Source organism: Shewanella sp. MMG014 (assembly GCF_018100775.1).
Classification (GTDB): Bacteria; Pseudomonadota; Gammaproteobacteria; order Enterobacterales; family Shewanellaceae; genus Shewanella; species Shewanella japonica.
In genome coordinates this window covers 115,344-173,014 of the sequence record NZ_JAGJDZ010000009.1, presented here as the reverse complement: position 1 = coordinate 173,014, position 57,671 = coordinate 115,344, and the positions used below count along the sequence as shown (strand labels likewise).

Annotated in this window: 50 protein-coding genes (2 of these 50 cut by a window edge); 25 read left to right on the top strand and 25 right to left on the bottom strand. The window is 39.7% G+C overall.

Annotation, left to right across the window (positions count from 1 at the left end):
• A protein-coding gene (locus tag J8L86_RS15350) for an FAD-binding protein (RefSeq protein ID WP_065108496.1) crosses the window boundary here: on the bottom strand, positions 1–445 show its beginning. 479 nt of this gene lie to the left of the window's left edge; the window shows 445 of its 924 coding nt (coding positions 1–445); its start codon is at positions 443–445; the stop codon falls past the left edge of the window.
• A 2-nt stretch (positions 446–447) separates the two neighbouring features.
• The gene (locus tag J8L86_RS15345; RefSeq protein WP_055026053.1) at positions 448–1,197 is read right to left on the bottom strand and encodes an electron transfer flavoprotein subunit beta/FixA family protein; all 750 of its coding nucleotides are present in this window, start codon (positions 1,195–1,197) and stop codon (positions 448–450) included.
• 449 nt (positions 1,198–1,646) lie between these two features.
• Here J8L86_RS15345 and J8L86_RS15340 point away from each other — a divergent pair, with 449 nt between their 5' ends.
• The 8 genes from J8L86_RS15340 (at position 1,647) to J8L86_RS15305 (ending at position 8,219) form a co-directional block, all read left to right on the top strand.
• Positions 1,647–2,051 (top strand): H-NS family nucleoid-associated regulatory protein, encoded by a 405-nt coding sequence (locus tag J8L86_RS15340; RefSeq protein WP_055026052.1) that lies wholly within the window; start codon positions 1,647–1,649, stop codon positions 2,049–2,051.
• Positions 2,052–2,189: 138 nt separating this feature from the next.
• The gene (gene rcsF, locus J8L86_RS15335; RefSeq protein ID WP_055026051.1) at positions 2,190–2,585 is read left to right on the top strand and encodes an Rcs stress response system protein RcsF; all 396 of its coding nucleotides are present in this window, start codon (positions 2,190–2,192) and stop codon (positions 2,583–2,585) included.
• Between the two features lie 22 nt (positions 2,586–2,607).
• The gene (gene tsaA / locus J8L86_RS15330; RefSeq protein WP_055026050.1) at positions 2,608–3,345 is read left to right on the top strand and encodes a tRNA (N6-threonylcarbamoyladenosine(37)-N6)-methyltransferase TrmO; all 738 of its coding nucleotides are present in this window, start codon (positions 2,608–2,610) and stop codon (positions 3,343–3,345) included.
• A 126-nt stretch (positions 3,346–3,471) separates the two neighbouring features.
• On the top strand, positions 3,472–4,086 hold the full coding sequence (locus J8L86_RS15325) for an acyltransferase (RefSeq protein ID WP_065108498.1): 615 nt from the start codon (positions 3,472–3,474) through the stop codon (positions 4,084–4,086).
• A 201-nt stretch (positions 4,087–4,287) separates the two neighbouring features.
• On the top strand, positions 4,288–6,003 hold the full coding sequence (locus J8L86_RS15320; protein WP_211030948.1) for a proline--tRNA ligase: 1,716 nt from the start codon (positions 4,288–4,290) through the stop codon (positions 6,001–6,003).
• A 176-nt stretch (positions 6,004–6,179) separates the two neighbouring features.
• Entirely contained in the window at positions 6,180–7,310 is a 1,131-nt protein-coding gene (locus J8L86_RS15315) for a patatin-like phospholipase family protein (protein WP_055026047.1), read from the top strand.
• 18 nt (positions 7,311–7,328) lie between these two features.
• Positions 7,329–7,739 (top strand): copper resistance protein NlpE, encoded by a 411-nt coding sequence (locus J8L86_RS15310; protein WP_055026046.1) that lies wholly within the window; start codon positions 7,329–7,331, stop codon positions 7,737–7,739.
• 318 nt (positions 7,740–8,057) lie between these two features.
• Positions 8,058–8,219, top strand: coding sequence for a small highly charged protein (locus J8L86_RS15305; protein WP_119968964.1), 162 nt, complete (start codon positions 8,058–8,060; stop codon positions 8,217–8,219).
• Positions 8,220–8,292: 73 nt separating this feature from the next.
• On the opposite strand, the gene J8L86_RS15300 is transcribed toward J8L86_RS15305, so the two are convergent.
• Entirely contained in the window at positions 8,293–8,835 is a 543-nt protein-coding gene (locus tag J8L86_RS15300; protein WP_065108500.1) for a YfaZ family outer membrane protein, read from the bottom strand.
• Between the two features lie 309 nt (positions 8,836–9,144).
• On the opposite strand from J8L86_RS15300, the gene J8L86_RS15295 reads away from it, so the two are divergent.
• Entirely contained in the window at positions 9,145–9,630 is a 486-nt protein-coding gene (locus tag J8L86_RS15295) for a glutathione peroxidase (RefSeq protein ID WP_055026044.1), read from the top strand.
• A gap of 2,315 nt (positions 9,631–11,945) precedes the next feature.
• Here J8L86_RS15295 and J8L86_RS15290 read toward each other — a convergent pair.
• The 6 genes from J8L86_RS15290 to J8L86_RS15265 all read right to left on the bottom strand — a co-directional run bounded on the left by J8L86_RS15290 (position 11,946) and on the right by J8L86_RS15265 (position 19,709).
• The gene (locus J8L86_RS15290; RefSeq protein WP_211030947.1) at positions 11,946–13,727 is read right to left on the bottom strand and encodes a M1 family metallopeptidase; all 1,782 of its coding nucleotides are present in this window, start codon (positions 13,725–13,727) and stop codon (positions 11,946–11,948) included.
• Positions 13,728–13,851: 124 nt separating this feature from the next.
• Positions 13,852–14,823 carry a phosphate ABC transporter substrate-binding protein PstS family protein gene (locus J8L86_RS15285; protein ID WP_211030946.1) on the bottom strand — a complete coding sequence of 324 codons (972 nt, stop codon included), beginning with the start codon at positions 14,821–14,823 and terminating at the stop codon, positions 13,852–13,854.
• 257 nt (positions 14,824–15,080) lie between these two features.
• Entirely contained in the window at positions 15,081–16,037 is a 957-nt protein-coding gene (locus J8L86_RS15280; RefSeq protein WP_211030945.1) for a hypothetical protein, read from the bottom strand.
• A gap of 252 nt (positions 16,038–16,289) precedes the next feature.
• Positions 16,290–17,597, bottom strand: coding sequence for a phosphate regulon sensor histidine kinase PhoR (gene phoR, locus J8L86_RS15275; protein ID WP_065108503.1), 1,308 nt, complete (start codon positions 17,595–17,597; stop codon positions 16,290–16,292).
• A gap of 215 nt (positions 17,598–17,812) precedes the next feature.
• On the bottom strand, positions 17,813–18,502 hold the full coding sequence (phoB, locus tag J8L86_RS15270) for a phosphate regulon transcriptional regulator PhoB (protein WP_055026434.1): 690 nt from the start codon (positions 18,500–18,502) through the stop codon (positions 17,813–17,815).
• Between the two features lie 247 nt (positions 18,503–18,749).
• Positions 18,750–19,709: a porin gene (locus tag J8L86_RS15265; protein WP_211030944.1), complete on the bottom strand. Its 960-nt coding sequence runs from the start codon at positions 19,707–19,709 to the stop codon at positions 18,750–18,752.
• A 345-nt stretch (positions 19,710–20,054) separates the two neighbouring features.
• On the opposite strand from J8L86_RS15265, the gene rdgC reads away from it, so the two are divergent.
• Positions 20,055–20,966, top strand: coding sequence for a recombination-associated protein RdgC (gene rdgC / locus J8L86_RS15260; protein ID WP_055026432.1), 912 nt, complete (start codon positions 20,055–20,057; stop codon positions 20,964–20,966).
• Between the two features lie 99 nt (positions 20,967–21,065).
• On the opposite strand, the gene J8L86_RS15255 is transcribed toward rdgC, so the two are convergent.
• Positions 21,066–22,868, bottom strand: a complete 1,803-nt coding sequence (locus tag J8L86_RS15255; protein ID WP_211030943.1) for a PDZ domain-containing protein — start codon at positions 22,866–22,868, stop codon at positions 21,066–21,068.
• A 183-nt stretch (positions 22,869–23,051) separates the two neighbouring features.
• Here J8L86_RS15255 and J8L86_RS15250 point away from each other — a divergent pair, with 183 nt between their 5' ends.
• The 5 genes from J8L86_RS15250 to J8L86_RS15230 all read left to right on the top strand — a co-directional run bounded on the left by J8L86_RS15250 (position 23,052) and on the right by J8L86_RS15230 (position 29,777).
• The gene (locus tag J8L86_RS15250; RefSeq protein WP_065108505.1) at positions 23,052–25,211 is read left to right on the top strand and encodes a tetratricopeptide repeat protein; all 2,160 of its coding nucleotides are present in this window, start codon (positions 23,052–23,054) and stop codon (positions 25,209–25,211) included.
• Between the two features lie 170 nt (positions 25,212–25,381).
• The gene (locus tag J8L86_RS15245; protein WP_055026429.1) at positions 25,382–26,938 is read left to right on the top strand and encodes a GGDEF domain-containing protein; all 1,557 of its coding nucleotides are present in this window, start codon (positions 25,382–25,384) and stop codon (positions 26,936–26,938) included.
• A 34-nt stretch (positions 26,939–26,972) separates the two neighbouring features.
• Positions 26,973–28,355 carry a nucleotide 5'-monophosphate nucleosidase PpnN gene (gene ppnN, locus J8L86_RS15240; protein ID WP_211030942.1) on the top strand — a complete coding sequence of 461 codons (1,383 nt, stop codon included), beginning with the start codon at positions 26,973–26,975 and terminating at the stop codon, positions 28,353–28,355.
• A gap of 173 nt (positions 28,356–28,528) precedes the next feature.
• Positions 28,529–29,305, top strand: a complete 777-nt coding sequence (gene xni, locus J8L86_RS15235; RefSeq protein WP_065108507.1) for a flap endonuclease Xni — start codon at positions 28,529–28,531, stop codon at positions 29,303–29,305.
• Between the two features lie 4 nt (positions 29,306–29,309).
• A complete protein-coding gene (locus J8L86_RS15230; protein ID WP_211030941.1) occupies positions 29,310–29,777 on the top strand; it encodes a DUF3192 domain-containing protein in 468 nt (155 codons plus the stop codon).
• 148 nt (positions 29,778–29,925) lie between these two features.
• On the opposite strand, the gene J8L86_RS15225 is transcribed toward J8L86_RS15230, so the two are convergent.
• Positions 29,926–32,664, bottom strand: a complete 2,739-nt coding sequence (locus tag J8L86_RS15225; RefSeq protein ID WP_247663449.1) for a prolyl oligopeptidase family serine peptidase — start codon at positions 32,662–32,664, stop codon at positions 29,926–29,928.
• A gap of 510 nt (positions 32,665–33,174) precedes the next feature.
• On the opposite strand from J8L86_RS15225, the gene J8L86_RS15220 reads away from it, so the two are divergent.
• Complete coding sequence (locus tag J8L86_RS15220; RefSeq protein WP_055024975.1) at positions 33,175–34,185, top strand: isocitrate dehydrogenase; 1,011 nt, start codon at positions 33,175–33,177, stop codon at positions 34,183–34,185.
• Between the two features lie 110 nt (positions 34,186–34,295).
• Here J8L86_RS15220 and rlmM read toward each other — a convergent pair whose 3' ends face one another.
• The 4 genes from rlmM to J8L86_RS15200 form a co-directional block, all read right to left on the bottom strand.
• On the bottom strand, positions 34,296–35,387 hold the full coding sequence (rlmM, locus tag J8L86_RS15215) for a 23S rRNA (cytidine(2498)-2'-O)-methyltransferase RlmM (RefSeq protein WP_055024976.1): 1,092 nt from the start codon (positions 35,385–35,387) through the stop codon (positions 34,296–34,298).
• Positions 35,388–35,599: 212 nt separating this feature from the next.
• The gene (locus J8L86_RS15210) at positions 35,600–35,977 is read right to left on the bottom strand and encodes a DUF423 domain-containing protein (protein ID WP_055024977.1); all 378 of its coding nucleotides are present in this window, start codon (positions 35,975–35,977) and stop codon (positions 35,600–35,602) included.
• 19 nt (positions 35,978–35,996) lie between these two features.
• Entirely contained in the window at positions 35,997–36,731 is a 735-nt protein-coding gene (locus J8L86_RS15205; RefSeq protein ID WP_211030939.1) for an alpha/beta fold hydrolase, read from the bottom strand.
• A 145-nt stretch (positions 36,732–36,876) separates the two neighbouring features.
• Complete coding sequence (locus tag J8L86_RS15200; RefSeq protein WP_055024979.1) at positions 36,877–37,788, bottom strand: transcriptional regulator GcvA; 912 nt, start codon at positions 37,786–37,788, stop codon at positions 36,877–36,879.
• Positions 37,789–37,969: 181 nt separating this feature from the next.
• Between J8L86_RS15200 and J8L86_RS15195 the strand changes: the two genes are divergently transcribed.
• Positions 37,970–38,206 carry a hypothetical protein gene (locus J8L86_RS15195; RefSeq protein ID WP_065108511.1) on the top strand — a complete coding sequence of 79 codons (237 nt, stop codon included), beginning with the start codon at positions 37,970–37,972 and terminating at the stop codon, positions 38,204–38,206.
• Positions 38,207–38,378: 172 nt separating this feature from the next.
• Here the strand turns inward: J8L86_RS15195 and thiI are convergent, their stop codons facing one another.
• The 3 genes from thiI to pomA all read right to left on the bottom strand — a co-directional run bounded on the left by thiI (position 38,379) and on the right by pomA (position 41,947).
• A complete protein-coding gene (thiI, locus tag J8L86_RS15190; RefSeq protein WP_065108512.1) occupies positions 38,379–39,833 on the bottom strand; it encodes a tRNA uracil 4-sulfurtransferase ThiI in 1,455 nt (484 codons plus the stop codon).
• A gap of 410 nt (positions 39,834–40,243) precedes the next feature.
• The gene (locus J8L86_RS15185; RefSeq protein WP_065108513.1) at positions 40,244–41,176 is read right to left on the bottom strand and encodes a flagellar motor protein MotB; all 933 of its coding nucleotides are present in this window, start codon (positions 41,174–41,176) and stop codon (positions 40,244–40,246) included.
• 3 nt (positions 41,177–41,179) lie between these two features.
• Positions 41,180–41,947: a flagellar motor protein PomA gene (gene pomA, locus J8L86_RS15180; protein ID WP_055024983.1), complete on the bottom strand. Its 768-nt coding sequence runs from the start codon at positions 41,945–41,947 to the stop codon at positions 41,180–41,182.
• A 414-nt stretch (positions 41,948–42,361) separates the two neighbouring features.
• Here pomA and xseB point away from each other — a divergent pair, with 414 nt between their 5' ends.
• The 3 genes from xseB to dxs are packed head-to-tail and all read left to right on the top strand — an operon-like array spanning position 42,362 to position 45,368.
• Complete coding sequence (gene xseB / locus J8L86_RS15175; protein WP_055024984.1) at positions 42,362–42,598, top strand: exodeoxyribonuclease VII small subunit; 237 nt, start codon at positions 42,362–42,364, stop codon at positions 42,596–42,598.
• 2 nt (positions 42,599–42,600) lie between these two features.
• Positions 42,601–43,482 carry a (2E,6E)-farnesyl diphosphate synthase gene (ispA, locus tag J8L86_RS15170; RefSeq protein WP_065108514.1) on the top strand — a complete coding sequence of 294 codons (882 nt, stop codon included), beginning with the start codon at positions 42,601–42,603 and terminating at the stop codon, positions 43,480–43,482.
• Between the two features lie 20 nt (positions 43,483–43,502).
• On the top strand, positions 43,503–45,368 hold the full coding sequence (dxs, locus tag J8L86_RS15165; RefSeq protein ID WP_065108515.1) for a 1-deoxy-D-xylulose-5-phosphate synthase: 1,866 nt from the start codon (positions 43,503–43,505) through the stop codon (positions 45,366–45,368).
• Between the two features lie 172 nt (positions 45,369–45,540).
• Here the strand turns inward: dxs and grpE are convergent, their stop codons facing one another.
• The gene (grpE, locus tag J8L86_RS15160; protein ID WP_065108516.1) at positions 45,541–46,158 is read right to left on the bottom strand and encodes a nucleotide exchange factor GrpE; all 618 of its coding nucleotides are present in this window, start codon (positions 46,156–46,158) and stop codon (positions 45,541–45,543) included.
• Positions 46,159–46,256: 98 nt separating this feature from the next.
• Between grpE and nadK the strand changes: the two genes are divergently transcribed.
• The gene (gene nadK / locus J8L86_RS15155) at positions 46,257–47,135 is read left to right on the top strand and encodes an NAD(+) kinase (protein ID WP_055024988.1); all 879 of its coding nucleotides are present in this window, start codon (positions 46,257–46,259) and stop codon (positions 47,133–47,135) included.
• 91 nt (positions 47,136–47,226) lie between these two features.
• On the opposite strand, the gene J8L86_RS15150 is transcribed toward nadK, so the two are convergent.
• Complete coding sequence (locus J8L86_RS15150) at positions 47,227–48,297, bottom strand: GTP-binding protein (protein ID WP_065108517.1); 1,071 nt, start codon at positions 48,295–48,297, stop codon at positions 47,227–47,229.
• Between the two features lie 44 nt (positions 48,298–48,341).
• Positions 48,342–49,625, bottom strand: a complete 1,284-nt coding sequence (locus J8L86_RS15145) for a DEAD/DEAH box helicase (RefSeq protein ID WP_065108518.1) — start codon at positions 49,623–49,625, stop codon at positions 48,342–48,344.
• A gap of 232 nt (positions 49,626–49,857) precedes the next feature.
• Between J8L86_RS15145 and J8L86_RS15140 the strand changes: the two genes are divergently transcribed.
• The 4 genes from J8L86_RS15140 (at position 49,858) to J8L86_RS15125 (ending at position 54,510) form a co-directional block, all read left to right on the top strand.
• On the top strand, positions 49,858–50,484 hold the full coding sequence (locus J8L86_RS15140) for a peptidylprolyl isomerase (protein ID WP_065108519.1): 627 nt from the start codon (positions 49,858–49,860) through the stop codon (positions 50,482–50,484).
• Positions 50,485–50,773: 289 nt separating this feature from the next.
• Positions 50,774–51,922, top strand: coding sequence for an L-threonine dehydrogenase (gene yiaY / locus J8L86_RS15135; RefSeq protein WP_211030938.1), 1,149 nt, complete (start codon positions 50,774–50,776; stop codon positions 51,920–51,922).
• A gap of 379 nt (positions 51,923–52,301) precedes the next feature.
• The gene (locus tag J8L86_RS15130) at positions 52,302–52,667 is read left to right on the top strand and encodes a hypothetical protein (protein ID WP_055024993.1); all 366 of its coding nucleotides are present in this window, start codon (positions 52,302–52,304) and stop codon (positions 52,665–52,667) included.
• A 541-nt stretch (positions 52,668–53,208) separates the two neighbouring features.
• Positions 53,209–54,510 (top strand): NAD(P)/FAD-dependent oxidoreductase, encoded by a 1,302-nt coding sequence (locus J8L86_RS15125; protein ID WP_211030937.1) that lies wholly within the window; start codon positions 53,209–53,211, stop codon positions 54,508–54,510.
• 83 nt (positions 54,511–54,593) lie between these two features.
• On the opposite strand, the gene J8L86_RS15120 is transcribed toward J8L86_RS15125, so the two are convergent.
• The 4 genes from J8L86_RS15120 to J8L86_RS15105 form a co-directional block, all read right to left on the bottom strand.
• Positions 54,594–54,962: a hotdog domain-containing protein gene (locus tag J8L86_RS15120; protein ID WP_055024995.1), complete on the bottom strand. Its 369-nt coding sequence runs from the start codon at positions 54,960–54,962 to the stop codon at positions 54,594–54,596.
• Between the two features lie 217 nt (positions 54,963–55,179).
• Positions 55,180–56,217 (bottom strand): low-specificity L-threonine aldolase, encoded by a 1,038-nt coding sequence (gene ltaE / locus J8L86_RS15115; RefSeq protein ID WP_348772659.1) that lies wholly within the window; start codon positions 56,215–56,217, stop codon positions 55,180–55,182.
• Between the two features lie 171 nt (positions 56,218–56,388).
• A complete protein-coding gene (locus tag J8L86_RS15110) occupies positions 56,389–57,213 on the bottom strand; it encodes a mechanosensitive ion channel domain-containing protein (RefSeq protein WP_055024997.1) in 825 nt (274 codons plus the stop codon).
• 22 nt (positions 57,214–57,235) lie between these two features.
• Positions 57,236–57,671, bottom strand: the 3' portion of a protein-coding gene (locus J8L86_RS15105) for an OmpA family protein (protein WP_211030935.1). It continues 149 nt past the right edge of the window; the window shows 436 of its 585 coding nt (coding positions 150–585); its start codon lies beyond the right edge, outside the window; its stop codon occupies positions 57,236–57,238.

The following is a 57,671-nucleotide window of genomic DNA, read 5'->3' as shown; positions in this document are numbered from 1 at the left end:
TACGAACCGTCATCACTTTTTTGTCATCTAAGCTTTGTACTGTCGCCAATGCAGAACCTGCATAAATAGGACGTACAAATGTGTCAGCACTCACCACATCTACGACTTCAGAAATTTGCGCAACATCTAATAATGCTGCCACACAAGGAAGTGTATCTTTACCTACACTGCTTGCTGCTGCTAGCACGTAATCGTAATCACTGGCGACATTAACAATTAACTTAGAAAGGTTTTCAGCCATTTGCGCTTCATAAGCAGCATTGTCAGCGACAAGGACTTTACTCACACCCGATAGTGCTTGTGCAGAAGCAACCACAGCACCAACATGACTACCAGCAACAAGCACATGGACATCGCCGCCAATTGCAGTTGCTGCACTAACGACTTTGGCCGTGTCTAATTTTAAACTTGCGTTATCGTGTTCTGCTAATACTAAAATAGCCATAATTAGATCACCTTCGCTTCATTTTTTAACTTTTCAACAAGTTCAGCCACCGAACTCACCATGACACCTGCTTGACGTTCTGCAGGTGGCGTCACTTTAATCACATTTTGATGTGCTTTAAGGCTTACACCCAAGTCATCAATAGATAAGGTTTCAAGTGGTTTACGCTTTGCTTTCATAATATTAGGTAATGAAGCATAACGAGGCTCATTTAAGCGTAAGTCCGCAGTCACCACCGCTGGTAACGGCATTTTTAATGTTTGTAACCCACCATCAACTTCACGAGTCACTTCAGCACTGTCAGCAGTTAATGTTAATTCAGAAGCAAATGTTGCTTGTGGCATATCAGTTAAAGCAGCAAGCATTTGGCCTGTCTGGTTATTGTCGCCATCAATTGATTGCTTACCAAAAATAATCACATCAGCTTGTTCTTTTTCTTGAACCGCTTTTAAAATTTTAGCAATTGATAACGGCACTAAATCTTCATCAGTCGTCACATGAATGGCACGGTCAGCACCCAAAGCCATTGAAGTACGTAACTGCTCTTGTACTGATTTGGCACCAATACTCACCACTACAACTTCTGTGACACTTCCCGCTTCTTTTAGTCTAACGGCTTCTTCTACCGCGATTTCACAAAATGGGTTCAAGGCCATTTTCAAATTAGCAGTATCAACATCTGTGTTATCAGCTTTTACTCTGACTTTCACATTGGCATCGACTACGCGCTTTACAGGCACCAATACTTTCATGGGATTTCCTTCTACACCTTCAATGTATGTGGATGGCACATTGGCTTCAGCCAATGCAATATGGCATAACTTTACGTCCTGTTAACGTTAACGTCAACCAAAGTCAAACACTTGTTTATATAATTTTTAGTTAAGAGACTGCTGATAAATAACTTATATATGCAAATAAAATATTACTTTTAGACTTAATTAACGCTTTTTAATTAAAATTTGCCTATTTAAAGGTTTTTTATTTGATCCAATCAAATTTACTTTCTATTATTAAGAGCAATTCAAGTAACCGTGCTTTTTTTACTATCTTTTTTTGTTTTAACAATTTAAATAGTCGCATCAATTTACACTCTAGTTTGATAACAATTAACCAATTTAGAGTATTGATAGGTATTATTTAATCATCACAGAATTACTTGAGATACTTATTAATTAAAATCATTAGGATGCACATTGATATGAGTGACTTTTTAGAAATTTTGACACATGGTCGTCGTTTTAAAGCTGCAGTAAAAGAGTTATCACTAGATGAATTACGTGAACTTTCTACTAAGCTTGAAAAAATCATTACAGAAAGAGAAGAAGACGAAAAAGCTGAATTAGAAGCCAATGCTGAGCGTAATGCACGCATTGCTGAAATATTAGCTCAAATTGAAAATAGCGGTTTATCAATTGAAGATTTAGGTGAAGTAACAGCAAAGCCTGCGCCTAAAAAGCGTGCCCCACGCCCTGCTAAATATCAAATTGAAGTAGATGGCGAATTAATTCAATGGACTGGTCAAGGCCGCATGCCAACTGTATTTAAAAACCAAGTAGATAATGGTAAAACAATGGAAGACTTCTTAATTCCTGGTATGGAATAAGTCTTAATCTACGATATGATAAAAAGCTTACTTCGGTAAGCTTTTTTGTTATCTAGGATGAGTAAACAGTATTTCCTCGACGCCATAAGCCATGTAAACTAACCCCTTCGCAGCACACCACTCAATTAGGCCTGTATTATGAATGTTTCTCGTCCAATGATGTCTTTCGCACTAGTATCAAGCTTTTTATTATCAGGCTGCGCAAGTGATTATACTTTTAATAGTAATTTAGACAGTAAAGCCATAGATGAGTATTTCAAGCCAACAAGCGTTGAACTATTTAAAGACGGTGAACGTCCAACTGGCGCATTTGATATTGTTGCCCTAGTTGAAGGCGAGTCTTGTCAAGAAACGGAAACTGGCGTACCCGCTAATGTCGCTGATGCCCGCACACAAGCCCGTAAGAAGGCCAATGAACTGGGTGCTAATGGACTTATCGTTAAGAAGTGCCTATTAACAGAACAACCAACAGAAACTTGCTTTACCCAAGCATTCTGCGTCGGCCAAGCAATTAAAATGCACAATGTGCAATAACCTTTTTACTATTATTTAATTCATGACTACTCATTCTGACCAGCCGTTTCAATCTGATATTGAAGCGGTTGCAATTTGTCGCACGCCATATAAACAAAAGTTTGGTATTCCTAGGCAACCTGGCCTAGTTAATGTCAAAGGCTGGGTTGAGTTAACCCCCAAATTTAACCAACTCGATGCCGTCAGGGGTATTGAACAATATTCACACCTTTGGCTACTTTTTTGTTTTCATGAAAACTTAGCACAAGGCTGGAAAAACACCGTTAGACCTCCTCGACTAGGCGGAAATGAAAAGCTAGGCGTATTTGCTACCCGCTCTACTTTTAGACCAAATGGCATTGGCCAATCTGTAGTTAAATTACATTCAGTTGTTAGACGCAACGGTAAAGTTTGCCTAGAAATATCTGGAATGGATTTATTAGATGGCACACCAATCATTGACATAAAACCCTATATTCCATTTTCTGACGCCATTGATAATGCAACTGGGGGCATTGCTCAATCAGCACCAGAATTAATAGAGGTTCAATATTCATCATTAGCTGAAACACAAGTTTTGGCTCACTCTAAAGCGCTTGATATATCGCATTTACAACAAGTAATTACGGATGTTTTAGCGCAAGACCCAAGGCCTGCATATAAAAAAGCCAAAGTAGATCTTAAAATTTATCAAGTGGCTTTATTTGATATAGATGTATTTTGGCGAGTTAATGATAAAACGATTGAGGTGATTGAAATTAAACCGACTAGCGTATGTTAAAATAAACTTCGCTTTTCGATTAACTATGTCATTTTCACCCATTTTTAGGCGAATTGATTTATCTAACAATGTTTTAAATCTAACGGTCATAATAATAATTTCGTTAACTTAATCTTAGGCTTAATAATGAATAATAAACCTGATTATCAAACTCAGCATAAAAAACGCCTATCTTGGATGCCTTGGCTTTATTTTTCGTTAAAAGAAAAACACTTAGTCTGGGCAAAGCCTTGGCAAGACGAGATCCAACAACATTTAACCCAAGTTGAAACTATTCATATTGGTGAGCACAGTTTTATCGCTCCTGAAGCCAACCTTTTTGCAGAACGTGGACGTGACATTCATATAGGTAACCAATGTATGATTGCAGCTGATGTGTTCCTCCACGGCCCTATTACACTGGGTAATGAGGTCGCGATTAACCACGGCTGTTCATTTGATGGCGGAAAAGTAGGGATCACGATCGGCAATAAGACCCGCATAGCAAATAACGTGACTATATACGCATTTAATCACGGGATGTCCGTCGATAGCCCTATTTACCAACAAGCTGTTACAGCCAAAGGGATCACAATTGGTGATGATGTTTGGATTGGAGCACAAGCTGGTATTGTTGATGGTGTCACTATTGGTAATCAAGCCATTGTCGGTATGGGCAGCATTGTCACCAAAGATGTCCCGGAGTTCGCTATTGTTGCAGGAAACCCTGCTAAAATAATCGGCGATAGGCGCGATAAGTAGTTAAAAAGTGCTGCACAATAACGCCTTGTCGTTCAATTTTCCTTGCTAACATGGCGATGTTAAACCAGCGTCTTATTGGTTTAATTATTTCAATGCCCTTGTTCCATATATTAAAGCCAAGATGTTGTTAATTATCTGGTGACAACATCGTTGCAAGTGCTAAAATGTCGCCCATTAATAGCTACTAAGTGGACATTGGGAATGCGAGTTAGCAATTACCTGCTTTCAACACAAAAAGAAACTCCTGCAAATGCAGAAGTGATCAGTCATCAATTAATGTTACGTGCAGGTTTTATCCGCCGTAATGCATCAGGCCTTTATTCATGGCTGCCCAGCGGATTACGCGTATTGCGTAAAGTTGAGGCGATTGTTCGTGAAGAAATGAATAATGCTGGTGCTGTTGAAATCTTAATGCCCCTAGTTCAGCCAGCCGATTTATGGGCTGAAACTGGTCGCTGGGAAAAATTCGGTCCAGAATTGCTCCGCTTTCAAGATCGCCACAATCGCGACTTCGTATTAGGTCCAACGCATGAAGAAGTCATTACCGACCTTGTACGTAAAGAAGTTAGCTCTTATAAGCAATTACCATTGAACTTATATCAAGTTCAAACAAAATTCCGTGATGAGGTTCGTCCTCGTTTTGGTGTGATGCGTGCTCGTGAGTTCTTGATGAAAGATGCTTACACATTCCATTTAAGCCAAGAGTGTTTAGATAACACCTACGCACAAATGCATAATGCATACAGTAAAATTTTTGAGCGTATGGGGTTAGCTTTCCGTCCTGTTATCGCAGATACAGGCTCAATTGGCGGCAGTGCTTCACATGAATTCCATGTACTTGCAAATAGCGGCGAAGATTTAATTGCTTACTCAAACGGCAGTGATTACGCAGCCAATATCGAGAAAGCAGAAACAGCTGAGCCTACAACAAAGTTAGCTGCACCAACTCAAGAAATGACTTTAGTTGATACGCCAAATGCTAAAACGATTGCCGAGTTAGTTGAACAATTTGACGTTGAAATCACTAAAACAGTGAAAACATTGATTGTTAAAGGTGCGACTGAAGAAGCGCCGCTTGTAGCGCTAATCGTACGTGGCGATCATGAGCTAAATGAATTAAAAGCCGATAAGCACGAACTTGTTGCAGCACCACTTGAGTTTGCAACTGACGCAGAAATCAAAGATGCCATTGGTGCAAGCACTGGCTCTTTAGGCCCTGTTGGCTTAACAATACCGACCATCATTGACAAAGATGTTGCTGTGATGAGCGATTTCGCAGCGGGTGCCAACCAAGATGGCAAACATCATTTTGGCATTAACTGGGAACGTGACTTACCAATGGCGCAAGCGATGGATATTCGTAACGTTGTTGAAGGTGAGCCAACGCCTGACGGTAAAGGCACTTACGAGTTTGCACGTGGTATCGAAGTGGGTCACATCTTCCAACTTGGAACCAATTACTCAGAAGCCATGGGTGCAACCGTACTTGATGAAAACGGTAAAGCAAAAGAAATGCTGATGGGGTGTTATGGTATCGGTGTCAGTCGTATTGTTGCTGCAGCAATTGAGCAAAACCACGACGACCGAGGCATGATGTTGCCAGCGACCCTTGCCCCATTCACTGTGGGTATTTTACCGATGAACATGCACAAATCGCATCGTGTAAAAGAAATGGCAGAGCAGTTATACAAAGATTTGAGTGCTGAAGGTATTGAAATCTTACTGGACGATCGTAAAGAGCGCCCAGGTGTCATGTTCAATGACATGGAGCTAATTGGTCTACCTCACGTTGTCGTAATTGGTGACCGTAATATCGACGCGGGTGTATTTGAATATAAAAATCGCCGCACTGGTGAAAAGCAAGAAATTCCTTTTGACCAAATCGTTGACTTCATTAAGTCATCTATTAAAGGTTAAACCTTCATTAGGCTAGCTAAAATCTGCCTCAGTGAAAGACATTAAACGCACCTTAGGGTGCGTTTTTTTTACTAAAAATTTATACGATGGTGTAAAAAAACCTTCATTAACTCGTCTAACCAGATAATATTAACCATACTGATATCATGATGTTAAACACAATAAGGAGATAAACGTTGTCAGAGACTATTGCACTGGTATTAGGTGGCGGTGGCGCTAGGGCTGCATACCAAATTGGTGTGTTAAAAGCCTTAGTACAACTGTACCCTCGCAATCACCACATTCCATTTGCAATCCTCAGTGGTTCTTCAGCTGGTGCAATTAATGCCACTTCGTTAGCAACCCATGCATCGTGTTTTCATTTAGGTGTTAAAAAGCTCGATTGGGTATGGCGTCATTTTGAAACTAAAAAAGTATATCGCTCTTCTTTTTGGGATGTATTCAAACACCTTTGCAAGATGGCATTAAAAGGCCTACAGACTGATAAAATGAACACTGATGCCGGTAGTTTGCTCGATAACTCTCCGTTACGTCAGTTACTTAACCAGCTAATAGACTTCCAACGCATTGAGCGAAACATTGGCAGTGGCGCGCTAAAAGCGATTAGTATTGATGCTTCTAGTTATAACGACTCACATTCATACAGTTTCTACCAAGCCCATAATAGTGTCGATGATTGGCAAAGAGCCAGACGGCAAGGAAACCGCTGCACACTGACGACCAACCATTTGATGGCAACATCAGCTATTCCTTTGGTTTTTCCGTCAATTAAGCTCAATCAAGCTTACTTTGGCGATGGCTCAGTGCATCAATTATCCCCGCTATCAAGTTCAATTCATTTGGGGGCTGATAAAATCATGGTTATTAACCTCGATAGCCCACATAAAAAACCACAACACGAAATTGATGCTCACCCAAAAGCTGCCACCATCGCGGGTCACTTACTCGATACCATTTTTTCTGACACCTTAAACAGTGATCTTGAGCGGCTTGAAAGAATTAATACCACCTTAGATTTAATTCCTGGCGCAGATGTGGAAATGATAAACCTAAGGAAGATTAATACGTTAGTTATAAAGCCTAGTGAGGACCTAAGCGAAATTGCAGCAAGATATTATAAAGATCTTCCCCTCGCGATAAGGATACTCCTCAAATTCATTGGTATAGATAGTCAGTCAGACTCAAGTGTGGTTTCTTACCTATTATTTGAAAAAGCCTACACAAGTGCTTTAATTGATTTAGGTTATCAAGACGCAATGACACAGATAGACACCTTTAAGGACTTTTTTAATATCAAGACTACCTAGCTGGATAAAAGGAATGTTATGGACGCAATAAGGATAATTGCTCTAGCAACTTTGCTGATGTTAGCAGCCTGCAATGACACTAAGTTACAATTTGACCCCGATCCTCTCAAAGGCAGCTTACATACGGTTGACTGGGCAGGCACTTACCAAGGCGTTTTTCCTTGTCCAAGCTGCAACGGAATGAAAACCATACTCACCTTAATTGCCCCTAATCAATACACCATTTCAACAGAGCACTTAGGACAAGACCCTAACCCATTTGTCAGTTCAGGTGAGTTCAATTGGGATAGTACAGGAAATATAATCTATTTAGATCGAGGGCAAATTTACCAAGTTGTAGAAAGCAAAATGTACTTATTGAATGTGGAAAGTCAACGAATACGTGGGGAACACGAAGAGCAGTACATTGTTCATAAAATCAGTTCATAAAATCAGTTCAAAAAATCAGTTCAAAAAATCAGTTCAAAAAATCAGTTCAAAAAATCAGCTCATAAAAAAGCCTTCCCCTTATATGTCCAACAGTATGTCCAGTCGTCGATATACATTGTTAGCAATTAGCTTCCCGGCTACCGCCTAACATAAGCGAATGATACCAGATAGGTCGGAAAGAATTTTTCACCAACAAAGCACATATATTTTGCTTTCGCTTCAAAATAAAATTCGGTAAAAAGTACGGGTAACCAGTCATGATATACGCTATGACAGCCCTAAAAACTCAGCTGTAGTAGCATCACTTTGGAAAGAGTTATGTCTCAAAACTATAAATTCGATATCGACGATCTTCTTTGGGATGAAGAAGTTGAAACCAAGCCCAAAACGAAAAAAGTCAATCATCGTAGAAAGGATACCAAAAAACGTTATGCCGATGATTACGCTGAATTAGATTTTGAGGCGAACCAATATCAGTGACAGACTGCCATAAAAAAAAGCAAGTTGCTCAGCAACTTGCTTTTTTATATATGAACGACCAACGATGAAAGTGCTAGAATTTTGCCGTACCGCCAATATAGAAACCATCGTCAAATGAGCGATCTGATCGGTCGTCATATTTGAATGTTAAGTTACGGTAACCTACAAACAATGCCATATTCGGGTTAAAGCTATACTTCACTTTTGCACCGAGCTCGGTGTAGCCATCGACGTTAGAAAAAGATAATACAGAAGGTGCATAATAAGCATCTCCATGTAATGATAAATTGTTATTCAGCGCCAAGCTGTAATGACCACCCACTGATATCACACTGCCATTTGGATTATTATCAAACCAAACTGAAGACCATTTAGGGCCTACTTCAATAGTATGTGGACCAGTTTGATGAACCATGTGCATCGCAAATTCAGCCAAATGTCCTTTTTTATCAGAATAAATGTAACCCGCTTCAAGGTTGGTATGCTCATTAAGGTAAGATTTTAAATCAGCAGAAACCACATGTTCGCTTATACCAAACGTTAATTCGGATGCACTTGCATTCAACGATAGTGCACTTACTGCCGCTATGGCTACAGCTTTAATGGTTTTGCTCATGTTAATACCTCAATCAAGAATCATAATTTGCCGAGATTATACTGACCATTATTATTAAGTCTTTATAAATCAGTCACGCTGGTGACAAATCAATCACTCGCATACAAACTTCAAACGCGTTAATAACAATTTAACCAAATGATTCATACTTGCTACTTATAAATATTGATGACGACATTGCTAAAAAATAAACGAAATAGCAGTGTTTTTGATATCTAACTCACAACAAAAAATTTAAATTGCGCACAACTTAATTGTGCTATTAGAGTTGATCAGATATAGTAAGAACAAATCTATGAGGAGTAAGTTATGAGTCAGTCTTTTTACGATCAATCAGCAGTTGATATTCAAGGTAATACCGTTTCAATGGCACAATTTAAAGACAAAGTTGTGTTAGTCGTTAACACCGCTAGTGAATGTGGCTTTACTCATCAATACAAACCACTGGAACATTTATACCAACTCTATAAAGATCAAGGTTTTGTGGTATTAGGTTTTCCGTGTAATCAATTTGGTAAACAAGAAAAAGGCGACGAAGCAGCTATCAGTGAATTTTGTGAAATTAATTTCGGGGTCACCTTCCCACTATTTAGCAAAATTGATGTAAACGGCCCAGATTCAGCACCGCTATATACTTTCTTGAAGTCACAAGCTAAGGGATTATTAGGTAGTCAGTCGATAAAATGGAACTTTACAAAGTTTTTAATCAACAAAGATGGCAAGGTTCTCAATCGATATTCACCAACAACAAAGCCGGAAAACCTAATGAGTGAAATTGAGGGCTTATTAAAATAAACATCAACCCACTGAATTTAAATACAAAAAATTTATCAAAAGTCATATCAAAATAAATATCAAAATAAATATCAAAATAAATTGTATTTTTTTTGAACTATCCAGAGAAGGGAGAGTCTTACTTACTAAGACAGTGTGATTTCACTTTCATCATCTCCCTGGGACTTCTAGCGCGGTCCCCTTGATCTCAAAGTGGATCGATAGGCAATCATTTGATTGCCTTTTTTTATGGCTCTAAATACGTAAGCCAATACATCGACATCTCAATCATAATAGTACTCCTCTCCGACTAGCTAAAACTCATAAAAAGCGGCGTAATGGCAAGACTCTAGGTCATCAAAAATCAGTTTTTTTATATTTTTATAAAAAATTTTAAATTTATTTGAACCTTTTTGAAAAGCAACGCTCTGAGTATATGTAGCAAGTTGGTAAGCGTTAATGGTAAAGCAAACCCTTCATCACGGTTTACTTCACAAGACAATTTATCAACATGGTCTCATCAACCAATGCTAACCGAATTATTTTTAAGACTGCTTTACTGGTTTTTGAATTGTTCATCATCATCCCCCCATTCGGGAACCTGTTAATCTGCTAGCGCTTGATTAACTTATGTCCCACAAGAAATACTTCTGGCAACCCATTGGGTTGCCATTTTTTTTATCTATGCTTTAATCAATACAAAAATCACCCCTTCCATACAAAGCCCGCACGCTTATGTTGGTATGAGATAGAAAGGAGTGTTGGTTAAAAATGAATCTTGGATATAAATAAAATGAAAAGATCATTTTTTTATAAAATCATTGAACCTTTTATTAAACCACCACTCTGAGTAACTGTAGCGAGTTGATAATGGTTAAGTTGATTCTTACTTACCAACTATCTCAAGTTTGATTAGCCCTTCATCACGGCAACATTAAATGATCGCTAACCGAATTAGTTTAAGACTGTTTCATTGTTCATCATCATCCCCCTTATTTGGGAACCTGTTAATTCGCTAGCGCTTGATTAACTTATGTCCCGCAAGAAATACTTCTGGCAACCCATTGGGTTGCCATTTTTTTATCTGTGCTTTAATCAATACAAAAATGACCCCTTCCATACAAAGCCCACACGCTTATGTTGGTATGAGATAGAAAGGAGTGTTGGTTAAAAATGAATCTTGGATAAAAATGAAATGAAAAGATTATTTTTTTATAAAATCATTGAACCTTTTATTAAACCGACACTCTGAGTAACTGTAGCGAGTTGATAATGGTTAAGTGGATTCTTACTTACCCAACATCTCAAGTTTGATTAGCCCTTCATCACGGCAACATTAAATGATTGCTAACCGAATTAGTTTAAGACTGTTTCATTGTTCATCATCATCCCCCCTTATTTGGGAACCTGTTAATTCGCTAGCGCTTGATTAACTTATGTCCCGCAAGAAATACTTCTGGCAACCCATTGGGTTGCCATTTTTTATTTGTGCTTTAATCAATACAAAAATGACCCCTTCCATACAAAGCCCGCACGCTTATGTTCGTATGAGATAGAAAGGAGTGTTGGTTAAAAATGAATCTTGGATAAAAATGCATCTTGGATATAAATAGAATGAAAAAATCATTTTTTTATAAAATCATTGAACCTTTTATTAAACCACCACTCTGAGTAACTGTAGCGAGTTGATAATGGTTAAGTGGATTCTTACTTACCCAACATCTTAAGTTTGATTAGCCCTTCATCACGGCAACATTAAATGATCGCTAACCGAATTAGTTTACGACTGTTTCATTGTTCATCATCCCCCTTATTTGGGAACCTGTTAATCCGCTAGCGTATGATTAACTTATGTCCCGCAAGAAATACTTCTGGCAACCCATTGGGTTGCCATTTTTTTATCTTAAATTCAGCAAATAAAATTTGAGGTTAATCGGGCAAGTTTCGTTCAAAGCAAGAAGAGTTGGGTTAATTTTAAACAGGTCTCTTTATGCTAAAAATTTTTCCTAAAAAATGTATTTTTTTACTCATGACATTGAACCTTTTGTTAAACCGATACTCTGAGTAACTGTAGCGAGTTGATAATGGTTAAGTGGATTCTTACTTACCCAACATCTCAAGTTTGATTAGCCCTTCATCACGGCAACATTAAATGATCGCTAACCGAATTAGTTTACGACTGTTTCATTGTTCATCATCATCCCCCTTATTTGGGAACCTGTTAATCCGCTAGCGTATGATTAACTTATGTCCCACAAGAAATACTTCTGGCAACCCATCGGGTTGCCATTTTTTTGTTCGTTATTTAGCTAAGGAGTATCGAGGTAACTTGAGTTTTATGACGTAAGCATAACATCCAGTTGTACTTGTAATGATGGGTGATAGCTTGCTCTTGTTTGCTGATAAATATCTGACACAAAATCCACATAGCCAGCAATAAGCAATTCACTGTAGAGGGGTTTTACAAATTTTGCTCGTCCAATACTTCCTAAGAATTCAGCGACGGTTGGCAGCACTATCTCATAATGGTTTCGAATGGCGACTCTAAGCCAGTCACATGCAAGCTCTGCATTTTTGCTCTGAGTAAAACCAAAGGTCATATCCAAATCTTTCAACTGAACCTGCGTTAATTGAAATGGTAATTGGTTGATAAAATACTGCCAATGGTGCACTCGCCAGCCTGCCACATTCAATTGCTTTGCATGCCCTCCTGCGCAAAATTGTGTTAATGCCGAGGTCACTTTGTCTAAGCTACTTGATGTTGGGCCCTCGAACCACTCAGGTAGGCCCTCACCATAAACCCAAGTGAGTAATTCACCCTCTGATATTTTATCGCCATGCTGGTGTAATAAGGTTTGTTTGGCATACTCTACAAACGTCTCTGTTGTAATAGCCTCAAACTTAAACTGCTGAACATAATTAAATAAGAACACATCAAAATCAGCGCGGCCTAGCCTCGATTCAAGCTCATGTACAAACATAGAGGCTTTATCATAAGTAAATCGATTAAATGAGTCGTTAGCATCTTGAAACTGGACATTGGCTGGCAAAGTTTGTGCACTTAGTGGCATTGATAGCATTTCTTCTTTTAAGCGGCCATATTCAATCACCCACTCAAGTTCCGCTTGTTCTTGGCCATATATTTTTTCAACCAAACGATTGGTGAAATATGTGGTAAAACCTTCATTTAGCCATAAGTCACGCCAGGTTGCATTACTGACTAAATTGCCTGTCCAAGAGTGGGCTAATTCATGCGCCACGGTTGACACTAAGCTTTTATCACCTGCAATTAATGTTGGAGTAATAAATGCTAAACGTGGGTTCTCCATCCCACCAAAAGGGAAACTGGGTGGCAGCACTATCATGTCATAACGATCCCAAGGATAAGGCCCCAATAAAGATTCAGCAGCCACAATCATTGATTCGGTATCTTCAAACTCCTTGAGCGCCTTATCAAGCATGCCAGGTTCTGTATAAATAGCGCATCGATGGCTAATCTCACCATAAGCTAAATCGCCAACTGCAAGCGCAAGCAAATGAGTTGGAATGGGTTTTTCCATTTCAAAATAGAATTGACCATCTTGAGGTATAGCAGAAGAATTAGCGGCGCTCATTACTGCACGAAGACCGTTATTAACTTTGACACTCGCATTGAAAGTGATTCTGGCCTTCGGGCTGTCTTGCAGCGGGATCCAGCTTCGGGCATTAACAGGCTGAGATTGACTAAATAGATAAGGGTGTTGTTTACCTAAGGTTTGCTCAGGAGTTAACCACTGTAATCCTTGGGCACTAGGCGAAGTACGATAATGAATAACCACTTCGGTAATCTCTGTACCGATATCAACAGTGATTTGCCCGCCTTGAAACTCGCTTAAGCTTTCCTGTGAATAGTGACACTGGTTTCCATGGATATCTGTCACGGCATCAATCAACAAATCACGGCTATCTAGCACCAAATGCACAGCGGATGTCTGCCGTTTAAATTGCAAATTAACCTGTCCATGAAGTTGCTGTTTGTCAAAGTCAACATCAAGGAAAAGCGCTATATGATGCACGATAATGTCATCAGTGTTAGCAACAGAATGGTAGTCACGAGTGAAATCTAATTGTTCAGCCACATCAAACCCTTATTGGAATTATTATCGGGTTATATTAACTCACTTAGGTCTTTTCATCGAGTCTATTAAGCGGACACAAAAAAGCCTCACGAATGAGGCTTTTAGTGTCAAAAGTGGGATTGTATTACAGCTTAATTCCAGCTTTTTCTAGGTCTTTTGCAACAACACTACGAGGTAGTGGTACATAACCGTCTTTTTCTACGATTTGCTGACCTTGCTTAGATAACACGTAACGGATGAATTCACGATCCATTGGTGATAAATCTTTGTTAGGGTGCTTGTTGATGTAAACATATAGGTAGCGAGATAATGGGTAAGTACCATTTGCAGCGTTACCTGCTGTTGCATCAATGTATTTAGTGCCTTTCTTAGAGATTGCTACAGCTTTAACACCTGCAGTCTTGTAACCGATACCTGAGTAACCGATTGCATTAAGGCCTTGAGAAACAGATTGAACTACTGAAGCTGAACCCGGTTGCTCGTTTACGTTTGCTTTGAAATCACCTTTACAAAGTGCTTTCTTTTTGAAGTAACCGTAAGTACCTGATACTGAGTTACGACCGTACAACTGGATGTCTTTCTTAGACCAGTTGCCGTCTAAACCAACATCACCCCAACGATTTACGTCGTTACCGCCACATTTCTTAGTTGACGAGAAGATAGAATCGATTTGCTCGATGCTTAAACCTTCAATTGGGTTATCTTTATGTACGAATACTGCTAATGCATCGATTGCTACACGAATTGCCGTTGGTTGGTAACCGTAATGCTTTTCAAATGCTTCAACTTCGTTAGGCTTCATTTGACGGCTCATTGGACCGAATTGTGAAGTACCTTCAGTTAATGCTGGTGGTGCAGTAGAAGAACCAGCAGCTTGAATTTGGATATTTACGTTAGGGTAAATATGTTTGAACTCTTCAGCCCATAACGTCATCATGTTAGCAAGTGTATCTGAACCCACTGATGATAAATTACCTGAAACACCACTTGTTTTTTCGTACACAGGTAATGTTTTATCAATTGCTGCCAACGATGTTGCTGAAAATACACCAGCTGCAGTAAAGGCAATAGCGCCAACTAGCTGTTTAAGTTTCATTGTAATGCTCCGGTATTATAAGCGTTGTTATTTAAGACACGCTCAGTATCAATTGCTACGATGACAAGTCTATGACCAATATGTGACAGTTGTATGACAATCAACATTTTTGACATTCTTGTTACACCTGCTGCAACCCCGCAAATACTAACTTAAAATACTATTTAAACAGTGACTTATAGAGGCTCACTTTATCCTCCCCCTAAATACACACTCATTTTTTATTGACGTTATATGACAAGCTTTGTTGATTTCAATTAAAAACGGCGCCCAAAACCGATAATTAAATGCTGCCAATTTAAAAAGCCATACTCAGCATATAAATTCCATTCATTTTTCGGCCCGAAGTCATAGTTCATACTCAATGACATATTTTTAGTTTCTTCTTTCGCCAAATCGATATCAAATTTCACCTCTTCCATTAAAGGTTCAAGCTCTGTGCCAACAAAGGAGTAATCACCGGTGACATTCTGATCAACACTTTGATGGCTGAATGCTAAAAACCAAGCTAGCTTGTCGGTGCCTACATCAAATCGTTGCCCTACTCTTACTGAAGCAATTTTAGTTTTAATGACACTATCAGTTGTATTTGTGTTGGCTTTCACTATTGCCCCCACGGCCATCACAATCACAGGAGTATCACCAATAATGGGATCTATTTGTCCCGCAAGCACAGTACCGATACCGTAATTTTTAGCGGTATAATTAATAGGAATTGGTAGTACCACGCCATTACAGGCCTCATCACAAGGCAAACCTTCAACATTATCTAACTTAGCCAAGATATCTTTGTTACCTTCGGTATACCCCAACAAACCATAGACATTCCAAAACGGTAATATCCACGCATCAATTTTAAGCTGCACACTTCTATCAGAACCTGAAATACTGACATCTTCAGCAGGCACGACGTAATCATTGGGGCCACGAAACCCTAATAAACCACCATCTACTTGAACCTCAAAGTCATTAACAGCAATGTAGTCGGCATCTATGTTGTTATAAAAAAGGCTTACGCCTACGGGGATAGGTAACTCATAGCCTCGCTCAATCGCTTTATCAGACAATAAGGGCAAACCACTCCAGTGAGACGGCTTAGTCTGTTGTTGTACTACAGTGTTAACATCGTTGTTGGCATTAGCAGTAAAACTAACACCTAAAAGTAAAACACTGACCAATAACACTGATTTAGATTTAACTGAGTAATTAAACATAATTCCGAAACAAAAGTAATTAAATGAGGTTCAGCCAAAACAGCTGAGCGAAAGCGTCACAGAAAAAGCGCTTTGATACATATTGTAGGGCATGTTAATGAATTGCGAGACACTTTACGACTTACTCTGAGCGGGGATGTTAACTGCATCACAAGCAGTCTAATGACAAGCAGTTAAAACAATTAGCCTATAAATAAAAAGCCAACTCACATTGACATGAGTTGGCTTTATTAAATGAAGTAATACTAGCAGTTAATTACTTGTGTTGTTTTTTACGACCAAGTTTGTGGGGATAATAAAACTAAAACAGCTGCCTTTATCAAGCTCACTAGTAATGGTTAACTCACTGTAATGATGGCTTAAAGCATGCTTTACAATAGCTAGGCCTAGCCCACTACCGCCCGTCTTACTTGAACGTGCATTATCCACACGATAAAAGCGTTCGGTTAAACGATTAATATGCTGTGGAGCAATACCAAGACCTGTATCAGTCACACTAAATTGGGCGCCTGTTGGTACCATTTCCCAGCGCACAGTCACCTTACCACCAGGCTCGGTATAACGAATCGCATTAGAGATTAAATTTGTGCACGCGCTACGTAATTGTAGCTCGTTACCGTGGCAATCTAAGTCGTCTTCGCAATAAAAAGATAAATCATATTGATCGAGGGCTAGCGCTGAAGCTTCATCTTTTAAGATATCTAACATCGCTCTCATATTGATGGTTTTTTCCAAATCAATATCGGCACCATCTTCGATACGAGACAAAGCTAACAATTGCTCGACCATTGATTGCATACGTCTTGTTTGTTGTTGCATCAGATTCAATGGTTTATGGTTCATGCTGTCTGGCTCTTCCATGCTTTGCATGATTTCTAAATAGCCTTGAAGCACTGTTAGCGGTGTCTTAAGTTCATGGGATACATTCGCTACAAACTCTTTTCGCATCCCTTCTAATTGGTTAATTCGTGTGACATCGCGAGCGATTAATAATAATTGCCTGTCACCGTAACTCATTAAGCGGATTTCTAATAAACGCTGCTCTGACACTGGAGATGCCAATTCAAGCGGTTCATTAAATTCACCTTTTTTAAGGTATTCAGAAAAATCTGGGTGACGGATTAAATTATCGATTCTTTGACCATTATCTTGCGGCCAAACAAACCCTAAAATCAGTTGAGCAAGCTTGTTACACCATAGAATATTCAACTCGGAATCTAGTACAACTGCAGCATCAGGCAGTGCTTCTGCACCTTGTCTAAAGCGGCTCAATAACGAAGCGAGTTGGCCGACTCTACGACGGTTTTTACCTTGTAAGCGATAGATACCATTGAAAATACCTTCCCAGCTACCCGTCCCTTGAGGAGGCGTTAATTTTCTGTCTTTCCAAAGCCAAAAATTAAGACGACTAATTTGTCGGTAATGCCATCCTAATAAAAGAATACTGCCAATAATAAGGGTGAGTGCGACTTGATTTATCAATAAGCCGATAAGGGCGAATACAAGCTCAATTCCGAGGAGCCGTAATAGCAAGCGAGATCCTGAATAAGATCGAAACATAAGTAGCCTAAAATTAATGTAAATAATCCAGTTTGCGGATTATTACCTAATTGTTGGTAGGTAAATATTGGCTCACAAGATAGCGTAAAATGAAATCTCTGACCACGACTAATTGTTAAAAAACCACTGAGAGATTGTAAAATACAACAACATACTCCTTATGTCGTTACTCAATGCAATCTACTGCAGTAGTTTTTTATCTGCGGCTTTAAATATTACATTCTGGTCGAAAAACGGTAACCAGCACCACGTACGGTTTGAATTAACTTATCATGCCCAGAGTCTTCAACCGCTTTACGTAAACGACGAATATGTACATCAACAGTTCTGTCTTCTACATAAACATTCGTGCCCCACACATTATCTAATAGCTGTTCACGGCTATAGACACGCTCTGGGTGAGTCATAAAGAAGTGCAGCAATCTAAACTCGGTTGGCCCCATGTCTAGAACCGACTCGCCTACCGAAACGCGATGACTGACAGGATCCAGTAACAATCCTTGCACATCAATGGTTTCTTCTAGACGCGTAGGTGCACTACGACGTAAAACGGCTTTAATACGTGCCACAAGCTCTTTAGGAGAGAAAGGTTTAGTGATGTAATCATCTGCTCCCACTTCTAAGCCTTTTACCTTATCTTCTTCTTCACCGCGAGCAGTGAGCATGATGATAGGAATTTGACGTGTAAATTCATCTTGCTTTAAGCGTTTAGCCAATTGTATGCCACTGCCGCCAGGGAACATCCAATCCAACAGGATGAGATCCGGGTAAGGCTCTTGCAGTAGCTCAACGGCTGAATCAAAGTCTTCAGCAGCAGATGTGGTAAAACCATGTTGTTCCATAACAAAGGTCAGCATCTCACGAATGGCTGACTCATCTTCTACAATTAAAATCTTAGCTGTCATAATCTTTTCTGTGTTTAGTAAGCCGCTTGAGTATTATTGGTCAGTTTTATTACAGAAATATGATCTTAGCACTCAAAAAAGCTATAAAATCATATTTTTGTCATAAATCTATCATTCTTTTCAATCTAACTTGTTAACAGTGCAACGTATAGAGAGCTAACTCACTATTGCTGCAATAAAAAATAAAGGAGACTAACGCCTCCTTTATTATCAAGAATCTAGCTGAAGCATTGATTAAATGCTTAATTTAGAACTTGTGTTCAATACCTACAGCGAAGTAGCTTTCATCGATAGAGATATCGATGATGTCACCATTGTCTTCTTCTACTGTGCCCATTGAAGTACGGTCAGTGTAGAAAGCGAATAGTTTTGTAGGCTTACCTAACGAGTAATCTGCACCAATTGACCATGAATCACCTTTGTCTTCCATGTCTTGGTATTGTGCTTTTAACGTTACTTCTTTAATTTTGTAAGCTGCACTTAGTAAGTAACCATCGATGCTTGAACCGCTATCAACTTTTTCTTCTTGCTGGTACATACCGCCTAATACAAAACCAGCGATTTTACCTTGAACAGTACCACGAACGATGTCGTAACCCGCAACTTCAGAGTCGTAAGCAATTGCAGCATAAACAGGGCTTTTCTTTAGACCAGAATCACCGTACATAGCCGCAATACTGAAACCATCACTTTCTTCTTGCTTGCTATCACCTTCAGCAGCGTAAGTTACACCAACTTGAAAATCACCAAACTTTGGCGTTAAGTAAGTTGCAGTTTGCGCTAGACGGTTTTCACCTTTGAAAAGTGCTTTTAAATCGCCTGAGTAATCGTTAAATAGGTCAACTTTACCTTGTGATTTTTTCAGCATAGTGTCGTTACGACCCACAGCGAAAGAACCAAAGTTACCTTTTAAACCAACAAACTGGTTACGAGCAGTGAAGTTATCTGAACTAGCATTGCCAGTATCAACTTGGTATTCGATAGTGTAAAACGCTTCTAAAGACTCACTTAATTCAAATCCGCCTTTTACACCGAAACGTGATGCATTACTTTGAATTTCAGTTACTGAACCGTCACCTTCGTCATTCGACTGAACTGACACATTCAACTTACCATATACTTCTAGAGGTTCTGCTGCATGGGCAGTTGAAAGCGTAGCAGTGGCAATAGCAGAAGCAACTAACGTTTTATAAAAAGCATTCATCATTTCATCCTTTAGACATATTTTTTGGTGTTTTACACCATTTTTTGTGCTGCTATCAGGTTGGAACAAGCAGATATTTGCTGCCTAATAGCTTGGGAACGATGCGAATAGTGCACGCCTTTTGTTGCAGAAATATTTCAAAAAGCCGAGTTTATTAAGTTAAAGCTAATTCAGTAAAAGCAAAGAACAAACAAGCTACTGATTTTTAATAGATTTGATTAGAAATTATGAAATATTACAGTTTAATGAATTCTGAATATAGAACAATCAAGCTGCAGTATTTTGATGGTTTACCCCAGCGCATGGATCCCGTAAACTGCATTTTTAATTTTTGATGAGTGTCTTTTTATGTGGTTTAAAAATCTCACCCTTTATCGTTTCAATAAACCTTTCACTACCGATACCGAGGCACTAGAAACAGCATTAGCTGATTTCACTTTCTCGCCATGTTCTAGCCAAGACATCAGTAAATTTGGATTTTCAAAAGCGTTAGGTAAACAAGGCCATGCATTGGTGCACAGTGCTGAAAATCGCCACCTCATTTGTGTGACCAAAGAAGAAAAGATTCTACCAGGTCAGGTGATTAAAGAAGCTTTAGATGAAAAAGTGGCATTAATAGAAGATCAAGAAAGTCGCAAAGTCACCAAGAAAGAAAAAGATGCGATGAAAGAAGAGATCACTATGACGCTTCTGCCTCGGGCATTTTCTCGTCGCAGTCAAACTCACGCGTTAATCATGCCAGAACTTGAGATGATTCTGGTTGATAGCTCAAGTGCAGCAAAAGCAGAAGAGTTACTCGCATTATTACGTAAAGCGCTCGGTAGCTTGCCAGTTATACCACTTCACTTTACTACGCCAATTGAAACCACATTAACTGAATGGTTACGCAATGGTTCATCGCCACAGCCATTTGAAATGCAAGATGAAGCAGAACTAAAGTCAGATTCAGATGAAGGTGGTATCGTGCGCTTTAAACAGCAGGTACTGCAAGAAGATGAAGTGCTAGCACACCTTGCTACAGGTAAGCAGGTGCACAAGTTAGCGCTACATTTTGGCCAATCTATCGCATTTTTATTGCAATCAGACGCCAGCGTGAAGCGTCTTAAATTTTCTGAAGAATTCAGAGCGGCAACTGATGATGTTGGCACTGAAGATCCTTTAGCCAAATTAGATGCAGACTTCGCACTAATGGGCGGAGAGCTTGTTGCCTTTATCAATGCATTACAACAAGCATTAGGCCCAATAGAAGAGAATATCTAAATGACTTCCCCTGCTAGGATAACAAGCAGCGGTTAAAATTATTGATACATAAAAAAGCCCTCAACGCATTCGCATTGAGGGCTTTTTAACAATTAATAACTAGATGAATTTACCTGCATCATCAAATGGCCAATCAATACCAAGCCAAGCTTTTAAGAATGCTTTTTGCGCATTAGTCGGATTAGACACACCTTCAATCGCTAAATCACCTTTAGGTTGCTCTTCTAGTGTCAGTGAAACTTGAGTTAACTTATCATTATTAAAAATAGTCAGTTCAATTTCGTCACCTGCGTTAAAGTCTTCTAAACGCTTTTTGAACCCAGCTGCAGTCACTTTTAATCCATTAACCGCAATAATTTCATTGCCCGCTACAATACCCGCCAGCCATGCAGGGCTGTTACGTGTCACATGAGCAAGCGTGAGATCGTTATGCTGACCAGTTAATGTAAGACCGCTGTAAACGGTCGCTTTTTCACTGTCGCCATAAGATAAGACCAATCCAGCTTGAGCCAGTAATGAGTCAAACTCTAAACTAAATGGTGATGTAATATGTGACTGCCACCAAGGTTGATAATCTTTGCCAGAAAGCGTTGCTAATATGTTTTTCACATCATCAACGTTATACCCTTTAGGTAACTTGAAGTCTTGATATAACTTACGATGAACATCACGATAAGAATGAGCAAGCTCAGTGTCTGCTAAAAGGTTAAAATCTAAAGATAAAGAAGCTAAATAACCTTCAGAATAAATATTAACACCATGGTTAATGGCATAATCGCCACCTGTATTAGTCCATTCATTCAAGCTAGCTTCAGCAACAGATTGAATTTCCCGCCCAGGTTTGTTGAGATTTCTATCAATACGTTTTGCTAAATCAGCAAAAAACTCTTTTGGCGTAATAACGTCAGCACGAAGCAATAATTGATTTTGGAAATAACTGGTTGAGCCTTCGGCCATCCACAATAACTCAGTCATGCTTGCCTTTTGATAGTCGTAAGGTACTAACCCTTCAGGACGGTAGGCTTTCACATTCCATGTATGGATAAACTCATGTGATGCTGTACTAATGAAGCGTAGGTAATCCTTTCGCTCACGAAAGTTAAACCTTGGCAGTTGAATAATGGTCGAATTTAAGTGCTCAGTTGCACCACGTGCGCCACTGGTAGCGTGGATCATGTAGACGTAACGTTCAAAAGGGTAATCATCCCATATGACTTTAGCTGTGCTACTGATTTTTGTTAGGTCTGTGACGATTTGTTCAGCGTCATAGTTACCTTCGCCCCAAAAAACCACTTCATAATCACGTCCATCAGCTTCAAAGCTGTAGTGCGTGTTTACTCCAGTTTCGATTGGAGAATCGATCAATACATCATAATTATCAGCAACAAAAGAGTGCTTACTGCGTCCTGATTCCATTCCTGAATAACTTTGCCAGCCTTTAGGCACCGTCATCGAAACATTCACCTTATCTTGGCGAAACTCGGGGCTATACATAAATACGCCACTGGCATCTAAATAAGCATGGGATTCATCAATATGGCGAACACGAGTTCCTAAATCATTAGCGTAAAGCTGATAACTCACATTGACCTCTGTCGGCTCTTGTAGCTCAATCGTCCACTCACCTGTTGCAGTTCTCTGCCAATTTAGTGCATTACCATCGTCATCTGTCGCCTTAAATAAACGCACACCATCTGCAAGTGGAAGCACTGCATATTTACCAGTACGCCAAACCGGTAAATTTACTGTAAGCGTATCTGCAGATGACTCTGGAAAGGTCACATTCACTTTTGCAAGGTGATGTTGTGGTTGTGTGAGATCAATCTGATATTGCACTTCAGCCAGGGTAGAAGCTGAAAAAAATATCCCTGCGGTAAAAATAGCCAGTTTTGAGACTTTCACTATCGATTCCTTCTGTTATTATTCTTGTTATATTTTTACACGCTGTAGTTAAGCGTTTTCAACATCATATAGATTTGTTGTAATAAATATTACATTAAATGAGGTGGTATTATAACAAGAGCTTATTGTAGGCTCACCCACTTCCAACAAAAGCTTACAAAATAATAAGGTCACTGTTCTTACATGCGAAAATTGATACCAAACTGCTTGGCCTTTATTTTATTAATAATTTCAATTCCGGCATTAGCAATCGATCCACAAGAACGTGAAATTGAATTTAATGAAACACCGCAAGCGCTATTTGACCAACTATTAGTTCGAACACAATTTCCGCTTTCATTCAATAACCGCCAAGAATTTGAGTTAATAGCAAAAGAACTCAAATATACGCCAGATGAATTACAAGCAGACCTCGAAACTTTGGCTCGTCTGTATATGGAAACGGTTGTCAGAACACCAAATAAAACTGAAAACTCCCGTTTATTGACTCAACAGTTAGAATCAATTGCAGTAACCCCAATGCAAGAAGCGATGATATTGCTACTTGAAGCAAAGTTTCGCGGTATAGAAGATCAACAGTACAAACAATCTATTATATTATTTAAAGAAGCCTTGAAGAAAATCGCTTCAATACGTGATGAGCACAGCCTCACCTTACAATTTGTTTTACATGGCGGTTTAAGTAGCCTTCATGCCATATTAAAGCAAGATACCCAAGCCCTATATCATTATAAAAGTTATCGAGAAATTGCTTACCAGCTGCGAAATGACTATTTTATTGCCCAATCTGAAACCGCTATTGGTAAATATTACACTGGTAAAAACCAGCTAGCGAAAGCGCTGCAGCATCATAGCGAAGCCTATCGAATTTCCAATCGATTGAATTACCCAGTAATTCAAGCTCACGCTCAATTTCAGCTTTCAAGGGCTTATCGAGATTTAGGCCAATGGGATGAAGCATTAAAAAATGCAAATGAAGCTGCCATTAGCTTTCAAGAATTAGGACATGAAGCCTTACAGTCTAATGCCATGACAGTCATCGCCATGGTATACGGCAACCAAAAACAATGGAATAAAGCCATTGATTATTATTTAAATGCACAACAGCTCGATAAAAAAAATAATCAGGTTATTAGCCAAGGGCTAAATTTCCATAATATTGGCGAAGCGTACATGTATCTAGACAACTACCCGTCTTCTGTCAGTTATTTGAAAATGGCTAACGAGATTTTTAAAAGCCGTAGAGTCATGCATTATCTGGTATACAACGAGTTGCTGTTTGCTGAAGTGATGTCAAAACAAGCCTTATGGGAAGAAACGATTACTCATGCCAAGGCCGCGCTAGTCATTGCAGAAGAGAAGCAACTTATTGATGCGCAAAAAGAGGCCCTTTCTTTTCTTTCCAAAGCTTACCGCGGGATAAAAGATGATTCCTCAGCGCTTGAAATGATGGATAAGCTTGTAGCGATAGATAATGAACAGCAAGAAAATATTGTGGATGAAGCCGTAAACTCTAACCTGAATGAAGAAAAGCTCAAATTTGAAATAAACGTTTATCAAAACAAGTTAAATGGCTATATCAAGAGCAGTAAAGATCAGCAAATGGCGATTATCATTCTACTGGCCGCTATCTTTATTTTGTCGTTTGTGTGGTTATATAGCTTAAAAAGAATTAATACATTAAAACAAAAACAACAGTCATTAACCGCCAAAGTCATTCAAGATCCACTCACCGAAGTAAAGGGCTACAGAGGAATGCTTGACTGCATGTCCACTGGCACATCGCCTAAAACCATTGCCTTAGTTAACATCAAAGCACTAACCGATTTAGATATTGACTTTGGGCTATCGGAATCAAAATTAATTACAGAAAGCTTAATCCAGCAATTTGAGAAAGACCTTCCAGCATGTGTTTATGTCATTAAGCCAGGCGAATTTGCTTTTTGCTTTAAAGAAACATTCACAGCTAATGAAACACTCAAAAAGATTGAGGCAAGTTTGGCTTCGCAAGATTTAGCAATCAATACCAATATTCCTAATTACTCGGTAGTAAAACATGACCCCCTTGAATGCATCATGGGTCATATTAATCTCCCTTTATTGGCAAACCCTGATTTACGCCTTACCAACGACCTTCAATTTGAAACGGTACAATATGCCCTTGCAGCAGCAAAAACCATTGATAAAGGTAGTACTTACGTCAGTATACGCACACTGAACTTTGCTCCAGCGGCCATCTTTTTCAAACCTTTATATTTAAACCTTACTCATGCATTGCAAAGAGGCATTATCAGAGCTGAAAGTAATAGACCTATCGCTGAGATAAAATGGCCTACAAATTAACCAATAAACACAAACATCATTAATCTTTCGTCCACAGCGGCCGATATAGGTATATAGTTATTAATATTATTTCTATAAAAATACCAAATACAGTATTATAAACGTCACTAATCAATCAAATAGGTGATTGATGTTGTTAGTTATTTGATTGATTTAGGAAGCTCATAAGCATGAAAGATTCTTCGACGGCAGTGTCACAAGTTTCACTTTTGAAACAGAAACTAAACTCTGCCAAGTTGGCGCTTGAAGAAATCCATGAGGATCGTAATGAAAAATTACGCACCCTAATTCAATTTTTAGGTCATTTAAGCCTTGCCTGTAAAGGTCAAAATCTAGAACTTGATAATCGATTAGCCAAGCTAAGACATCATTTACAAGGTTATGATCAAATTGATGAGGCCTTGCCTGAGCTCGTTGAAATAGAGCGCCTATTAAAAGGTCAATACAATCATACAATGACTCAACTTGAAGAAAGCCGCACCAGCCTTTCTCGAGTTATCAGCCAAATTCAACGTGTAGACTCCGCCCCAGAAGAAATTAAAAAAGAAATTAATTACTTCAAAAAAGATCTCAATAAACCGATTCATACCATTTGGGAGTACATCCCTAAAGTTGAACAAGTCATCGGCTTTTACGAGCATATTTTACAAAAGCAATTTGCAGGTACTGATGAACACGTTATTTTGCCTCAGCACCTTATTTTAGCCAAAGAGCTAGCCCAAAAAATTTCTGAGATAGAATTTAGAAAAGAACAGCGTGATCAAATTTTGGTCATGAAAGAAGTATTAATGGGTGATATTAAACTCAATACCCTACTTGAGTCGTATCAAACAATATTAAGCCTTTTACTCAATAACATCGCACGTGAAAAAACAGCATCCCAAGACTTTTTATATGCTTTAAATGATGCCATTAGTGTCGTTAGAGATGTGGTAAGTAACACGGCTAATAACAATGAACGTTCACAGCAAATAAAAAGCCAGCTGAACAAAGAGATTAACTTACGTGTCGACAATGCCGATGGCATTTTAATTGAGTCAGATGATTTAAACGCATTAAAGACAGCGCTGACAATTCAATTATCTTCGCTTAAAGATGCGCTAAGCCGTAAAGAAGCATTGGAAAACAGAGAGCAAACACTGCTCAGAAAATCCATTGAGTCAATGCGAAAGGAATTAACCAGTATTACCAAAGAGGCAAATAGTTATAAAGAAAAACTATTTGAACATCAAAAACTTAATTTACTTGATCCATTAACACAATTGCCTAACAGAACCGCACTTGAAGATAGAATGGAGCAAGAATATCGCAACCATAAGCGTTTTAATGCACCGCTTTGGGTTGCTGTTACTGACATAGATTACTTTAAATCAGTCAATGATAACTTTGGTCACAGCACCGGTGATAAAACATTGCAAGTCATTGCTATGGCACTAAAAAACTCATTGCGAGAAAGCGAGTTTGTCGCACGATACGGCGGTGAAGAATTTGTTTTATTACTTCCTGAAGTCAATGAAGACAATATTGGTTTATTATTAAATCGTGTCAGAGAGAAAATTAAGAATATTCCATTTAAATTTAAAAATCAGCGAATTACAGTTACATTATCAATAGGTGCTGCGCAAGTAATGGAAAATGAACGTATCGAAGAAACCTTTGAACGTGCCGATGCAGCCCTATACAAAGCCAAACACAATGGCAGAGATAGAGTCGTAATCGATATCTAACCTTCGATGCAACTCATCTCAAGAGGAGTTGCATATGATAGTAAAAATAAGCCCTCGCGGAAGTTTAGATCAACTTTCACAAATGGAAGTTAATCGACTCAAACAAAGCGCTAAGAGTGATTTATACCAACTACTTCGAAACTGCGCCCTTGCAGTGCTTGCCTCAGGATTACAAAGTGATAATTCTGAGGCCCTATTTGATAAATACACCAATTTTGACATCAATGTTCTCCAGCGTGAACGAGGCTTATTAATTGAATTGATTAATCCGCCAGAGCAAGCCTTTGTTGATGGCGAGATTATCGCTGGAATTCAAGAGCATCTTTTCGCCGTTCTTCGAGACATCGTCTATATCGACAATAAATACGACAATCTCAAACACATCAATCTTACTAATGCGAGCCATATCACCAATGTTGTGTTCGATATTTTACGCAACGCAAGAGTCATCTCACCAATGAAAGATCCTAATGTCGTCGTTTGTTGGGGAGGCCATAGTATCAATCCTATTGAATATCAATATACCCGTGAAGTGGGCTATGAACTTGGGCTGCGTGGACTCGACATTTGTACAGGTTGCGGCCCTGGAGCAATGGAAGGACCCATGAAGGGAGCAGCCATTGGTCATGCTAAGCAAAGGGTTAAAAACGCTCGTTATATTGGCTTAACTGAGCCAAGTATCATCGCCGCAGAACCGCCGAATCAAATTGTTAACGAGCTAGTGATTTTACCCGACATCGAAAAACGCTTAGAAGCCTTTGTGAGGCTAGGCCATGGTATTGTTATCTTTCCTGGTGGTGCAGGCACAGCCGAAGAACTGCTTTATATTTTAGGTATCTTACTTAACAATGCTAACCAATCCTTACCCTTCCCTTTGATACTCACAGGTCCCATTGAGAGTGCCGATTACTTTACCGAGATCGATGCGTTTATTGGGGCCACTTTAGGACCTGACGCTCAAGCTAAATACCAAATCATTATCGATGATCCCGTCAAAGTAGGACAAATCATGAAACAAGGTATGCAAGCCGTTAAAAATAGCCGTAAAGAATTGGGCGATGCATATCAATATCAATGGTCTTTAAAAATAGAGCCCGAGTTTCAGCTACCATTCGATCCGACCCATGAAGTGATGCAAAACCTGCATTTATATTTCCAGCCTAATAAGGCCGAGCTAGCAGCGACCCTTCGACGTGCTTTTTCAGGGATAGTCGCTGGCAATGTGAAAGGAGACACCATAAAGCTCATTGAAGAGCGAGGCCCCTTTGAGATCCGCGGTGACAAGCAATTAATGATGATGATGGATAAACTGCTCAATGCATTTGTTAGCCAGCAACGAATGAAATTACCAGGCAGTGCATACGTGCCTTGCTATCGCATAATGAATAAAACGGAAAATGAAACGGAATCCCAATAGAGTTCCGTCAATATCTGTCGCTTTAATGGTGGTGATTGTTTAACAAAACGTTAAATAGCTATATGATTAGTCATCATAAATTAAAACTGAATTTAATCACCTATATGGTGAGCTAAAACTATTCAATCTAACGTGGGCTCACTTGAGCCTTACCACCAGCGACGAAAATAAACATGAACAAACTGTTGATCATTGATGGTCTGAACCTTGTTAGACGTATTCATGCAGTACTACCAGATGAAAATGATATTGCCAGCGTCAAAGAACGTACGTTAGCCGCAGCCAAAAAACTGTTAGTTCACCATGAGCCCACCCATGCGATTGTTGTCTGGGATGGTGATGAAGAATCTTGGCGAAAACAGTTATACCCTGAATATAAAAAAGGGCGTAAGCCGATGCCTACGCCTTTAAAATCGGGATTAGCCGATATTAAAGCGGCGCTTTCTGAAGCACATATACATTCTCATGACGCCGTCTCAGAAGCAGATGATGTCATCGCTACCCTAGCGACTAAAATCACTGAAAATAAAGGTAAAGCAATTATCGTCTCTACTGATAAAGGTTTCAGCCAAATCATTGATGACAATATCGTCATATGGGATCACTTCAAACAGCAATATTTCGATTTAACTGAATACGAAAAAAAGCTTGCTGTACAACAAAGTCAGATACTTGATTTTATCGCGCTAGCTGGAGACAGCGGCAATAAAGTACCTGGGATAGCAGGTATTGGGCCTAAGTCAGCAGCCGATTTATTAAATAAGTTCAGAAGCTTAGCAAACCTATACAAGTCCATTGATAACTTAGGTGCAAAACAAGCGCAAAAGCTCATTGATGGTAAAGACATGGCGAGAGTGAGTTACAAGTTAGCCCAACTGCAATGTCATATGCCCCTCAATATCAATCTCAAACAATTCAGAGTCATTAGCAATAGCGAAAGGAACACCTAAGCAAATGAATTCAAAAATGTCCTTTATCATCGCCTCCATGTTCATTGCCTACATCGTCTTCGCAATTGCCGTTGTGATGGTTTATGAACCGAAACCAGAAGATAGAAGTTGGCAAGAAAGACAAGAGTTTAATCACAATATGCTCAGTGAAATCAATATAGGCCAGCCTATTGAGAACATTAGAAAATTAATGGGTCGAGCGGACTTTACCGAAGCGAAAGCAACTGACAACGCTAACTTTCAGATCATGTTTTATCGAACCCATCATGTTAAATCTGACGGCATCACCACTAAAGATGAGTGCACACCATTGTTATTTAAAAATGGAAAATTGATTGCGTGGGGACAAGAGACTTACGATCAGTTTTTACAAATTCCCATTTTAAATAATGTCATCCCAGCTTCTCCCCCTGCAGTCGCCGAAACAGATTCTGATGACCTTACAGCCCCTTTATCAGAAGGTGAAAAGTAATCTAGCAATTGACCCTAACATCTCAGTTTTAAAACGAGAATTCGACTGTCAACCTAATGAGCCACAATAGTGTGCAAGGTTACCTTAGCCATAAAAAATGCCACATAATGTGGCATTTTTATTAATCAAAATTCAGTCTATTTAACTGTTATTGATACTCTTTATAAGCCTCACCTTTCTCTAACCATTCAGGGGCTTTAGCACCTTTAAGATAATGGTCAAAGTACTGCTTCATTCTGATTGTATAGTCGAGTTTATTCGGATATTTCTTCAAATGATGCGGCTCGTCTTCATATTGTAAAAACACGACATCCTTACCAGTACGTCGCATTGCAAGGTATAACTCAACGCCTTGCTCCCATGGCACCGCATCATCTTTATCACCAAACATGATCATCATTGGTGTCTGAATACGTTCAGCATAAAATACTGGTGAGTTCTCAATATATTTTTGTGGGGAGTTAAATAAACTTTCTCCAATTCGACTTTGGCCTGTTTCATACTGGAACTGTCGAGCTAAACCAGAACCATGACGAATACCACTGTATGCACTCGTCATATTAGATACAGGGGCACCCGTTACAGCTGCTTTGAAGATATTGGTTTGGGTAACCGCAAATGCAGTTTGATAACCACCCCATGAGTGTCCTTGAATACCGACAGCATCAGGATCTGCAATGCCCATATCAATTAACTTTTGCACACCAGAAGTTAACCCTTTAACCGCTGATGCACCTGGATAGCCAACTTCAAATCGAATGTCCGGCAAGAAAATCGCATAACCATTGTCAGCGTACCAAGCGAAGTTAGGACGATGATTAATAGCCATATGCGGGAATGAATGTAATCGGTCGCTCATAAAGCGATAGAAATACACCATAACAGGATACTGTTTACCTTCTTGATAATTAGTCGGCTTGATCAATACACCATCAGTTAATCGGCCATCTGCATCACGCCATTGCACTAGCTCGGCACTGGCCCAATTAAAATCATCTCGCTGTTTATCTAACGCAGTTTGCTTAACACCATCTTGCGGTGCTGCAATGTCAGCGCTGTAAAGATCAGGATAAAGATCATAACGCTCTTTTGAATACACGATAGTGTCAGCATTTTTACTTTTTGCTAGCACTTTCACTTTCGCATCGGTTTCCATCAAGGTTGTTAACCCAGGCACACCCACAACGGCACTGTATAAGCTATCCGCTTTGGTTTTTTCGTTGTAACCATGCACCAACAGCGTTTGCTGCTGTGCTATCGTTGCTGGGACATTCTTGTCTTCATACAACCCTTCAATTCTCATTTGCGTACTGGTTTTACGCCCCTCACCGGCCGTCAGCATAAAGCCATCGAATGATGCACTGCTAAATTGCCAAGCATCATACTTGTCGTAAGCAATAATACCTGAACCATCAGCTAACCAAGGGCCAAAGCCATAACTCGGTGCATTACCTGGGTAGTCATGATCTTCATTGGCAAAGCTCACGCTAATGTCTTTAGAGATGGTATGTCTTCTTACTCCTGCAATGTCATAGAGAAAGAGCTGACCTTGCTGATAATAAGCCACAAATCTCGCATTAGGTGATAGCGTCGGCATTTCATTCGTTGGGTGCTGGGTTAAAAGCTGCTGCTTTCGGCCTGTATTTAAGTCCACTAAATACACATCTTGATAAAAACCAGCCCAAGTGATCATTTTTTGATAAGGCACATCTGATGTGGCCAATAGATATCGTTTTTGCTCACCATATTGCACATTTGGTACATCTTTATCTGCTAGTTGCACAATACGGTTGGCATTGACGTGAAGAACAGCTAAGTAAGTACGTTGTAATTCTTTACTGTATTGTTTGACTTCATGGGGCTTAATTTTAGGATCATCCCCGTGCCATACTTTCAGGTTTCGTAAGCCGGTTACGATTTCAGTATCAAACAAATCAGCTTGCTGTTTTATTTCAGGTAAAGAAACCACTTTATCAACCTGTGGTACTCGACCTACAAATAACCGCAAACTATCTTCTGAGAAGAAGATTTTTGAATATTGATTAAGTGTCCATTCATCCGTTGTAGGCGTTGGCTTAACCTGACTATTTTTCAAATCAATAATAGATAACTGATACTCACGTTCATCACGCTTAACGGCGGCATCACCACTGGTAAACGCAAGCCATAATCCGTCGTCAGATACGCTTAACTCTCCAAATTGTTGAGTTTGGCTTTGGTGTAGTTGGTTTAAGGTATTATTGATTAAATTAATTTTTTTAATGGTGTGGCGCTGATTATTGATATCGTTGCTCGCAACAACAAAGTTTTTACCGACTCTGTCAAAAGCAAACTGTGTCACATGCTCAAACTCATGAGCATTATTATCAGCTAGATGAATAAGTTTGATTTTACTGCCAGTGTCTTTCTCATCAACTTTGGCTTTATCGTCTTTATCCGCCCCCTTATCAGCCTCTTCGGATTTTTCAGCTTCAAACCATATCGCGACAAACTCACCATTAGGGCTAAATTCTGCGTGTTTTACCTTTTCAAACTGCTGCTGTTCTCCAGTGCTGGTATTTAGCAATACCAAACCACTATGAAGCTCAGACTTTTTGAGGGTCTCTGCAGATAATAAACTCGGCTCAATTTTCGCTATTGCAAAAGAGCCTTGGCTATTAAGCTGAAGTGCCGAACCACCATCAATAACGTACTGTTTTTGAGTCGCGACAATATTCACTAAGGCGCGACTGTCGCCTCGATCAGGCATCGCTTCAACCGCAATAACACGACCATTATCAGAAATAACAGGCTGTTGTAGGGTTTCAAAATGCATGATGTCATTTAAGCTTAACGTTTTTGGCTGCTGCGCAGCGTTTACTGCAACGGACGCGGCGAGTAACGTCAGTGGTAGAAATGTATGTAACTTCAAAGTCATCCTCGTGAGTTATTATTATCGAGCAATTAAACAAATGGATCTTTATTCAATCAAGCGCTTTGACACATACGCAATGAATACGAGCTAACATTTAATCGACTTGAGTGATGTTGAGGTAAACCATCCAGCTATTTACTGGTGCATTTTTAACCTGTTAGACCAAAGTCGTCTGTAAAAATATTCTTATCTACCTAAGCTACTCAGGTAAAATCATTGCCGCGCCAACCTTTTTGCAACATGTAAAGTGTATTTATGACGCTAATTGAATCTTAAATTTACGCTATTGTGAACATATTAAAGCAATCAGCTGAGGATTAACTTAAAAAATACAAAAAATATGTGATTAAACTCACTAAATCCTGTAAAAAAAATTCTAAATTCGTTAAAATGCGGCGCATTAAAACGTTAGTAAATCGTTCTGTTACAAGCTTGTTAACGTGAACAGAGAAATGCAGTAACTACTAGGTGGAAGGACTATCCATGCCAAAACGTACTATAACCGTAATCCCAGGTGACGGGATTGGACCAAGCATTATCGATTCCGCTTTAAAGATTCTCGACAAAGCTGGTTGCGACTTTGAATATGAATTTGCAGACGCCGGTTTAGCCGCTTTAGAAAAACAAGGTGAATTAGTACCTCAGCGTACCTTAGACCTTATTGAAAAAAACCGTATCACTCTTAAAGGTCCATTAACCACTCCAGTGGGTGAAGGCTTTACTTCTATCAATGTTAGCTTGCGTAAAAAGTTCAGCTTATACGCAAACGTACGTCCAGTGCTTTCGTTTAAAGGTACTCAAGCGCGTTACGACAATATTGATATCATCACCGTTCGTGAAAACACCGAAGGTATGTACTCTGGTTTAGGCCAAAAAGTATCTGAAGATGGTGCTACTGCAGAAGCAACTAGTATCATTACTCGCCAAGGTGCTGAACAAATTACCACTTTCGCTTATGAGCTTGCTCGTAAAGAAAACCGTAAAAAAGTAACGATTGTTCACAAAGCAAACATCATGAAGTCGACTTCTGGTTTATTCTTGAAAGTGGCGCGTGAAGTAAGCCAGCGTTACCCAGATATCGAAACTGAAGAAATGATTGTTGATGCAACATGTATGAAGTTGGTCATGAATCCAGAAAATTTCGATGTATTGGTAACAACTAACTTATTCGGTGACATTTTATCTGACTTATGTGCAGGTTTAGTGGGCGGTTTAGGTATGGCACCTGGTGCTAACATCGGTAGCGACGCTGCGATTTTTGAAGCCGTACACGGCAGTGCACCTGATATTGCGGGTAAAAACTTAGCAAACCCAACTTCAGTTATTCTTGCATCTATCCAAATGCTTGAGTATCTAGGTATGGCTGATAAAGCTGAAATGATCCGTAGTGCAGTATCTGCAGTGATCGAAGAAGGCGACCGTACGACTCGCGATTTAGGTGGTACACACGGTACGACTGACTTCACTCAAGCCGTTATTGACCGTTTAGGCTAATCTTTCATTAAGCTAAATAGATAATAAAAAGCCCTTAGTGAGATTCACTAAGGGCTTTTTTATAGCTGAAACAATAAACATCACAAAAAATGCCAATATCGCTTCAAGGATTAATTAAAGTTCCATGGTGTATTTGGTTTAACCCATAAATGCACTGTCACTTCATCACGGTCATGATAAAGATGCTTACATTGGATTTTAAAATCTTCGATTTCGTTTTCTTTTAAAATCTCAGCCATAGTATCAAGGATTTGCCTAACTTCTTTATAACGGCTTTTCATTGGTAGCTTAAGGTTAAAAATAGCTTCTTTAAACCAACCATTTATCGCCCATGCTTCCATAAGCTCTGCAACCCGTGAAGGCTTTTCAACCATGTCGCACACTAACCAGTAAATGTTTTTTCTTGGTGGCTCAAAACGAAAACCATCAGCACGGTAGTGACGAACCTGACCTGTATCCATCAACTTTTGATCCATAGGACCATTATCAACAGCGGCGACAAACATACCGCGGCGAACGAGCTGATAGGTCCAACCGCCAGGACATGCCCCTAAATCAACAGAATGAAGACCTGAGCGACAGCGCTGTTCTTGTTCTTCTTTTGTTAAGAAGTGCCCAAATGCTTCGTCTAATTTCAAACTTGACCGGCTCGGTGCATCAGCCGCCATTTTAAGACGTGGGATCCCCATAAAATGAGGCGAGCTATTATTAGTCAGTGAGTAACCAACGTACGCTTGACCTGGTCCAACAAAACAAACGTGAATAATGGGTCTTTTGTCATTTTCTTGAGCAAGCAATGAGCCTGACTTTTTCAAACCTTGCCTTAGTGGCACGGTAAACTTACGACAAAAACCCGATAATTCCTTCGCTTCATTAGTATCCGGCGTTTCAACACGTAACTCCCCCGCTTTTGACACTTCCGCTAAAGCTGCAACAATTGGAGAGACACGGTCTGATTCTGGCAAATCTTTTAGTAAATCATTTGCCGCAAACATTTGTCGCGCGAACACCAAAGAGTTGAGCTCAATTCTTTTTGCTAGTTGTTCACCACCATCTTCTTCAAAGCTTTGGAAAATAACATAAGCATCATTGGTATTGGTTTTTACAAAACCACCAATATTCAATTCAGCTGCACGCTGTTGAATTTCTGCTGCGCAATCTTTCTCATAGCCCGCACGGCAGAATAAAAATAGGTTTTTCATGATGAACCTTTGGTGTCGATAACGAGACTGTACGTTCCATTAGAATAATGACGCCAGTGCTTGTGATTAAAAATAGTTTGCTGGGCTGCATTATACGCAAAATTCATAATTCTGTGTGAAATGAAACGAGAAATACAGAAACTAAAAAGCAGCTAAAACGATGTTTCGGCTGCTTTTAATAAACTCATATTGCTTTTCAGTAGGTTAACTCATTAATCTTTCTGATACTTAGCAATGGCAACTGCAAATAATATCCAACCAATTAACATGCATCCACCACCCATTGGAGTTATTGGACCGATCCACTTAGCCCCAGTAAAGGCATAAAGATACAATGAACCAGAAAACAGTAAGATGCCGATAAAAAACAGATACCCCGCCCAATCAAGTAACTTTGACGAGATCCAATGGCCTGCAAACGCAACAGCGATAATCGCAAAGGTATGATAAAAGTGATAATCAACGCCTAAATTAAAAATGGCAATTAACTCTGGTGAGGCAATATTTTTTAATCCGTGTGCACCAAATGCGCCAAGCGCAACGGCTAAAAAACCATTTAGCGCTGCTAAAAGTAGTAAACCTTTTTTCATCATGATTGCCTTTAAATGATCAATTTATATGTGCATTAATGAAATGCTGACATTGTTGAATACAAGTTTGCAGATTATCCTCTAATGTGGTCCCTGACGACTTCCGTGGTTTAAAACTATGATCGCCATCCTTAATCCACTGTATTTTAATCGACTTGTTTAAAGGCCATTGCGGGAGTTCTTCTTTACCGCCAAATTTGTCCCGCTCTCCTTGCATAACTAATAACGGTACAGTGCAATCATTGACTGGTGCTAACCTAGGTTCTCCACCTTTTAATGGAACAAAAGGATAACCAAGGCAAATCACGCCTTTGATCAATTTAGCGATCTCAGAAAATTCAGGTACAAGTTCGACCTTCTCCATTTCACCTAACTCTGGCGTCATCAATATGGCCGACATTCTGCCCCCCATAGATTTCCCCATCAAAATGATATTCTCAACCGCTAAGGTTTGCTGTTTATTTTGCGCTAGTACTTGCTGCAATACTTGTTGAAAATGATTGAGTAGTTTTGGCGCCCTATCTGGAGGTCTGCGTTTGCCATCTTGCATGTTGGCTTGCATATACAAAAAGTTAAAACGTAACACTTGAACGCCAGTTTGGCTAAGTCCAGATGCCACAGCCTCCATAAACTCATGATGCATATTAGCGCCAGCACCATGGGCAAAAACCACTAAGGTTTTGCTCTGCTCACCTTGTAAAATATATTCTATTGCTTGACCATTGATTTCACTAGAGCACAACTTATTTGTCATTGATTGGGGTTCACTTATTGATGAATAATTGTTGAATGGTAAGCTGAGGCCTCTTTGCAACACTTTGCTTTCAACGCCTCATAGTTTTGTGCAGCTAAAGCACAGCAAGTAATAAATCACTTCTAGAAAGTAACGACTTATTTATCTAACCAGCTAATAACTCACTGCGTGACTCTTCAGCAAACATATCTACCATCCATTCTCTGAAAGCTGCCACTTTTCCGAGCTCTGAGTGGCTCTGCTGACACACAAGGTAATAAGCATCTTTACTGACTAATACTTCCGAGAACGGACACACAAGTCGACCGGCTTTAATATCAGGCCTTGCCAATACGCTATACCCCAATGCCACACCTTGACCATGAGCCGCAGCTTGCAATACTAATGATGAATGACTGAAGATAGGACCAGAATTAACATTAATTTCACTAATCCCGCATTGTCTAAACCAAGCCTGCCAATCTTGACGACTCGAGTCGTGTAATAAGGTGTGATTTTTTAAATCGCTGGGTTTTTCAAGCGGCTTAGGACCGCTCAATAACAGCGGCGAACAAACAGGAATTAACACTTCATTACGGAGTTTATCTGCACGTAGCCCAGGCCAATTACCTTGACCATAATAAATCGCGACATCGACATCATCAGTCAATGAGTCGACCTCGCTATCTACAGCTTTAATTCGCACATCAATGTCTGGGTTTTTCTCACTAAACTTTGCAAGTCTTGGCACAAGCCATTGAATTGCAAAGCTTGGTGACATGCTTACCGTTAACGAACCAATCGCGCTTCTGGCTAATAGCCTATCGGTAGATTCGCCTAATTGGATAAAAATATCTTTGATATCGAGGAAGTAGCTTTGACCTTCTTCAGTCAATAATAGCGAGCGATTTTTGCGTCGAAATAGTTTTAAGCCCAAAAAATCTTCCAGTGCTTTTATCTGGTGACTGACTGCTGCTTGCGTGACAAATAGCTCTTCTGCCGCTCGAGTAAAACTTAAGTGCCTCGCAGCAGCCTCGAATGCTTTGACTGCATTCAAAGGTGGCAATCTTCTCGACATAGTGATCAATCTCTCGTTTTTTAATTAGTTTTTCTAATGATTATCGTTATTTTTTGTCGTTTGTAAAGAACACTGTGTTCGTTTAAATTATAACCATTGAAATTTAGTGAGTTGGACAATCTCTACCAGGTAATAAGGGAGTGTCCGACAGTGTGATTTGTCACCTAGGAGGCGACCCTTTATGTTTAACTTAACAACGTTAGCAACAGCTGCTTTACTCTCTTCATGTGCATTTATGGCCACAGCAAATGATACCACAATTGATATCAGCGACCTTCAAGCATCAATTAATGCTGAACTTGAGCAAAGCATGAATGAAATGCAAAACAACATCGATGTTAACGTGAAAAACACGCTAACCGAAGAGAACGCAGACAAAGCGACAATCAAAACGGCTGAAACACGTATTGCTGATTAATTTACTGTAAAAACCGTTTCAAAAAAACCGCATTAACCATTTTATTGGTAATGCGGTTTTTTTATATTCAATATTCACAGCTATTTCAGGTAAAAAAATAGCCACTAGAATTAATCTAATGGCTATTTAGCATTAACATAGTTTATCCGAATAATTCGAATCGACGAATCAATTAAGGACGGTAAACCTTAACGTTAGTGTAGCCTTGCTCAGTTAAATACAGAGCTTGTAATTTACTCATCACACCACGATCGCAATACAATAGGTAAGTTTTTTCTTTACTTAAGTCTGCAAATTGAGTGGCTAGTTTGAAGAAAGGGATCTTCAATATTTCTGTATCAGCTATTTTTAGCGGATTTTGCTCTTCTTCATCTTGAGCACGAATATCAATAACTACTTCGTCGTTATCGATTGAAGCGACTGTTTCAGTTTCGCTTACCGTTGTTTCGACCTTTTCTGCAATTTGCTTGATATCAATCACGACAGCGTCATTAACGACTCTATCGACAAGATCTTCTGAAAACTTCAATTCTTCAGCTTCAATTTTAGATAAAATGGCTTTCACTGTTGGTTTCTGTGAAATAACACCACAATATTCAGGAATAGCTTTAGCAAAATCTTCTGTGCCAATTTTACGGCTTTCATTAATGATATCTTGCTTATCCATGGTGATCAGTGGACGCAGAATCAATAAATCGGTACAACGGTCGATTACATTGAGGTTAGTCAAGGTTTGACTTGAAACTTGACCGAGACTTTCACCTGTAACTAGTGCTTGAATACCGTACTTCTCGGCAATTTTAGTGGCTGCACGCATCATCACACGCTTTAAAATAACGCCCATTTGACCATTATCGATTTTCTCAAGGATCTCTTCTACAACTGGCTCAAAAGGCACTGTGATAAAGCGAACTTTATGAGATTCTCCATACTTTTGCCATAAGTGGTAAGCAACTTGTTTAACGCCGATCTCATGTTGAGCGCCACCTAAGTTAAAGAAACAGTAATGTGTACGTGCGCCCTTTTTGATAAACTGATAGCTAGAAACACCAGAATCAAAACCACCCGAAATAAGTGATAACACATCTTCTTGAGTGGCCATAGGGAAGCCACCTAGACCTTCAATACGACGTACAACCATGTATAGCTTTTCATGATCAATCTCAAGATTCACTGTCATATCAGGATTTTTTAACTTCACGCCAACAGCGTCAGTGTGCTGGTTTAAACCACCACCGACATAACGTTCGACTTCAATTGAATTGAAATCATGTTTACCTGTTCGCTTAACACGTACACAGAAGGTTTTACCTGCTAGTTCATCTTTATATACAGGCAAAACTTGCTGGTAAATGTCATCAATTGACTCAAATGAGTATTCATCAACTTGAATCACATGAGCAATACCAGGGATACATTCTAATCTAGCTGAAATCGCATCAATTCTTGCTTGTTCATCGCTCGCTACGTGGATCATGATACGATCCCATTGGCGTTGCACTTTTACATCGTCATCAACTTTTTTAAGTACATTGCGAATGTTTGTTTCAAGGATTTTAGTAAAACGCATTCTCACCGTTTTACTTTTCATCATGATTTCTGGGTATAGCTTTACGATAAACTTCATTGGATTTCCGCGGGCTTCTGTTTCGGTATTACCTTACTAGCAAACTAAACCAATGATATAAAACAAAAATATATCAAAATTTAATATGTAAAAAGGCTTAAAAATGATGGCTGGAAAAGCAACCAGCCATTAAAGGCGGGATTATAACAAAAATTGTCTATTTACCAAACACAATAAATCACCAGATTTGAGCACAGGCTTATTGATTTATCAGGCTTCAGGCCAATAAAAAAGCCGCAGTAATAACAGAATTAATCTGATACTAAAACGGCTTGATAACTCACCATAAAAACAATAATCAAAACAACAAACTTAACAAAAACGCCACTGATGATAATCCAATCATAGGTTATTATTAAGCCACTGTATGTCGCTAAAAACTATGATTCAAAAAACTATGGTACAAAAAACTATGGCGTCATAACCTCAATTTCATCTGACTCTTTAGCTTTACCTTGCTCAATGGCAATTTCCACTCGACGATTACGACTGCGATTTTGGTTAGAGTCATTGGGTACTAACGGCGCGTTGGATGCCATACCAACCACTTGCATTCTCGCTTCATCAAACCCTTTCACTTTTGCTAGCTCATGGGCGACAGCAACAGCACGTTTACTAGACAAGTCCCAGTTAGAGCTATAAAGCTCATTACTAATATGCATTCCGTCTGTATGCCCCGAAACCGTGACAATACCAGGGACATCTTTTAATAACTCACCAATTGAACGAACCACAGGCTTAAAACGAGGCTGTAGAAAACCAGATCCCGAAGCAAAGGAGCCTTTCTCACGAATTCGAATAATAATTTGCTGACCTAATGATTCAATTTCTATGGCACCATCAACAATCTCTTCATTGAGCTTTTCAGCCATTTTCTTAACTTGATCGTTAATATTCTCTTGTTCTGATGAAGCTTGAGATTGCTGAGCTTGAGCTTGTTGCTGCGCAGTCGCAGAAGAATTGCCGCCTCGGTTTTCACCTTGTTGCTTTTGAACGCCGCCAGCACTGGCATCTTCACCTGCTTGATACTCAATCGTTTGTTGAGTCATCTCATTGGTTTGTTGGTTAATAATTTCAATCGGGGTTGGATCGGGCTTGCCTGGGCGAAACTCCAGCGCAATCACAGAAGTACCTTTGGGAATATCTTTCACTTCGACTTTATTTTGCACCCCGAAGGCGTATTTCATTGAACCGGCAATTTGCTTGAACTTCATCACATCCATTTCTGAAAAAGCCAGCAACAGTACAAAGAAACACATTAGCAGCGACATTAAATCAGCAAATGTCGCTAGCCATAAAGGGGCGCCAGGTGGCGGACAATTACACTTGGCTTTTTTGGCCATGAGTTACTCTCCGTCCGTGGTATCGATTTGACGTTGTTTTTCAGCTAAGTAGTTTTTCAAAAATCCTTCAATTACACGTGGATTCTGACCATCTTGAATCGCTAATACAGCATCCATGATTAAATTACGATTGAGGAGTTCTTCACTCATTCTTAACTGCAATTTATCCGCGATTGGAATAGCAATCATGTTGGCAATGATTGCACCGTAAAGTGTGGTTAATAATGCCACAGCCATCGATGGTCCAATAGATTTCGGGTCATCCATGTTTGATAACATGGCAACCAAACCAATCAAGGTACCGATCATCCCCATTGCAGGTGCTACATCACCTAAAGATTTAAAAATGCCGATACCGGTTTTATGACGTTCTTCGGTCAAGGCTATGTCTTTTTCTAAGGCTTCTCGTACGACATCGCCATCGTGACCATCAACCAGCATATCAACTGCTTTTTGCATAAAACTGTTGGTGATTTGCGCTTCTTCTAAAGCTAAGAAACCACCTTTACGAGCGGCATCTGCCATATTGACTGATTGCTCGATGAGATCTTCTGGCTTGTCAATTTTGAACATAAAAGCTTTAGCACCAATTTTAACAGCGCCAAGAAACTGCTTTAAATTGTACTTCATCATGACCACAAACAATGAACCGATAAATACGATCATAATCGACGGCACATCAACAAAGATGGAAATACCACCACTGCTGACCATTGACCCAATAATAAATGCAAATGCGCCTATCAAACCGATTAGGGTTGCTAAATCCACAATGTCTCCTTGATTGCAGTCTTAAAATGCTGCCTTAGCTGATAAATCACTACCAACGCAGCACTTATCTTTTCAGTATCAATGTAACACCCTGTGCAACAGGGATAATAGTTCAAATATCAAAAAACACTGAAAAAACAGCATTCGATTATAAAATAACGGCCAGTGCTAAAAAATTCATCAATTATTAGGTCACTATTTACGAGTGGGCCATCAATTAAATGAATGCGAATGAAGGAAACTGGCTTTCGTTATAGTTATCGGTCAAACTTAGCCCAAGTTTAGAGATTTTTTACTAATTGTATAAATTTTCAGTCTTAAAGCGTGCTATTGAGCAAATAAACAACGACTGAATTTGACCCTTAGGTCGCCCTGATATACCTTGTCATCCGCAAATCAGAAGGAATCATAATTGTGGCTAAAAAACCTGAGAATCTAAGTTTTGAAGAATCGTTATCGGAGCTTGAAAACATCGTCGCAGATCTTGAGCAAGGTGAAGTCACACTAGACAATGCCCTCAAACAATTCGAGCGCGGAATTAAGCTTGTACGTCAAAGCCAATCTAAGCTTGAACAAGCCCAACAAAAAGTATCTATCCTACTTGATGAAGATGATACAAATCTGACCCCATTTACCGTTGAAGGCGAATAAGCGTGTTAGACCAAGCTATTGAAAAATATCAACAACGTGTCAATCGAGTTCTTGAAGCAAAACTGAATGAACTTGATGACAATGCTCCCCAATTAAAAGCTGCAATGATTCATGGTGCTTTACTTGGCGGCAAGCGTATTCGTCCATTTATGGTATACAGTATCGGTGAAATGCTTGGTGCTGATAGTCGCATACTCGATAATGCCGCAGCGGCCATTGAGTGCGTCCATGCTTACTCATTAATCCATGACGATTTACCCGCTATGGATGATGATGCGCTTCGCCGAGGCCAACCAACGGTACATATTGCTTTTGATGAAGCAACGGCGATATTAGCAGGTGATGCACTACAAACACTGGCATTTGAGCTCATTTGTCAGCCAGTCGAAGGGATCAATCCACAGCAACAATTGGCAATGGTAACGGCGCTAGCTAAAGCCTCAGGCTATAGTGGTATGTGTGGCGGACAAGCAATTGATCTGAGTTCGACAGATAAACGTATTAATATTGAACAGCTGACCCAATTACATAACAAAAAAACTGGTGCGTTAATAAGTTGCGCCGCAGAATTAGCGTTAATTGCCGCTAATGCCTCTGACACAGAGCAGCAAATCATCAGAGAATTCGCCGAAAATATTGGTTTAGCTTTTCAAGTTCAAGATGACATTTTAGATATCACTGCCAGCACCGAAGAGCTCGGTAAACCACAAGGCAGTGACGAAGAAGCCAACAAAAGCACTTTTCCGAGCTTACTTGGACTTGACGGTGCTAATGAATGCGCCGAAAAACTAATTAACGATGCACTTTCAGCGCTGGCTAAATTGACCTACAATAGCCAGTTAATTGCAGACTTCGCCCGCTATATCATTGCGCGAAGATTATAAAAGAGACAGTTTATCTCATTATGAGTTTCGATAATTCTCAATTTCCAGTGTTAGCACAAGCTAATACGCCTGAAGATTTAAAAAAGCTACCGCAAGGTATGCTGCCACAGCTGTCTGATGAGTTAAGACAATTCTTACTAAAATCAGTAAGTAATTCCAGTGGCCATTTTGCATCAGGCTTAGGCACAGTCGAATTGACCGTGGCGCTTCATTACGTCTATAACACGCCATTCGATCGTTTAGTTTGGGACGTTGGTCATCAAGCTTACCCGCACAAAATTTTAACTGGTCGTCGTGAACAAATGCATACTATTCGTCAAAAGAATGGTTTGCACCCGTTCCCATGGCGTGAAGAAAGTGAATACGATACATTCAGTGTTGGTCACTCAGGTACGTCAGTTAGCGCTGCTTTAGCGATGGCAGTTGCTGCTGAAAAAGAACAAAAAGATCGTAAAGTTGTTGCCGTTATTGGTGATGGTGCTATGACAGGCGGCATGGTGTTTGAAGCCATGAACCACGCCGGTGATTTACACAATGACATGTTAGTTGTGTTAAATGACAACGAGATGTCAATTTCTGAAAACGTCGGTGCACTCAACAACCACTTGGCACAATTAATGTCGGGCCGCTTTTACACCACGATCCGTGAAGGCAGTAAAAAAGTCCTCAAAGGTATGCCGGTCATTAAAGAAATGGCAAAGCGCACCGAAGAGCACCTTAAAGGCATGGTTGTGCCTGGAACACTATTCGAAGAACTTGGATTCAACTACATCGGCCCTATCGATGGTCATGATGTAGATTCATTAGTCGAAACATTGCGCAATATGCGCGACCTTAAAGGTCCACAAATTCTTCATATCATGACCAAGAAAGGTCGTGGTTATGAACCTGCAGAAAAAGATCCTATCGGTTGGCATGCGGTTCCTAAATTTGATCACACTCAATTTAGAAAGCCTAAAGCGAAACCAAGCTCACCAACCTTCTCGCAAGTGTTTGGTAAATGGTTATGCGATGTTGCCAAAGAAGATGAGCAGCTTTTAGCGATTACGCCTGCAATGCGTGAAGGTTCGGGAATGGTTGAGTTTTCGCAAAAATTCCCTAAACAGTACTTTGATGCCGCCATTGCAGAACAACATGCTGTCACCCTCGGCGCTGGTTTTGCGTGTGAAGGGTTCAATGCGGTTGTGGCAATTTACTCAACTTTCTTACAACGTGGCTACGATCAAATCATTCATGACGTCGCCTTACAAAAACTGCCAGTACTATTTGCCATAGACCGCGGTGGTATTGTGGGTGCCGATGGTCCTACACACCAAGGTGCATTTGACTTAAGTTTTTTACGTTGCGTACCTAATATGGTCATAATGGCACCATCTGACGAAGATGAGTGCCGCCAAATGCTTTATACAGGTTATTGCTATAAAGACGGTCCTACCGCGGTTCGATACCCTCGTGGTAGTGCTACTGGCATTGAGCAAACTGAAGTTATGACTGCTCTGCCAATTGGTAAAGGCTTGATAAAACGTCAAGGCAAACGAATTGCCATTGTTAATTTTGGTACGACATTGGCCGCAGGTTTAGAAGCTGGCGAAGCGCTTGACGCTACCGTTGCTGATATGCGCTTTGTTAAGCCGCTCGATGAAGCTTTACTGGCTGAATTGGCTACTAGCCATGATGTGATAGTGACATTAGAAGAAAACGCCATTATGGGCGGTGCTGGTAGCGGTGTTATTGAAGCATTGCAAAAAATGAAAATCATTAAGCCTGTTTTACAAATTGGTTTACCTGATGAATTCATTAAGCACGGCGCACCCGATGAGATAATTAAAGAATTAAAACTCGATGGTGAAGGTGTACTAGCTCAAATCAATGCCTATTTAGATTAACGTACTCCTTGTTTGATTGCCTCGTCATTTAAACGATTGAAGCGAGTATTTTATTTAAATGGCGATAAGAAGACATAAAAAAGGACTGCAATTGCAGTCCTTTTTTTATGATACTTAATCGCTGTTTTAAAGCTTGAATAGTCTCTTCGTGTGAGCCTATTCGTTTGAGTATCTACGCTTGAGTATCTACGCTTGGGCCACCTTGAGAAACCATAACCATAGCTGGACGGAGTAAGCGTGAATTTAAGGTATAACCCTTCTGCATAACCAACATGACAGTGTCTTTTGGATATTCTGCGCTAGGTTGCATACCAATTGCTTGGTGATGTTCTGGGTTAAATGCTTCGCCGATTGGGTTAACTTGTACCACTCCAAATTTCTCTACTGAACCTAAGAAACCTTTCATGGTTAATTCAACGCCTTCAACGATAGCTTTAGTCGCTTCATCTTCAGGATTAACACCTGTTAACGCACGCTCCATATTGTCCAACACAGGTAGTAGTTCGTTTACAAACTTCTCTAAAGCGAATGCACGTGCTTTTTCAACATCTTTAGCCGCACGAGTACGGATATTTGCTGTTTCTGCTGCCGCACGAATTTCTACATCTTTACGTTCAGCTAATGCTGCTTCAGATGCCGCAAGTTGTTGTTCTAACTCTTCAATTCTAAGGTTAGCTTGAGTTAACTCATCAACTTCTTGTGTTGCTTCAGTTTCAACTTCTGTTTCGATTTCAGTGGTTTCAGCTGCATCAATAACGTCTTGATCTGCTTTATTTGACTCGTTGCTCATTTTCACTCCAGCTAAAAATGCTTTGTTTCTGATTACTATGGGCATATTATGGGGATCAATTTCTTTGTTTCAAGCCTTTGAGCAAATCAAATACTAATATGACCAAAAAGTTCCAAACAATTGGCCTAATCGGCAAACCACACCACAAGGGTACAAACCTCACTTTGAAGCGTTTGCATCATTGGTTGTCGATGCAAGGTTTCGATATTTTAGCCGAAGAACGTGTCGCTTCAGAACTGAAAGTCGACATTGAATCGGTTGATTTAACAGAATTAGGTGAGCGTTGCGATCTAGCCATTGTGGTAGGCGGCGACGGAAATATGCTTGGAGCTGCCAGAGTATTAGCTAGGTTTGATATTGCAGTGATTGGTGTAAACCGTGGCAACTTAGGTTTTTTAACTGATTTACCTCCAGATAACTTCGAAGCGTCGTTGTCGAAGGTGTTAGACGGACAATATGACACTGAGTACCGTTTTTTGCTTGAGGCAGAAGTCCATCGCCATGGCATGCTCAAATCAAGTAATACCGCTGTCAATGAGGCCGTATTGCATCCAGGTAAAGTGGCGCACATGATCCAGTTTGAGGTCTATATTGATGATCAATTCATGTATAGTCAGCGGGCTGACGGTATGATTGTCTCAACACCTACAGGCTCGACCGCGTACTCATTATCTGCTGGCGGCTCAATTCTCACCCCTAACCTGCAAGCATTAATTTTAGTGCCAATGTTTCCACACACCTTATCTTGTCGCCCTATTGTTGTGGATGCAAGCAGTACAATTAAGTTAGTCGTCTCGCCCGATAATGGCGAAAACCTTGAAGTAAGTTGTGATGGTCACGTCCATTTATCAGTATTGCCTGGCGATGAGATTTTAATTAGTCGTAGTGAAGATAGGCTTAGAATGATCCACCCTAAAGGCCATAATTACTTTAATGTTTTGAGAGCCAAATTAGGCTGGGGAAGTAAACTATTTTAAAAGGGCTTTAGAGAAATAAGTGTTTAAGAGAAATTTAAATTGATGCGCATTATTGCGCATCAATTCTTTTATTAAGCTAATCTATATCACTTCACTCAGCAATTAAGCAAGCCTGTAACTGTTCGGTGATAACCGTTTCATCTAATGGCGCGAGAGAAATAACCTCAATCCGAGAGTCCATCGTTTCATCTAACTCCATAACGGATAGTTTGCTATCAGACATATTAAAGCCTGCAATCCCTTCTTCAGTGATCATAACCGCCTTTATACGAACAACATTTTGTTCGATGAGTTGATTGATAAAGACAATAAGCTTATCAAAATCAAAGCATAAACTAGGCTCAAATATCCAACCAATGCTATATGCCCCTTCACCTTGATTCGATTTTACCCAGTAACCACTTTGATTAAAATCTATGGCTTGCAGCAAGGGCTCAGTGGATGACACAGGCTGAAATATTGAAGCAGAGCGATTAGTTAATGATGCCCCTTTACCAAGACCAACTGACTGACTTATCGGCGTTGCCGTCTTTTTAGCTAATGAGCGTGGTTTATCAATATCGTTCAATAACTGGCTTATCGCATTTTCATCAATAGAGCTAACTAAGTTAGCCTCTTTGTTAACCTGCTCGATGAGTAAAGATAAGCTTTTATATTCTTGTGCTTGATATAAGTCCGCTTTACTTGCAAACACAATGTCGGCGATAGAAATTTGTTGATTGAAATTCTCATTTTCACGATACATTTCATTAAGCACTTTGCGTGCATCTACAACACATACCGTTTGATTGACCGATAGTACTTGGCGGTTATATTCGTTGGTTAATACTTTTAAAATCTCAGCTGGATGCCCTAAACCTGTAGGCTCGATAAAAAGTCTGTCAGGTTTGGCTTTTTGAATCAGTTGGTTAATAGCAACTTGAGTCGGGATGCCAGCAGCACAGCACAAACAACCACCAGCAACTTCTTTAATCACCACTTGCTCGGATGAGTGAGTGCCAGCCATTAGACTGGCATCAATACCAATTTCACCAAACTCATTAACTAATATGGCCCATGTTTCATTTTCAGGTTTTAACTTGAGTAAAGACAAAATAAGGCTAGTTTTACCTGCGCCTAAAAAACCCGTAATTACATTTGTTTTGATAGTCTTGAGAATCACCCAACATTTCCTTGTTCAATTAGTACTTAATAAAGCCATAATGATCACTTAGCTTTTTTAGCATATTTACCTTGTCGACTTGGTTTAGCTTTATCATTGCCACGATGACCATTTGGTCTTTTATGCTTAAAAGACTTCTTAGGTTTAACGACTTCAGCCTCACGGTATCTGGCTGGTAAAGGTGCGCCAGCTTCATAGCCAGGCTGAACATGGACTTCTATTTGGCATTGAATTAGCGACTCAATATCACTTAATAATTCCATTTCATTTTGAGCTACTAACGAAATTGCCTGTCCAGCAAGTCCTGCTCGCCCTGTTCGACCAATACGGTGAACATAATCTTCAGGCTCTGGCGGTAACTCAAAGTTAATCACCAAAGGTAAAGCCTCAATATCTAGGCCTCGAGCAGCAAGATCGGTAGCAATCATGACACGCAGTTTACCGCTTTTAAATTCTTCTAACGCTCTATTTCGTGCTCCCTGAGTTTTATCGCCATGAAACACTGCAGCTTTAATACCGTCTAATTTCAACTCTTTAAGAAGGTGTTCTGCAGTTTCTTTCATACTGGTAAACACCATAACTTGTTGCCAATTATTACGGCCAATCAGTTCTGATAACAACTCTGCTTTACGTCGTTTGTCCACTTGAAATACCGATTGAGAAACCGTATCGGCAGTGGCTTGATTTGACACATGCACAAACTCAGGCGACTTAAGCATTTTTGCCGCTAAGCTTTTGACATCTTCTGAATAGGTTGCTGAAAACATCATGGTTTGATGTTGACGATTGACTAAACGCTTTACCTTCTCTATGTCTTTGACAAAACCAAGATCAAGCATCCTGTCAGCTTCATCAATCACTAAATGAGTGACAAAAGATAAATCCAGATCGTACTGGCCAATAATGTCAAATAATCTACCAGGCGTAGCAACGAGAATGTCTACCCCTTTATTTAACGCTTTACGTTGGGGGTTAATGCTTGCCCCGCCATATACTGCGACGCTCTCAAACGGTAAAAATTGAGCGTAATCAACAATGTTACGCTCAATTTGGATTGCTAACTCTCGTGTTGGCGTCATAATTAACACACGGAGTCTTTGCCAAGCTGTTTTAGTCTCTTGTTGCTCAATTTGTTGTGACAACAATGATAATAATGGCAACGAAAACGCAGCTGTCTTACCTGTACCTGTTTGAGCACTTGCTAAAACATCTTTACCTTCAATCACAAGTGGCATCACAACCTGCTGTACTGGCGTCATTTTGTCGTAGCCGCACGCCTTAACCGCATCTAAAATAGGCTGTGAAAAGCCAACAGAATCAAAAGTCATATTTTTCTCTAATCTACACAAGTAATAATGGCGCTATTGTAGCGGCTCAATGACATTTAAGCGATGTATTCAAGGCTGGATCAGTCCCTTTCACTATTAAAACCACAAAATTCAATAAATACTGTTTTTAAGTGCAAAGTAACAGTTTGTATCTTGTGGTTTTTTTTGTTGATTTACCTAGACCAATTAAGCAACATAACCGCAACAAAAACAAAACACAAAAAGGCCCACAATGAAATTGATGTACCCGTTGTTATTTGCATTGACCTTATCTGCATGTGGTGGAAGCTCAGATTCAAGCACAACCGATCCAGTAGAACCTGTCGATCCAAATCCACCTGTAGAAGAAAAAGAGCTTCAAGCTGATATTTGTTACATCATGTCGACATCGCTAGGTGACATTACACTTGCTATCGATACAACAAACACACCGATCACTGGTGAAAATTTTAAAACCTATGTTGAAGAAGAGTTCTACAATGGCACAATTTTTCACCGTGTAATTCATAACTTTGTTTCGCAAGGTGGTGGCTTCACATCAGGATTAGTCGCAAAACCAACTAATGATCCCATTGAGTTAGAAAGTAACGTCGGCTTATCGAATGCTCGCGGCACCATTGCAATGGCAAGAACCAATGTGGCAAATTCAGCAACATCGCAGTTTTATATTAACGCGCTAGATAATACACAGCTGGATTACAGTTCAAGTACAAGTCCTGGTTATGCTGTTTTCGGTCAAGTTGTACAAGGAATGGAAGTCGTTGATCAAATCAATATCACTGATACTAATAGTAGTGATGTGCCGACGACAGATATCGTCATCAACACAGTAACTGAAACCGCTTGTCCTCAAGTTTAACGACCTGAATGATAGCGGGTATATTCTAGTTTTATCGCTAACGGTTTCTCTTATTTAAATGCTGATAACACTTTTAGTTATCAGCATTTTTTTTAGTGGATAATGTGCTCAATATCTCGCAAAAAACTAAAATAAGCGCCAAATCCCCATTTCGTATTAAAACTACAAAATGACAAAAATTTAGTATCAATATATGATTTTCATCACAAACCACAGTGCATTTGGTTGTTACTTTAACGACAGAAAAGAATTTTAACTTTATTAATTTCAAGCGTTGAAGAGGTTTATTATGGCGACTAAATTTTTCATTCCAAGTGTAAATGTTCTCGGTCAAGGTGGTGTTGATGAAGCAATTAATGACATTAAAACATTAGGCTTCAAACGTGCTCTGATAGTCACTGATACGCCATTAGTTAACATTGGTTTAGTAGATAAGGTCGCTGCTAAACTCATCGATAATGGCATTACAGTATTCATCTTTGATGGCGTACAACCTAACCCAACAGTGAGCAATGTTGAAGCCGGTTTAGCCATGCTAAATGCACATGAATGTGATTTTGTTATTTCATTAGGTGGCGGTTCACCGCACGACTGCGCCAAAGGTATTGCATTAGTCGCAACCAATGGCGGCAGTATTAGTGACTATGAAGGTCTGGATGTATCAACTCGTCCACAATTACCTTTAGTTGCTATCAATACAACTGCCGGTACGGCCAGTGAAATGACGCGCTTTTGTATCATTACTGACGAAACTCGTCACATTAAAATGGCTATCGTCGACAAAAACACGACACCAATTTTATCAGTAAATGATCCTGAGCTTATGATTGAAAAGCCGGCAGCATTGACTGCCGCTACTGGTATGGATGCACTAACGCACGCAATTGAAGCATACGTTTCAATCGCTGCCACTCCCATTACCGATGCTTGCGCGATTAAAGCAATCGAGTTAATTAAGGCCAATTTAGTCAATGCGGTAGAGCAAGGCGATAATATTGACGCTCGTGAACAAATGGCATACGCGCAATTCTTAGCGGGTATGGCATTTAATAATGCAAGCCTTGGGTATGTCCATGCAATGGCGCATCAACTTGGTGGTTTTTACGACCTACCTCATGGGGTTTGTAATGCATTGTTACTGCCGCATGTTCAGGCATACAACGCAAAAGTGGTTCCTAGTAAGTTAAAAGACATCGCTAAAGCAATGGGGGTAGATGTTGCTCAACTATCCGATGAACAAGGTGCTGAGTCTGCAATTGAAGCAATTAAAGCGTTATCTGTTGCAGTGAATATACCTGCTAACTTAACCGAGTTAGGTGTGAACCCTGAAGACATTCCAGTCTTAGCTGACAATGCGTTAAAAGATGCATGCGGATTGACTAACCCGCAACAAGCAACACACGCAGAAATTTGCGAAATTTTTACCAACGCTCTATAAGTTAATAAGTACCTAATCAGAATAAGCTGACTCATTGTCTAGCATGATGTGTTAAGAAAGACAGAAATTGTACTGCGGCAAGCTAACTTGGTTGCAGCAGTACGATTTTTATTCAAGTATCGAGCTAAAACAACTGGCAAGTTTGGTATACCTGCTTGGCAGTAATTCACGCTTGTGCTTATAGGCAAACTATCAATATTAAGCGTCAAAAAATAAAGTACCAATCACAGACAAAAATACATAAACAACTGTTTAATATATACTTTTAATTACCATCATTTAAGAACTGTTAACTGGCTCTAACTTCTATAAATAACCATTGACCAAAGTTAAATTAGCAGTCTATGATGAATTACATTCTTAAAAAAGTAGGTAAGCTATGACAGCAATCACTCATGTGTATAACTACACAGTAAGATGTCCTCATTACAAAGAAAATGAAAAACCAGCAAGCTGGTTAAATCATGTCGAAATTAACCAATCTAGTGAAATCGCACTAAATAGAATTACTAAGTGGCACTGTGAGCCAGGCTCAAAAGCATTCGAAAATGGTGAGTTTGTGGTTAGAAAATCTGACACTGACGATACCTACTATGCAATGCAAAGTAACCGCATGTTAAATAACGCCCACTCACTGGTGACGTTTAAAATATTCTTAGACCAATGCTGCCAAGATGCGGATCCCGAAAAAATTGTAGCTCACCTTGTGGAAGATTATAACGGCCGACTGGCTAAAGCTCAGTAAATCAGTCATAACAACTTAATAAAGCACAATTGTTTTCTAAAATCTCCACTGACTCGTATATCGTTCTAAATGGAAAACAGTCATATCAACCCGACAATACGTTGTGATTGTCGGCGTTGTTTTAACTGTAATTAACTTTCCAACTCCGCGCATATTTTGTGATCGACTCTTCGTTTTTGGTAACAGCATTGATATGCGATCACAGTTTATCGATCAAAATCTGACGAACTCCCCGGTATTACTATATAAACACTGCTCAAATTTCTATTTTAATATCAGAACACAGCGAACTTACAGGCTCAGTCAATTGAACTTAGTCTCACTGAAAACAAGTGATTTAAAACGCGTTTACAATTAGCCCAGCTTTATCAAACTTATCTTTACATTATAAAGGTAAGACGAGTTGATAAGGTTCAATATGGCCAAGCTATTCGATTTCTGCCATTAACCAAATTAACAAGTGAGCTAATTGACGTTCATATAACGCTCCAAATAGAAATTAACTGAATTTTTAAACTTACCTTTATAGGAGCATCATCAGATGCAAGCAGTTCCAAATATCGTCATTATTGGTGGCGGCGCAGGTGGTATGGAAATCGCCACAAAACTTGGTCATAAAGTTGGCAGAAAAGGCAAAGCAAAAGTCACATTAATTGATTGCGCCGAAAGCCATGTGTGGAAGCCGTTATTGCACGAAGTGGCAACAGGCGCATTAGATATTGGCCTAGATGCAATCAGCTATCGAGGCCACGCATCAGCCCATGGTTATCATTTCCAGCAAGGTGCGATGATTGATATTAATCGAGACGAAAAACAGATTGTTTTGGCGCCAATTAATGACGAAGAAGGTCAAGAGCTGTTACCAGCGCGCCATATTCCATATGATTATGCCGTAATCGCAATTGGTAGTGTTGCAAACGACTTCAATATACCAGGCGTTAAAGAACACAGTTTATTCCTAGATAACACTGAACAAGCCATGTCTATTCGTAAAATATTACTGAATAAATTCATGCGCTACGCAAGCCACCATCAACTTGATGAAAAAATCAAAATTGCTGTCGTTGGCGCTGGTGCTACAGGTGTGGAAATGTCGGCGGAAATGCACCATGCAGTTGAACAACTAAGTGGCTTTGGCTATAAAATTGATACTAGCTTGCTTGAAGTGACCTTAATTGAAGCTGATGAACGTATTTTACCAAAGGTCGATAAGGTAGAAATTTCAAATTCAGTTACCCGTGAGCTGAAACAGCTTGGCGTAAACGTGATGACAAATACGCGTATCACACAAGTAACCCCTGAGGGGTTATCAACAACTGAAGGCAACTTAATTCCTTCAGACATGGTTATTTGGTCTACTGGTGTAAAAGCGCCTGACTTCCTGAACAATATTGGTGACCTTGAAAGCAACCATATCAATCAGGTGATGGTAAAGCAGAACATGCAAACGACGCTAGATGACCATATTTTCTCAATTGGAGACTGTGCAGCGTGCCCACAAGAAGATGGCAGCTGGGTACCGCCTAGAGGTCAATCAGCAAGACAAATGGCGTTAATGACAGCCGATAACATTATATTAATGCTTGATGGCAAAGCACCTAAGAATGAATATGTGTATAAAGATTTAGGCTCTTTGGTAAATTTATCTAAGTTTCATACTGTCGGTAATTTAATGTCATTCATGGGCGGTGGTGTATTAGTGGAAGGTAAAATTGCCCGTTTCGTTTACACTTCTTTATATCGTCGTCACTTGATTGAATTACACGGTGTAGTTAAAGGGACATTAATGATGTTGGCTAAAGGCATTGGTCGCATCATTCATCCACATTTGAAACTACATTAAAGGCAGGTAAGCCCTTTTAGGCTTTTAGTGCGTTTTAGCAAAAGCCCATTTCAATATTGAAATGGGCTTTTTTGTTTTAAGCCTTACGCAGCATTCGCTCTGATCCCATGTGGCACAGGCAAACCACGTTCATTGATATTCACAAAAACAACTTTATCAACAACCGCAATAGGCGCGTTTGTTGATTGATTTCGTGCTTTACAGCGAAGTGTTATAGAGCTTTGACCTAAGCTAATAATTTCCATTCCAAACTCAACTACATCACCCAAGCTTGCTGAGCACATAAAATTAATTTCCGACACTAGCTTGGGCATCAATAATTTACTGTGCATTTCACATCGAGCATAAAGAGACGTTTCTTCATTTAGCCACTTCATCAACTGGCCACTGCATAATTTTTTATCTGAATTTAAATCAACTAATTTGACAATATGACGGCCTAAATATTCCATGATATTGATCCTTTTATAGAGAATACCCCTAAAGAGGTAGCAACATTGATACCACCAAGGTAAATACATGAAATATAAGGAATAGAACAAAATAAACTTAACCCAAAAGAGATGGCTTGCGCTACAAATGAGCATAACATGAGTAAGATTGCACGATAAAAGCGCAACGATAGTCGCTCGCTACGCTTTGTCTTTGATTGGCAATATTTTAGATAAACTACTTAGTGAGAGCCTGAGGCAAACATGCTTTAAGTGCTTTAACAAACGTCAGTATGTCTTGTCGGCTAATATCTTTATGGGTCACAAAGCGAAGAGAATAACTAGAACTGATTAATATCCCTTGTTGTGCGAGTAACAAGGTTAAATGCTTTACATCAAAGCGTTTATCTAACGTCGCAAAAACCATATTAGTCTGCACTTGTGAAATATCTACGTTAAGCTCAGGCATCTCAAGTAAATGTTGCGCGAGTAAAGCTGCATTATCGTGATCTTCTGCTAATCTATCAACCTGATCGGTAATCGCAAGTTCTGCGGCGGCTGCGATTATCCCAGCCTGACGCATACCACCACCTAACATTTTACGCCATCGAATTGCTTTATTAATTAATCGCTCATCGCCTAACAAAATTGATCCAATTGGCGCCGATAACCCCTTTGATAAACAAATAGAAACAGAATCAAAATATTGGGTAATATCACTTATCGCTACATTTTGAGCCACTGCAGCATTGGCAACTCTAGCACCATCAAGGTGAATTTTTAAATTATGATTAAACGCTAACGCTTGGGCATCAGCCAAATATTGTTGCGGTAGGACTTTTCCCCCAATCGTGTTTTCAATGCTCAGCAAGCGAGTTCTGGCAAAGTGCACATCATCGGGTTTAATTGCTGCTTCAATATCCGTTAATAAGATACTGCCATCAGCTTGATTATTTAGCGGTTGCGGTTGAATACTCCCCAGAACGGCAGCCCCACCACCCTCAAATTTGTAATTATGAGCCTGCTGACCACAAAGGTATTCATCGCCTCGGTCACAATGGCTTATCAAGGCCAGTAAATTGGCTTGAGTGCCTGAACTAATAAACAAGGCACTGTCAAAGCCGAATCGCTCAGCGGCCATGTCTTGCAAACGATTCACCGTCGGGTCATCGCCATAAACATCATCGCCGACTTCAGCATTCGCCATTGCCGCTCGCATCGCATCGGTAGGTTTTGTGACTGTATCACTACGAAAATCTATCATGTTTGTTCTCATCAACATCAAGCTTGTAATAAGCAGCTAAATTAAAGGCATTCATTCTACCTTAATTAATCATGCCTTCATTATTTAATGTCACACCATTTGAACCAATTCAGCCTATGTTGATTAAATTTGTCACAAAAAAAACCAGCAACAAGTGCTGGTTTTTTTAAAAGAGTTACAGACTTATTTGGCAGGCATCTCTTTTAAGTGAAGATCCATTTGTGGGTATGGAATTTCAATATTCGCTGCATCAAGTGCATTTTTAATTTGTTCAAGTAGTTCGAACTTAGCACCCCAATAATCTGGTGTCTTTACCCAAGGACGTACAACAAAGTTAATTGAAGAATCAGCAAGCTCAGCCAGTGCGATTGTGTACGCAGGATCTTTTAAGACATAGGCATTGTTGTCTAACACTTCAGTTAATATTTTCTTGGTTTGAGCAATATCAGCACCGTAGCCAACACCAATAACCATATCGATACGACGTTTTTCTTGTGCAGAATAGTTGGTAATTGTGCCATTCATCATTGCTGAGTTAGGAGCAACAATCACCTTGTTATCAGGCGTTAAAAGACGTGTTGAAAAGATAGTGATTTCATCAATCGTACCAGAGACACCTGCCGCATCAACGTAATCGCCTACGCGACATGGACGAAATACAACCATAAGCACGCCAGAAGCAAAGTTTGATAATGAACCTTGAAGCGCTAAACCTACCGCTAAACCAGCCGCACCTAATACAGCAACCAATGACGCTGTTTGCACGCCAATTTGGCCTAAAGTGGCGATAATGGTAAATACAAAAACAACGCCCCAGACTAAGTTACCGACAAAAGAGGCAACTGTTTCATCAATTTTACGACTTAGCATCATCTTAGTGGTTAAGTTCTTAGCCACGTTTGATAAGTACTTACCGATAATAAAGATAACAATTGCCATGACCACTTTCAGTCCATAAGTGACTATAAATTCTGGCGCTTGTTGCATTAAGCCTTCAATATTTTCCATTGTTTAACTCCCTTAATATAAATTATTTTGTACTTTTACTATTTAATAAAATGTCTACTCGTCTATTTAATTGACGTGATTCTTTAGATAAATTATCAGTCATAGGCTGACTGCTGCCCTTGCCTAACACTTCTATAAACTCTGTATTAACGCCATACTCTTTACTTAGTAATGACTTCACTGCTTTAGCCCGTGCTAAAGACAAGGCGTTATTAAACTGCTCTGATCCAATATTGTCTGTGTGCCCTACCAACAACACCTTTGCGGAATGCCTAATCTCTGGTAAAAATGCCTGTAAAGAAGCTCTCTGCGTTTGCGATAAGTCTGCGTGAGCAAATTCAAAGAATAGCCGCATTGGAGATTCAATAGCTGAAACTGAATAACCTTGCACATCAGCAACATCTGCAGCTTTTTCATCGATGACATTCGTTTCACTTGATAACAAAGTAAGGTCCTGG

Bases quoted from the DNA above. Each gene is read 5' to 3' on its own strand.
- J8L86_RS15210 (WP_055024977.1), bottom strand. From the start codon at position 35,977: ATGAAAAAAGGTTTACTACTTTTAGCAGCGCTAAATGGTTTTTTAGCC.
- J8L86_RS15305 (WP_119968964.1), top strand. From the start codon at position 8,058: ATGTCTCAAAACTATAAATTCGATATCGACGATCTTCTTTGGGATGAA.
- phoR (WP_065108503.1), bottom strand. From the start codon at position 17,597: ATGTTTCGATCTTATTCAGGATCTCGCTTGCTATTACGGCTCCTCGGA.
- J8L86_RS15285 (WP_211030946.1), bottom strand. From the start codon at position 14,823: ATGAAACTTAAACAGCTAGTTGGCGCTATTGCCTTTACTGCAGCTGGT.
- thiI (WP_065108512.1), bottom strand. From the start codon at position 39,833: ATGAAGTTTATCGTAAAGCTATACCCAGAAATCATGATGAAAAGTAAA.
- J8L86_RS15200 (WP_055024979.1), bottom strand. From the start codon at position 37,788: ATGTCGAGAAGATTGCCACCTTTGAATGCAGTCAAAGCATTCGAGGCT.
- J8L86_RS15265 (WP_211030944.1), bottom strand. From the start codon at position 19,709: ATGATGAATGCTTTTTATAAAACGTTAGTTGCTTCTGCTATTGCCACT.
- dxs (WP_065108515.1), top strand. From the start codon at position 43,503: ATGAGTTTCGATAATTCTCAATTTCCAGTGTTAGCACAAGCTAATACG.
- grpE (WP_065108516.1), bottom strand. From the start codon at position 46,158: ATGAGCAACGAGTCAAATAAAGCAGATCAAGACGTTATTGATGCAGCT.
- J8L86_RS15345 (WP_055026053.1), bottom strand. From the start codon at position 1,197: ATGAAAGTATTGGTGCCTGTAAAGCGCGTAGTCGATGCCAATGTGAAA.
- J8L86_RS15340 (WP_055026052.1), top strand. From the start codon at position 1,647: ATGAGTGACTTTTTAGAAATTTTGACACATGGTCGTCGTTTTAAAGCT.
- nadK (WP_055024988.1), top strand. From the start codon at position 46,257: ATGACCAAAAAGTTCCAAACAATTGGCCTAATCGGCAAACCACACCAC.
- ltaE (WP_348772659.1), bottom strand. From the start codon at position 56,217: ATGAGAACAAACATGATAGATTTTCGTAGTGATACAGTCACAAAACCT.
- J8L86_RS15205 (WP_211030939.1), bottom strand. From the start codon at position 36,731: ATGACAAATAAGTTGTGCTCTAGTGAAATCAATGGTCAAGCAATAGAA.
- J8L86_RS15230 (WP_211030941.1), top strand. From the start codon at position 29,310: ATGAATTCAAAAATGTCCTTTATCATCGCCTCCATGTTCATTGCCTAC.
- tsaA (WP_055026050.1), top strand. From the start codon at position 2,608: ATGACTACTCATTCTGACCAGCCGTTTCAATCTGATATTGAAGCGGTT.
- J8L86_RS15325 (WP_065108498.1), top strand. From the start codon at position 3,472: ATGAATAATAAACCTGATTATCAAACTCAGCATAAAAAACGCCTATCT.
- J8L86_RS15185 (WP_065108513.1), bottom strand. From the start codon at position 41,176: ATGGCCAAAAAAGCCAAGTGTAATTGTCCGCCACCTGGCGCCCCTTTA.
- J8L86_RS15195 (WP_065108511.1), top strand. From the start codon at position 37,970: ATGTTTAACTTAACAACGTTAGCAACAGCTGCTTTACTCTCTTCATGT.
- ppnN (WP_211030942.1), top strand. From the start codon at position 26,973: ATGATAGTAAAAATAAGCCCTCGCGGAAGTTTAGATCAACTTTCACAA.
- rdgC (WP_055026432.1), top strand. From the start codon at position 20,055: ATGTGGTTTAAAAATCTCACCCTTTATCGTTTCAATAAACCTTTCACT.
- J8L86_RS15145 (WP_065108518.1), bottom strand. From the start codon at position 49,625: ATGACTTTTGATTCTGTTGGCTTTTCACAGCCTATTTTAGATGCGGTT.
- J8L86_RS15220 (WP_055024975.1), top strand. From the start codon at position 33,175: ATGCCAAAACGTACTATAACCGTAATCCCAGGTGACGGGATTGGACCA.
- rcsF (WP_055026051.1), top strand. From the start codon at position 2,190: ATGAATGTTTCTCGTCCAATGATGTCTTTCGCACTAGTATCAAGCTTT.
- J8L86_RS15125 (WP_211030937.1), top strand. From the start codon at position 53,209: ATGCAAGCAGTTCCAAATATCGTCATTATTGGTGGCGGCGCAGGTGGT.
- J8L86_RS15320 (WP_211030948.1), top strand. From the start codon at position 4,288: ATGCGAGTTAGCAATTACCTGCTTTCAACACAAAAAGAAACTCCTGCA.
- phoB (WP_055026434.1), bottom strand. From the start codon at position 18,502: ATGACAGCTAAGATTTTAATTGTAGAAGATGAGTCAGCCATTCGTGAG.
- J8L86_RS15250 (WP_065108505.1), top strand. From the start codon at position 23,052: ATGCGAAAATTGATACCAAACTGCTTGGCCTTTATTTTATTAATAATT.
- J8L86_RS15140 (WP_065108519.1), top strand. From the start codon at position 49,858: ATGAAATTGATGTACCCGTTGTTATTTGCATTGACCTTATCTGCATGT.
- J8L86_RS15295 (WP_055026044.1), top strand. From the start codon at position 9,145: ATGAGTCAGTCTTTTTACGATCAATCAGCAGTTGATATTCAAGGTAAT.
- xni (WP_065108507.1), top strand. From the start codon at position 28,529: ATGAACAAACTGTTGATCATTGATGGTCTGAACCTTGTTAGACGTATT.
- J8L86_RS15300 (WP_065108500.1), bottom strand. From the start codon at position 8,835: ATGAGCAAAACCATTAAAGCTGTAGCCATAGCGGCAGTAAGTGCACTA.
- J8L86_RS15310 (WP_055026046.1), top strand. From the start codon at position 7,329: ATGGACGCAATAAGGATAATTGCTCTAGCAACTTTGCTGATGTTAGCA.
- J8L86_RS15110 (WP_055024997.1), bottom strand. From the start codon at position 57,213: ATGGAAAATATTGAAGGCTTAATGCAACAAGCGCCAGAATTTATAGTC.
- yiaY (WP_211030938.1), top strand. From the start codon at position 50,774: ATGGCGACTAAATTTTTCATTCCAAGTGTAAATGTTCTCGGTCAAGGT.
- J8L86_RS15130 (WP_055024993.1), top strand. From the start codon at position 52,302: ATGACAGCAATCACTCATGTGTATAACTACACAGTAAGATGTCCTCAT.
- rlmM (WP_055024976.1), bottom strand. From the start codon at position 35,387: ATGAAAAACCTATTTTTATTCTGCCGTGCGGGCTATGAGAAAGATTGC.
- J8L86_RS15245 (WP_055026429.1), top strand. From the start codon at position 25,382: ATGAAAGATTCTTCGACGGCAGTGTCACAAGTTTCACTTTTGAAACAG.
- J8L86_RS15120 (WP_055024995.1), bottom strand. From the start codon at position 54,962: ATGGAATATTTAGGCCGTCATATTGTCAAATTAGTTGATTTAAATTCA.
- J8L86_RS15280 (WP_211030945.1), bottom strand. From the start codon at position 16,037: ATGTTTAATTACTCAGTTAAATCTAAATCAGTGTTATTGGTCAGTGTT.